Annotated in this window: 27 protein-coding genes (1 of these 27 cut by a window edge); 13 read left to right on the top strand and 14 right to left on the bottom strand. The window is 66.4% G+C overall.

Going from position 1 to position 42684, the window contains the following annotated elements:
• Window positions 1–372: 372 nt before the first annotated feature.
• The 3 genes from OZ10_RS04105 to OZ10_RS04095 are packed head-to-tail and all read right to left on the bottom strand — an operon-like array spanning window position 373 to window position 5546.
• Window positions 373–3543: a multidrug efflux RND transporter permease subunit gene (locus tag OZ10_RS04105; protein ID WP_039407364.1), complete on the bottom strand. Its 3171-nt coding sequence runs from the start codon at window positions 3541–3543 to the stop codon at window positions 373–375.
• A gap of 12 nt (window positions 3544–3555) precedes the next feature.
• Window positions 3556–4872 carry an efflux RND transporter periplasmic adaptor subunit gene (locus OZ10_RS04100; protein WP_039407361.1) on the bottom strand — a complete coding sequence of 439 codons (1317 nt, stop codon included), beginning with the start codon at window positions 4870–4872 and terminating at the stop codon, window positions 3556–3558.
• A 14-nt stretch (window positions 4873–4886) separates the two neighbouring features.
• A complete protein-coding gene (locus tag OZ10_RS04095; protein ID WP_039564004.1) occupies window positions 4887–5546 on the bottom strand; it encodes a TetR/AcrR family transcriptional regulator in 660 nt (219 codons plus the stop codon).
• A 277-nt stretch (window positions 5547–5823) separates the two neighbouring features.
• Between OZ10_RS04095 and OZ10_RS04090 the strand changes: the two genes are divergently transcribed.
• Both OZ10_RS04090 and OZ10_RS20535 read left to right on the top strand, forming a co-directional pair.
• Window positions 5824–10833: an NAD-glutamate dehydrogenase gene (locus OZ10_RS04090; RefSeq protein ID WP_039564003.1), complete on the top strand. Its 5010-nt coding sequence runs from the start codon at window positions 5824–5826 to the stop codon at window positions 10831–10833.
• Window positions 10834–11333: 500 nt separating this feature from the next.
• Window positions 11334–11630, top strand: coding sequence for a hypothetical protein (locus OZ10_RS20535; protein ID WP_068835646.1), 297 nt, complete (start codon window positions 11334–11336; stop codon window positions 11628–11630).
• 114 nt (window positions 11631–11744) lie between these two features.
• Here the strand turns inward: OZ10_RS20535 and OZ10_RS22025 are convergent, their stop codons facing one another.
• From OZ10_RS22025 to aptA, 7 genes are all read right to left on the bottom strand, one after another.
• On the bottom strand, window positions 11745–12299 hold the full coding sequence (locus OZ10_RS22025) for a hypothetical protein (RefSeq protein ID WP_139051268.1): 555 nt from the start codon (window positions 12297–12299) through the stop codon (window positions 11745–11747).
• 139 nt (window positions 12300–12438) lie between these two features.
• Window positions 12439–13866: a DHA2 family efflux MFS transporter permease subunit gene (locus OZ10_RS04085; RefSeq protein ID WP_039407341.1), complete on the bottom strand. Its 1428-nt coding sequence runs from the start codon at window positions 13864–13866 to the stop codon at window positions 12439–12441.
• A 480-nt stretch (window positions 13867–14346) separates the two neighbouring features.
• Window positions 14347–15333: an HD-GYP domain-containing protein gene (locus OZ10_RS04080; protein ID WP_039407338.1), complete on the bottom strand. Its 987-nt coding sequence runs from the start codon at window positions 15331–15333 to the stop codon at window positions 14347–14349.
• Window positions 15334–15366: 33 nt separating this feature from the next.
• Window positions 15367–19461, bottom strand: coding sequence for a CHASE domain-containing hybrid sensor histidine kinase/response regulator (locus tag OZ10_RS04075; protein WP_039564002.1), 4095 nt, complete (start codon window positions 19459–19461; stop codon window positions 15367–15369).
• A 151-nt stretch (window positions 19462–19612) separates the two neighbouring features.
• Window positions 19613–20917 carry a DUF445 domain-containing protein gene (locus OZ10_RS04070; RefSeq protein ID WP_039407333.1) on the bottom strand — a complete coding sequence of 435 codons (1305 nt, stop codon included), beginning with the start codon at window positions 20915–20917 and terminating at the stop codon, window positions 19613–19615.
• A 389-nt stretch (window positions 20918–21306) separates the two neighbouring features.
• Entirely contained in the window at window positions 21307–22179 is an 873-nt protein-coding gene (locus OZ10_RS04065) for a plasmid replication/partition related protein (protein ID WP_039407331.1), read from the bottom strand.
• Window positions 22180–22527: 348 nt separating this feature from the next.
• Complete coding sequence (aptA, locus tag OZ10_RS04060) at window positions 22528–23880, bottom strand: omega-aminotransferase AptA (RefSeq protein ID WP_039564001.1); 1353 nt, start codon at window positions 23878–23880, stop codon at window positions 22528–22530.
• A 380-nt stretch (window positions 23881–24260) separates the two neighbouring features.
• On the opposite strand from aptA, the gene OZ10_RS04055 reads away from it, so the two are divergent.
• The 5 genes from OZ10_RS04055 (at window position 24261) to OZ10_RS04035 (ending at window position 31092) form a co-directional block, all read left to right on the top strand.
• The gene (locus tag OZ10_RS04055; protein WP_039407881.1) at window positions 24261–25940 is read left to right on the top strand and encodes an OFA family MFS transporter; all 1680 of its coding nucleotides are present in this window, start codon (window positions 24261–24263) and stop codon (window positions 25938–25940) included.
• Window positions 25941–25946: 6 nt separating this feature from the next.
• Window positions 25947–26792, top strand: coding sequence for a formate dehydrogenase accessory sulfurtransferase FdhD (fdhD, locus tag OZ10_RS04050; RefSeq protein ID WP_039564000.1), 846 nt, complete (start codon window positions 25947–25949; stop codon window positions 26790–26792).
• Window positions 26789–29137, top strand: coding sequence for an FdhF/YdeP family oxidoreductase (locus OZ10_RS04045; RefSeq protein ID WP_039563999.1), 2349 nt, complete (start codon window positions 26789–26791; stop codon window positions 29135–29137). The genes fdhD and OZ10_RS04045 overlap by 4 nt, the downstream gene beginning before the upstream one ends.
• The gene (locus OZ10_RS04040) at window positions 29127–29405 is read left to right on the top strand and encodes a hypothetical protein (RefSeq protein WP_039407875.1); all 279 of its coding nucleotides are present in this window, start codon (window positions 29127–29129) and stop codon (window positions 29403–29405) included. Before OZ10_RS04045 ends, OZ10_RS04040 begins: the two co-directional genes overlap by 11 nt.
• 379 nt (window positions 29406–29784) lie before the next feature.
• Window positions 29785–31092: an MFS transporter gene (locus OZ10_RS04035; RefSeq protein WP_039407873.1), complete on the top strand. Its 1308-nt coding sequence runs from the start codon at window positions 29785–29787 to the stop codon at window positions 31090–31092.
• Window positions 31093–31164: 72 nt separating this feature from the next.
• Here the strand turns inward: OZ10_RS04035 and OZ10_RS04030 are convergent, their stop codons facing one another.
• The 4 genes from OZ10_RS04030 to OZ10_RS04015 form a co-directional block, all read right to left on the bottom strand.
• Window positions 31165–31626 (bottom strand): bacteriohemerythrin, encoded by a 462-nt coding sequence (locus tag OZ10_RS04030; protein ID WP_039407871.1) that lies wholly within the window; start codon window positions 31624–31626, stop codon window positions 31165–31167.
• Between the two features lie 127 nt (window positions 31627–31753).
• Window positions 31754–33052 carry a diguanylate cyclase gene (locus tag OZ10_RS04025; RefSeq protein WP_039407869.1) on the bottom strand — a complete coding sequence of 433 codons (1299 nt, stop codon included), beginning with the start codon at window positions 33050–33052 and terminating at the stop codon, window positions 31754–31756.
• A 100-nt stretch (window positions 33053–33152) separates the two neighbouring features.
• Complete coding sequence (locus OZ10_RS04020) at window positions 33153–34469, bottom strand: NAD(P)/FAD-dependent oxidoreductase (RefSeq protein ID WP_202902982.1); 1317 nt, start codon at window positions 34467–34469, stop codon at window positions 33153–33155.
• Window positions 34466–35845 carry a glutamine synthetase family protein gene (locus OZ10_RS04015; protein WP_039563997.1) on the bottom strand — a complete coding sequence of 460 codons (1380 nt, stop codon included), beginning with the start codon at window positions 35843–35845 and terminating at the stop codon, window positions 34466–34468. The genes OZ10_RS04020 and OZ10_RS04015 overlap by 4 nt, the downstream gene beginning before the upstream one ends.
• A gap of 147 nt (window positions 35846–35992) precedes the next feature.
• Between OZ10_RS04015 and OZ10_RS04010 the strand changes: the two genes are divergently transcribed.
• From OZ10_RS04010 to OZ10_RS03985, 6 genes are all read left to right on the top strand, one after another.
• Entirely contained in the window at window positions 35993–36748 is a 756-nt protein-coding gene (locus tag OZ10_RS04010; RefSeq protein ID WP_039407862.1) for a gamma-glutamyl-gamma-aminobutyrate hydrolase family protein, read from the top strand.
• A gap of 6 nt (window positions 36749–36754) precedes the next feature.
• On the top strand, window positions 36755–38140 hold the full coding sequence (locus OZ10_RS04005) for a glutamine synthetase family protein (protein WP_039563996.1): 1386 nt from the start codon (window positions 36755–36757) through the stop codon (window positions 38138–38140).
• Window positions 38141–38380: 240 nt separating this feature from the next.
• On the top strand, window positions 38381–39748 hold the full coding sequence (locus OZ10_RS04000) for an aspartate aminotransferase family protein (RefSeq protein WP_039563995.1): 1368 nt from the start codon (window positions 38381–38383) through the stop codon (window positions 39746–39748).
• A 256-nt stretch (window positions 39749–40004) separates the two neighbouring features.
• A complete protein-coding gene (locus tag OZ10_RS03995) occupies window positions 40005–41120 on the top strand; it encodes a polyamine ABC transporter substrate-binding protein (RefSeq protein WP_039407856.1) in 1116 nt (371 codons plus the stop codon).
• A 321-nt stretch (window positions 41121–41441) separates the two neighbouring features.
• Window positions 41442–42644 (top strand): HlyD family secretion protein, encoded by a 1203-nt coding sequence (locus OZ10_RS03990; protein WP_039563994.1) that lies wholly within the window; start codon window positions 41442–41444, stop codon window positions 42642–42644.
• On the top strand, window positions 42641–42684 hold the beginning of the coding sequence (locus OZ10_RS03985; RefSeq protein WP_039563992.1) for an MDR family MFS transporter. It continues 1543 nt past the right edge of the window; only the first 44 of its 1587 coding nucleotides appear in the window; its start codon is at window positions 42641–42643; the stop codon falls past the right edge of the window. Before OZ10_RS03990 ends, OZ10_RS03985 begins: the two co-directional genes overlap by 4 nt.

The following is a 42684-nucleotide window of genomic DNA, read 5'->3' as shown; positions in this document are numbered from 1 at the left end:
CGCCCGGGTGCGCTCCTACAACAATGTGGCGGTCGTCGCGGATCGCGCTGTGCGGGTCTTTTCCAATCACGCCATGTCACCAATCCCCGACACCCCGTAGGAGCGCCCCTGGGCGCGACGGGGGGATCGGTAGAGCCCATCGCGCCCGGGGGCGCTCCTACAAGTGTCTGGCGGGTGTTGCGGATCGCGCTGTGCGGGCATTGCCCGAGCACGGCTTGTCACCAATCCCCCATCGTAGGAGCGCACCCGGGCGCGACAGGCGTTACCGCTCATGCCCGTCGCGCCCCGGTGCGCTCCTACGGGACACCACTGTTGCGCAAAAAAAAAAGCCCCGGCATTGCCGGGGCTTTTCGTTCTACGCCCTGTCCGGGATCAACGATCCGGGCGATGCGTGCCTGAGTCGTTCTGTGCGACCAGATATTCCTTGGACTGCTCGTCCAGCTTGTCGCCCAGCATGCGGCGCACCACCACGAAGAACAGCGGGATGAAGATCACGCCGAGCACGGTGGCGAACACCATGCCGCCGATCACGCCGGTACCGATGGAGTGACGCGAGTTGGCGCCGGCACCGGTGGAGATGGCCAGCGGCAACACACCCAGGATGAACGCGAACGAGGTCATCAGGATCGGGCGGAAACGCAGATGCGCCGCTTCCAGGGTAGCCTCGCGCAGGGTCTTGCCCGCCGCGCGCTGCTCCACCGCAAATTCCACGATCAGGATCGCGTTCTTCGCGGCCAGACCAATGACGGTGATCATGCCGATCTTGAAGTACAGGTCGTTCGGCAGGCCGCGCAGCATCGAGAACACGATTGCGCCCAGCACGCCGATCGGCACCACCATCAGCACTGCCACCGGAATCGACCAGCTCTCGTAGAGTGCGGCCAGGCACAGGAACACCACCACCACCGACAACGCCAGCAGCAGCGTCGCCGCGTTACCGGCAATGATTTCCTGGTACGACATGCCGCTCCAGTCGAAACCGAAGCCCGGTGGCAGGTCGTTGTTGACGATCTCTTCCATCGCCGTCATCGCCTGACCGGAACTGCCGCCGGGCGCCGGGTTGCCGACGATGTTGACCGCCGAATACCCGTTGTAGCGGTTCAATGCCGGCGACGCGTAGGTCCATTCGGCCTTGACCACATTGCTCAGCGGAATCATCCCGGGTTGGCCGTCGGCGCCTACCGCGGTCGTGCTCGGGCTGAAGAAGTTGCGCAACGACTCGGGGCCGGTGCGGAACTGGTCGTCGGAGCGGATGTTGACGCGCTTGATGCGGCCTTCGGAGAAGTAGTCGTTGACATACACCGGTGCCAGCATCAGCTGGATCGAGTTGTAGATGTCGCTGACGTCCAGCCCCATCGACTGCGCCTGCACGCGGTCCACGTGCAACTGCAGCTGCGGCGCATTTTCCAGCCCGTTCGGGCGCACGCCCACCATGGTGTCGGCCTTTTCGGCGGCCTTGCCCAGCACGATGTTGCGCGCCTGGGTCAAGGCCTCCTGGCCGGCACCGGCGCGGTCCTGCAGCCACATGTCGAAGCCGCCGAACTGGCCCAGGCCCTGCACGGTGGGCAGGTTGACCACGAAGATCTGCGCGCCCTTGATGCCGTAGAAGGCGCCGTTGAGCTGCTGGATCAACTGCTCGGCAGTGACGTCACGCTCTTCCCACGGCTTGAGCCGGATGAAGCCCATGCCCACGTTTTCGCCCGAACCCAGGAAGCTGAAACCGGCGATCTGCAGCATGCCTTCCACCGCCGGCTGCTTTTCCAGCACCGCACGCATCTGCGCGAAGGCTTCGTTGGTACGGATCTTGGTCGCGCCCGGCGGCAGCTGCACGATCGCCACCGCAAAGCCCTGGTCTTCTTCGGGCAGGAAGCTGCTCGGCATGCGCGTGAACAGGAAGCCGCACAGCACCACCAGCACCACGAACACGATCATCCACGGCGGCGAGCGCTTCAAGGTGTGGCCAACCACGCCCACATAGCGGTGCGCCAGCTTGTCGTAGTACTTGTCGAAGGTGCGGTAGACCCAGTTCTTCTTGTCCGAATGGGTGGCCTTGAGGAAGCTGGCGCACAACGCCGGGGTAAAGGTCAGTGCCAGGAACGCGGAGAAGCCCATCGACATGGCGATGGTCAGCGCGAACTGCTTGTAAATCGCACCGGACGCACCGGGCTGCAGCGAGGAGGGGATGAACACCGCCGCCAGCACCACGGTGATGGCCACCACCGCGCCGGTGATCTGGGTCATCGCCTTCTGCGTGGCTGCCTTGGGCTCCAGATGCTCCTCGCTCATGATGCGTTCGACGTTCTCGATCACCACGATCGCGTCATCGACCACGATGCCGATCGCCAGCACCATCGCAAACAGCGTCAGCTGGTTGATGGTGAAGCCGATGGCGTACATGCCGAAGAAGGTGCCCAGCAGCGCGACCGGAATCACCAGGGTCGGGATGACCGTGGCGCGGAAGTTCTGCAGGAACAGCAGCATCACCAGGAACACCAGCACGATGGCTTCGGCCAGCGTGTGGACCACTTCCTCGATGGAGATGCGCACGAAGGTGGTCGATTCGTACGGCGCAAACCAGCTCACGCCCTGCGGGAAGGTGGGCTGCAGTTCGTCGAGCTTGGCACCGACCGCCTCGGACACGTTCAGCGCATTGGCGCCCGGCAACAGCTGGATGCCGAACGCACCGGTGGGCTTGCCGTTGTACTGGGTGTCGAAGCCGTAGTTGCTGGGGCCGACCGAGACGCGTGCGACATCCTTCAGGCGCACGGTGGCGCCATTGTTGTCGGTGCGCAGGATGATGTTCTCGAACTCTTCCGGCGAGCTGAAACGCCCCTCCGCCGATACCGTGGCCGTGAAGCTGATGCCTTGCGGGGTCGGGTCGGCGCCGACCGAACCGGCGGCGAACTGCACGTTCTGGTTGCGGACCGCGGTCAGCACCTGGGTGGCCGACAGGTTGTAGCCCTGCAGCTTCTCCGGGTTCAACCAGATGTTCATCGCGTACTCGGCGCCGAACTGGTTGGTGCTGCCCACGCCGGGCACACGCGAGATCTGCTCGAGCACGCGCGAACCGACGATGTCGTTGAGCGCGTCACGGTCGATCGACGGGTTGTCCGAGCGCAGTGCCGCCACCATCAGGAAGCCGGCGTTGGCCTTGGCCACCACCACACCCTGCTGGGTGACTTCCGATGGCAGACGCGGCGTGGCCAGCGACACCTTGTTCTGCACCTGCACCTGCGCGATATCCGCGTCGGTGCCGGTTTCGAAGGTCAGCGTGATGGTGACGCGGCCGTTGGACGCCGACGACGAGTTGAAATACAGCAGGTGGTCGATACCGGTGAGCTGCTGCTCGATGACCTGGGTCACCGCCTTTTCGGCGGTGTCGGCGCTGGCGCCGGGGAAGTTGGCGGTGACGGTGACCTGCGGCGGAGCAATCGTGGGGTACGACTCGATACCCAGATTGAGGATCGAGATCACGCCGGCAAGCGAGATCAGGATCGCCACCACCCAGGCAAAGATCGGGTGTTCGATAAAAAACTTAGGCATGTCCGGGTTCCGTCACTGCTGCTTGGACTGGGAGTCGGCCGGCTGCGCGGCCGCGTCCTGCTTGGGCTGCTCCTGCGCCGCCGGTGCCGCGGCATCGGCCGCGTCGGCGGCCGGTGCGGCCTGCGTATTGCCGGCCTGGCCTGCGGCCGGTGCCGCGCCGGGAGCGCCCGGCTGACCGGGCTGGCCGCCTGCGGCCGGCTTGTTCGGGTTCCACGGCACGCCCTTGGCCGGCTGCCCTTCCTTGGCCTTCTGCACGCCATCGACGATGACCTGGTCGCCCGGTGCCACGCCGCCGGTCACGATCCACTGACCCTGCTGCTGGCCGTCCACGGTAAGGTTCTTGCGCACCACCTTGCCGTCCTTGCCCAGCACCAGCGCATACGCGCCGGTCGCATCGCGCTGCAGGGCCTGCTGCGGCACCAGATAGGCGTTGTTGCGCTGGCCGAGGCTGGCCTTGAAGGTGACGAAGGCACCCGGCAGCAACGACAGTTCCGGGTTGGGCAGGGTGGCGCGCAGCGACACCGCACCGGTGCTCGGGTCCACCGTCACCGCCGACACGTCCAGCGTGCCGGGGTGCTGGTATTGGGTGCCGTTGCCCAGTTCCACGTTGATGGTGGACTTGCCGTCGCCGCTGAGCTGCACGTTGCCGCTGCTCTGGGCCTGGCGCAGCGAGGCCAGTTCTTCGCTGCTCATCGCGAAGTTCACGTACAGCGGGTCGATCTGGTCGACCGTGGTCAGCAAGGTGGCTTCGCCTGCACCGACCAGGGCGCCTTCGGTCACCCGCTGGATGCCGGCGCGGCCGGTGATCGGCGAGGTCACGCTGGCAAAGCCCAGCTGGATCCGGGCCGCTTCGACCATGCCGCGCATCTGCTGCACGCTGGCTCGGGAAGAGCGCTCGGTGGCTTCGGCGTTATCGATGTCCGCGCGCGAGACGTACTGCTGCGGCGCCAGGCTGCGCGCGCGCTTGGCGGCGATCTGGGCATTGGCGTAGGTCGCTTCGGCCGCGGCCAGCTGGCCTTGGGCCTGCAGCAGGGTGGCCCGCAGCGGCATCGGGTCGATCTCGAACAGCGGCTGGCCTTCCTTGACGTCGGTGCCTTCGGTGTACAGGCGCTTGAGCAGCACGCCGTCCACGCGGGCGCGCACGTCGGCCGAGCGGAACGCCGACAGGCGACCCACCAGGTCGCGTTCCAGCGGCAGCGTCTGCGGCTTCATTTCCAGCACCGACACTTCCGGCGGCGGCGGCGCCTGCTGCTGTTCGGGCTTGCTGCAGGCAGCGAGCGCCGCGGTGATGGCCAAGGCCAGGCCGAAGGTGCGGAGCGGGGCAATCATCAGGAGGAACTCCGTTAGGGTCTTGAAGTGAGAAAAGAAAGCGGGGCCGGCGCAGGCGCGGCAGGTGCCGCGGCAAACGCCCGCAAAAAGGTGTCGACGGCGAACTGCGCCCACTGCTGCCTGGCGGGCAGGCCGGCGCGATGGGGAACCTGAAACCGTTGGCGATCGAAATCCAGCCCGACGATCATGCTCAGCAGCAGCTCGGCCATGAAGTGCGGATCGTCATGGCGCAGCTGACCGGCCGCCATCGCCTGTTCGAAGCGATGCGCCAGACGTCGCTGCATGCCGACCACGCCTTCGTGGAAAATTTGCTGGGACTGATCCGGGAACCGATGCGACTCGGCTTCCAGCAGACGACAGGTCTGTAGCACATCCGGGCTGTTCAGGCGGTCAAGATGGGCCAGCGCAAAGGCCAGCAGGTCCTCGCGCAGATCGCCGGAGACCGCGTCCAGCGGCACCGTGGCCAGGTGCACGTGGTCCTGCAGCACATCGCGCAGCAGGTTCTCCTTGCAGCCGTAGTGACTGTAGAGCGTTTGCTTGGAACAGCCGGCGCGCTCGGCCACCGCGTCCATGCTCAGCCGCATTCCGCGTTCGGCAAGCAAGGTATGCACGGCAGCATGGATGCGGCGATCGCAGTCCGAACGCCGGGCAGCACGGGGGGAACGAGGGGTCATGGCGGTAGACTATACCGTCCAGTTTAGTTTTTAAACAGCCTTGACGTAGCCCGTCCGGTCTGCACAACGCCTTGTGTGCCAAGCGTCGCGCCGGACTTTGCCGGATCTGGCGATCGGCGGCGGCGCCCGGCCGGGTAGCGGCTGGAAACTTCAGACCCATACGGCTTCTGCACCCCCAAGATGCCTGCCGGGCGCTGAGCATTTGCGCTATGCAGCAAGGCGTTGTCACGGTCCATCGGTACAATTCAGCTTTCCTACCGAGCATCCCAGCGCTCTCATGACAGCCAAGAAAGCCGCTCCGAAATCGTCCACGACGTCGGTCAAACCGGTCGCCGAACGTGCCGTCCCCGTGCTTGCCACCGAACCGCAGGCGGTCACCCTCGAGCCGGTGTTTGCCGCACTGCGCAAGCGCTACCCGGCGGCCCGCCAGGGCGAGGTCCAGGCGTTCGCCGCCGACTTCTACCGGCGCATGGAAGAAGACGAGTTTCCCAATCATCCGCCCGAGCAATGGGCGGCGCTGGCGTCGGACATGCTGGAGTTTGCCCGCGTACGCAAGGCCGGCACGGTCAACGTGCGCGTGTTCAACCCCACCCTGAAGAGCCACGGCTACGAGTCGCCGCATACGCTGCTGCAGATCGTCAACGACGACATGCCGTTCCTGGTGGACTCGGTCAGCATGACCCTGTCGGACCTGGGCATCGGTGTGCACGTGCTGGGTCACCCGGTGCTGCGCATCGCGCGCGACAAGGCCGGCAAGCTGACCGCGGTGGGCGAGGGCAAGAGCGAATCGCTGATGGTGCTGGAGATCGACCGCCAGCCGGCCGATGAGATGCCCAAGGTGGAAGCGGCGGTGCGCAAGGTGCTGGCCGAGGTGCGCGCCATCGTGCAGGACTGGGCCGCGATGCGCGAAAAGATGGTGATGCTGGCCGACGACCTGGCCACCCGCCGCCTGCCCATCGACGACATCAGCCGCCACGAGGCGCAGGAGTTCCTGCGCTGGGCCGCCGCCGACCACTTCACCTTCTTCGGCTACCGGGAATACCGCGTGGAGAAGCAGGGCGGCCAGGATGTGCTGGCCCCGGTGGAAGAGACCGGCCTGGGCCTGATGCGCGGCCACGACACCTCGCCGGCGCGCCCGGTGACCACCCTGGCCGCGCACGGCCTGAATGCCTCGTCCAAGCTCAAGGACGCCTTGATCCTGACCAAGACCAATGCGCGCTCGCGCGTGCACCGCGTTGGCTACATGGATTACATCGGCATCCTGGAATTCGATGCCAAGGGCCGCATCGTCGGCGAGCAGCGCTTCCTGGGCCTGTTCACCTCCAGCGCCTACAACCGCCGCCCGTGGGAAATCCCGCTGGTGCGCCAGCGCCACGAATACGTGATGAGCAAGTCGGGGCTGACCCCGAGCAGCCACAGCGGCAAGGCGTTGCGCCACATCCTGGAAACGCTGCCGCGCGAGGAGCTGTTCCAGTCCAACGAGGAAGAGCTGTACCGCACGGCGATCGGCATCCTGGGGCTGCAGGAGCGTGTGCGCAGCCGCATGTTCCTGCGCCGCGACAAATACAGCCGCTTCATCTCCGCCTTGGTGTACATCCCGCGCGAGCGCTTCAACACCGACGTGCGCCTGCGCATCGAAGGCCTGTTGAAGGACGCGCTGCATGGCGAGTACATCGATTCGAGCGTGGTGCTGGGCGAATCGCCATTGGCGCAGCTGCATCTGATCGTGCGCCCCAAGAGTGGCGAGGCGCTGGAGTTCAACACCACCGAACTCGAATCGCGCCTGGCGCATCTGCTGCGCAACTGGCGCGACGCCCTGCGCGAAGCGCTGGTGGCGCGCCACGGCGAGGCCAACGGCCTGCGCATGGCGGCCAACTTCGGCCGCGCGCTGCCGGCCGGTTACATCGAGGACTCGTCGATCGAGTCGGCAGTGTCCGATGTCGAGCACCTGGCCACGCTGGATGGCCCCGATGACCTACATCTGAGCCTGCAGGAAATCCGTCGCGACGACGGCATGCGCCTGGATGCCGGCGAAGGCCTGCGCCTGAAGCTGTACCGCCAGCTCGACGACATTCCGTTGTCCGACGCGATGCCGATGATGGAAAACATGGGCCTGCGCGTGATCTCCGAGCGGCCGTATCGGCTGCAGGTGGGCGAAACGCCGGTCTACATCCAGGATTTCGAGGTCGAATCCACCGCCGGCAAGATCAACGCGGCCAACGCCGACGCCAGCTTCGGTGAAGCCTTCGAGCGCATCTGGAACGGCGATGCGGAAAACGACGGCTTCAATCGCCTGATTCTGGCCGCCGGCCTGCACTGGCGTCAGGTCGCGTTGCTGCGTGGCTACTGCAAGTACCTGCTGCAGACGGCGGTGCCGTTCTCGCAGGCGTATGTGGAAGCCACCTTCACCCGTTACCCGTTGCTGGCGCGCCTGTTGGTGGAACTGTTCGAAGCGCGCTTCGACCCGTCCACCGGCAGCGAGACCAAGGCGCAGATCTTTGCCGGCCAGGAGCGCTTGCGCGAAGAGTTGTCTGCGCTGGCCGCTGGCGACGAAGCTACGCTCAAGGCGCTGGAGCCGGTGCTCGAGGCCCGCGGCGGCGACCGCGCCGCGCAGCAGGAAGCGACCCGCGCCACGCTGCTGAAGCTGATGGACCGCGTGTCCAGCCTGGACGAAGACCGCATCCTGCGCAGCTTCATCGATGTGATCGATGCAACGCTGCGCACCAACTATTACCAGACCGACAAGCAGGGCAAGCACGCCCATTGCATCAGCTTCAAGCTGGATTCGGCGCGGGTGCCGGACCTGCCCAAGCCGCGTCCGTATCGCGAGATCTTCGTCTATGGCCCGCGTGTGGAAGGCGTGCACCTGCGCTTTGGCGCGGTGGCGCGTGGCGGCCTGCGCTGGTCCGACCGCCGCGAGGATTTCCGCACCGAGGTGCTGGGCCTGGTCAAGGCGCAGATGGTCAAGAACACGGTCATCGTGCCGGTGGGCGCCAAGGGCGGTTTCTACGTCAAGCGCTCGCCGGTGGGCGGCGACCGTGACGCGATCCAGGCCGAAGGTATCGCCTGCTACAAGCTGTTCATCCAGAGCCTGCTCGATATCACCGACAACATCGTCGGCGGCAAGATCGTGCCGCCGCCGCAGGTGGTGCGTCACGACCAGGACGACCCGTATCTGGTGGTCGCCGCCGACAAGGGCACCGCGACCTTCTCCGACATCGCCAATGGGCTGGCGCTGGACCACGGCTTCTGGTTGGGCGATGCGTTCGCCTCCGGCGGCTCGGTCGGTTACGACCACAAGGGCATGGGCATCACCGCGCGCGGTGCGTGGGAGTCGGTCAAGCGCCACTTCCGTGCGATGGGGCGCGATTGCCAGAGCCAAGATTTCAGCGTGGTCGGCATCGGCGACATGTCCGGCGACGTGTTCGGCAACGGCATGCTGCTCTCAAGGCATATCCGCCTGCTGGCCGCGTTCGACCACCGGCATATCTTCCTCGACCCGTCGCCGGATGCAGCTGCGTCCTTCGCCGAGCGCGAGCGCCTGTTCAAGCTGCCGCGTTCCAGCTGGGCCGATTACGACGCCAAGCTGATCAGCGCCGGTGGCGGCATCTATCCGCGCACCCTGAAGTCCATTGACATCAGCGCGCCGGTGCGCGAGGCATTGGGGCTGGAGTCCAACGTCAAGCAGCTCTCGCCCAACGAGCTGATGAACGCCATCCTCAAGGCGCCGGTGGACCTGTTTTGGAACGGCGGCATCGGCACCTACGTCAAGGCATCCAGCGAATCGCACGCGGATGTGGGCGACCGCGCCAACAATGGCCTGCGCGTCAATGGCGGTGAGCTGCGCTGCAAGGTGGTGGGCGAGGGCGGCAACCTGGGCCTGACCCAGCTGGGCCGCATCGAAGCGGCGCAGACCGGCGTGCTGCTCAACACCGACTTCATCGACAACTCGGCCGGCGTGGACACCTCCGACCACGAGGTGAACATCAAGATCCTGCTCAACGACATGGTGCAGGCCAAGAAGCTCACCTATGACGCGCGCAATACGTTGCTGGCGTCGATGACCGACGAAGTGGCCGACCTGGTGCTGTGGGACAACTACCGCCAGAACCAGGCGATCAGCTTGATGGAGCGCATGAGCGTCAAGCGGCTGGGCTCCAAACAGCACTTCATCCGCACGCTGGAACTGCAGGGCCTGCTCGATCGCCAGATCGAGTTCCTGCCCTCCGATGCCGAGCTGTCGGCACGCAAGGCACGCGGGCAGGGCTTGTCGCGTCCGGAACTGTCGGTGCTGCTGTCGTACTCCAAACTGGTGGCGTTCCAGCAGCTGCTGGAATCGGACATCCCCGAAGACCCGTACCTGTCCAAGGAATTGCAGCGGTACTTCCCGCAGCCGCTGCAGAAGAAGTACGCCGATGCGATGGAGCGTCACCGCCTCAAGCGCGAAATCATCGCCACTGCGGTGACCAACACCACCATCAACCGCATGGGCGCCACCTTCCTGATGCGCATGCAGGAAGACACCGGCCGCAGCATCGCCGAGGTGGCCAAGGCCTACACCATCAGCCGCGAAACGCTGGATGCGCGCGCGCTGTGGACGCAGATCGATGCGCTGGACGGCAAGGTGCCCGAGTCGGTGCAGATCGATGCACTGGAAGTGATCTGGCGCCTGCAACGCTCGTTCGTGCGTTGGCTGCTGCTGCGTCCGGGCCAGATGCCGGGCATCACGGCGGCGGTGGAGCGTTACCACGGCCCGTTCAACGACATCCGTGTCGCCTCGGGCGTGTTGTCCGATACGCAGCGACCGCTGTACGAAGCCAGCGTGCAGGAGTGGCAGGACAAGGGACTGCCGCCGCAACTGGCGCAGCAGCTGTGCGAGCTGCGCTACCTGGAACCTGCGTTCGACATCATCGAAACCGCCCGCACCCGCAAGCTCAAGCCGGTGGACGTGTCCAAGGTGCATTTCCGCCTGGGCGACGCGCTGCGGCTGCCGTGGTTGTTCGAGCAGATCGACGCGCTGGAGGTCAACGGCCGCTGGCATGCGGTGGCGCGTGGCGTGCTGCGCGACGAACTGGCCGCGCATCAGCGTGCATTGGTAGGCCAGGTGCTGACCATGCCCGGCAGCAGTGCCGAGGACAAGGTGGCCAACTGGCTGGCGCGCGACGATTCCAGCCTGCGCTTCACCCTGGCCATGCTGGCCGATGTGGCCGAGCAGAAGACCCTGGACTACCCGACCGTGTCGGTGGCAGTGCAGCGGCTTGGGCAGTTGGCCGCGCACGGGATGTAACGTCGGTTCCGCGGTGGCGAGACGCTGTTTCGCCACCGCGGTGACCGCAGCACGCCGTGTTGCCATTGCGTCTACAAAAATGCCGCCCCAGGGCGGCTTTTTTGTATGCAACTGCGGCACTTGACACTCCTAGTTGCCGCAATGAAGACTCTCGTAGCTGCGATAAATCTCGCAGCCTGGTGTGGAAGCCCGAAATCCAAGGCGCACAAGCGCCCACGCTGTCGATGCAGGCGCTTTTTTTGCGCTTGCTGATTGATGGCGGGGGCGTGCTCGTCAGCTTTATGGCGGGCGGTGCGTGGGGGCCGAAAGGCCCGCCGGCCCTTGGACCGGTCTTCCAACCGCGCACCGTCCGCCACCTTGTTTGGAAGCGGGGTGACGGACTCCATCATCCAAGGAGACCCGTCATGCCGCGCACCGATTCTGCTCGTTCGGGCAGCACTTCATCAGATTCACGTACCACAAGCCACAAAGCATCCAATCTCACTTCGGAGCATGAAGACGTGTTCTTCCGTCGGCTGTCCGAATCACGCGGTGCGGAGGCCACCAACGGCCTCCATTGGTCTGATCTGCCGATGCAATTTGGCCTGGCTCTCAAATGCGCACATATCGATCATTGCCTGGTCGGACTGCATGGTGTGCTGGAAGTGCTGCATGCCAGCGAGGCAGCCCGTGAGGCTGGCCAATCTGGCCTGGGGGGGCAGCTCACCGATCGCTTGCTCTACGCGACGCGTGCGCTGGCTGAGTCGGGAAAAGAATCGTTACATGCGTTGCAGGAACGTATTGCAGCTACGTCGTGAGATGCATTGCTAACGTCCTTTATCGCGTCGCGCATCCTGGGTGCGCCGTTCAGAGGCTCCCAGGATGCTAAGCGAGGTCTCGTTCTAGCTGTTCATGGGCATAAGAAAAAATGCCTATCCTGACGATCTCAACCTGTGAGCAACGTACATCCCTAGACTCATGCCGCTGGATTCAAAATCTCGGCCTAAAAAAATGACGTGCTTACCTTCACTCGCTGCCGATTTGAGCGGACCGGGCTTTTGCGCGCTTTCAGCAGTGAGAACGACTGCGTCACCCGCGCGTCCAGCCAGGTCTGCATCAGTCGCTCCTGCTGGCAGGCCTGAGGCCTTGCGCTTGCGTGGTGGGTCTGCCCGGTAATGCTTTGCGTGCCACTCTCTTTCCTGTGCTGACTGGAAAGTGGCTTGTCCGAAGCCTGCATAGGGGGCTGCGAATCCGAAAGAGCGGGTGATCTTTATGGTGTTCTGCTCTCTTAATTTCTGGATCGACCGTTTCAGGTCGCTTTTGTCGGACCCGTCAGCACCGATGGCGGGAATTGCCGCCAGCTCAATGTCCACCTCGGTCGTAACGCGTATCTCGTAACGTTGCGGGGGCAGCTCCTTTTTAAGGTCTATCCCATGCTTGATAACGTAGTTCCACGCGCATGAATCAATGTACACATACAATTTCATACACGAAGCTGCCGGTTTTCAAGCTGTGTTATCGAAAGACATTACGCGATTTCTGATCGTCTGATCGCAGCCGGCCACTCCTAATGCCGAGGGATGCTCTGTTGTCAATAAGCTTGCGAAGGCGTTGTTCAGAGCGTCCCTAAGCCCGGTGCCCGCTCATTTCCTGTCCGGCGTCCTTGTCGAAACGCACATGCCACCAGGTGGCGCTGAGCGAGATCAGGCTGACCACGCAGAACGCCAGCGAGAAATCGCGCTGCGCCGGTTGGGTATGGTCGCCGGCCAGCATGGCCAGTTTGAGGATCATTGCGCCGGCACACACGCCCACCGAGAGCATCAGCTGCTGCAAGGTGGTGTACAGGCTGCTGGCGCGGCTCATGCGCGCGCTGGGTACGTTTTCGTAGGCGATGGTGTTGTAGGCGGCGAACTGGAACGACATGAAGGCGCCGCAGCACAGCAGCAGGCCGAACATCAGCGCCGGTGGCCAGTCGGGGCGGAACAGCGCGCACACCATGTAGCCCAGGCTGGCCAGCACGCCATTGCCGATCAGGCTGTTGCGGTAGCCGAAGCGGCGCAGCAGCTGCGGGGTGATGCTGCGCATCAGCAGCGCGCCCAGTGCAGTGGCCAGGATCAGGCGGCCGCTGTGCGCGGCGCTCATGCCTAAGCCGATCTGGAACAGCAAGGGCAGCAGGAACGGATGCGCGCCCTGGGTGATGCGCATCAGTGCGCCGCCGATCACCGACAGCCGGAACGAATCGATGCGCAGCAAGCTCAGGTCCAGCAACGGGGCGGGGTGGTTGCGCGCATGCCAGAGATAGCCCAGCGCAGCGGCCGCGCCGGTGGCCAGCAACCAGCTGGCCATGCCGATGCCGTCGTCCTGACTGACCATTTCCAGGCCGAACAACAGGCAACCCAGCGCCACGCCGCACAGCACGAACCCGCGCAGGTCGAAACGTGTCGGCGCGCTGTCGGTGGGAATCTCCGGGATGAACCGGCGCACCAGCAGGAAGCCGGCAATGCCGATCGGCACATTGATGTAGAAGATCCAGCGCCAGTCCAGATACGAAACGAAGAACCCGCCCAGCGGCGGCCCCAGCATCGGGCCGATGAAGGCGGGCACAAGCGTCCAGGCCATCGCAGAGACTAGATGGCGGCGCTCTACCGTGCGCAGCAGGATCAGCCGGCCCAGCGGGGCCATCATCGCGCCACCAGCGCCCTGCAGCACGCGTGCGGCCACCATGGTGGGCAGGCTGTCGGCCAGCGAACACAGGATCGAGCCGGCGACGAACACCCAGATCGAGGCGCCGAACACGCGGCGCAGGCCGAAGCGGTCGGCGATGGCGCCGCTGGCCGGGATCAGCACCGCCAGCGCCAGCAGGTAGCTGGTCATGGCGATGCTCATGGCCGGCGCGGCCACGCCAAAGTCGCGCGCCAGCGTAGGCAGCGCGGTCGCCAGCACGGTGGCGTCCATCTGCTCCATGAAGATGGCGCAGGCCAGGATCAGCGAAATAATGCGGTAGTCGGGATAACGCGGCGGGGCGGTGCCGGCGTCGGACACGCTGGAAGACATCGGACTCTCGGTTGCGGGGCTGCATCGACGGCGCCAGTGGGGCGTCCGGATCGGCCCGCGTCGCACGGTGTTGTGCGGCGCAACATGGGTATTGTCCGCTGGTGTGGGGTGGGGTTCAAGCGCACGTGGGTAACAGTGCGTGCTTGTCGCTGCAGACGCGGTGGTTTGGATGGTGGACGCTGGTGTTGACGCAGAGGCTTGCGGCTGAAGCGGCTGGTGGGACGTAGCAGCGTGCGATGGCGATAGAGGACGCGCGAAGTGATGCGTCGTCGGCTGGTCGTCCCGAGTGGCCCGCACCCTCATCCGGCGCTGCGCGCCACCTTCTCCGGGGGGAGAAGGATCGGGCTGCAGCACGCGAACAGGGATGGCACCTGGACAAAGCCCCTCTCCCCGCGGGAGAGGGGTTGGGGTGAGGGTACGCCGGAAGACAGCCAACCCGACATCGCGAATGGGCGGTTGTCTTGGCGACCCGAATCAGCGCTATGCCGCCCGGCTGTCCCAGGCGTCCTTGATCTGCAGGATCTGCGGCAATGCCTCGCGGAAGTGCTGTACCAGGCGCGGTTCCAGTTGCTTGCCCGCCATGCTCTCGATCTTGCGCATGGCGTCTTCCACCGTCCACGGCGCCTTGTACGCGCGCCGGCCGCACAGCGCGTCGAACACATCGGCCACCGCCACGATGCGCGCCGCCTCCGGGATGGCTTCGCCGGCCAGCCCTTGCGGGTAGCCGCTGCCGTCCCAGCACTCGTGGTGATGCAGGGCGATGTCGGCGGCCAGCTGGAACACCGGCCCGCGCCCGTGGCGCAGCAGGTCGTGCCCGGCCTGCGGGTGTTGCCGTACCACCGAGCGCTCGTGCTCGTCCAGCGCGTCGGGCTTGTGCAGGATGCTGCCGGGTACGGCGATCTTGCCGGCGTCGTGCAGCGGTGCGGCATCCTGCAGTACCTGGGCCTGCTGCGGCGACCAGCCGGCGGCTTCGGCCAGCACGCGTGCGTATACCGCCATGCGCCAGATATGTGCGCCGGTATCCACGTCCTGGCCCTGGCCTGCCGTGCCCAGCAGGTGGATCGCGTCGCGGTATTGCTGCGCCAGGCGTGTGCATTCGGCCAGTTTGAGTTGCGTGCCGATGCGCGCCTTGAGCAGCGCCGGCGAGTAGGGCTTGCTGACGTAGTCGGCCGCGCCCGCGTCCAGCCCGGCGCGTTCGTCCTGCTCGCTGCTGCGCGCAGTCACGAACAGGATCGGGATGGTCTGGCTGGCCGGCTGCCGCTTGAGCGTGCGAGCCACCGCGTAGCCGTCCATGTCCGGCAGTTCCACATCCAGCAGGATCAATGCCGGTTGATGGCGCGTCACCGCATCCAGCGCCTCGCCGCCGGTCTTGGCGAAGACCAACGGGAAATCGTCGCGCAGCAGCTGGCGCAAGGTGGCCAGGTTGCTGGATTCGTCGTCGACACAGAGCAGGGGACGGGACGGCATGGAGGGTCCTTGCAGTCGGGCAGGAGATCGCGGTCAGCCTGGGTGGGTGGCGTGCCAGTCGCGCAGGGTGGCTTCGGCGCGGCGGAAGTCGAAGTCCTCCACCGCGCGCTGCAGTTCCTCCTGCAGGCTGCGCGGCAGGCGCGGCGCGCAGATCAGCAGTGCGTGGTCGATCTTGTCGGCGTCGTCGCTGGCGAAGGCGGCCTGCAGGATCTGCAGGCTGTCGGCATCCAGCGCAACGCCGGCATCGTCGCTGTCGGCCTCCTGCGCGTCGTCCTGCACGAAGGCGCGAATCGCATCGGCGGTGCGCTGCATCACGTCCTTGAGCGCGAGCAGCGAGGCGGTGACGTCGTGGCCGTCTTCGATGCGGGCTTCCAGATCGCCCGCCGCGCCGGCCAGGGCCGGCAGCGCCAGCGAGCCGGCAGCGCCACGCAGCTTGTGTGCCAGCGCGCCGATGGCGGGCAGCTCGTTGCGGCGCAGGTGCTCGGCCGCCACCTCGGCCGGGTCCGGGTTGTCGCGCAGCAGCTTGAGCAGATAACGCACGTACGGCTCGCGGTCGCGCCAGAGGCTGTGCGCACGCGCCGCGTCCAGCAGCTCCGGCGTGTCGTGCATCCACGCCGGACCGGCCGCCACGGCGGTTTCGTGCGGCAGCGACGGAATGCGCTTGGCCCCGGGACGCATGAAATGGCGGATCGCGGTGACCAGTTCCTCGACGTTGAACGGCTTGGCGATGAAGCCGTTCATGCCGGCCTCCAGCGCTTTTTCCTGTTGTGGGCGGAAGGCACCGGCGGTCAATGCAATCACCGGCAGACTGGCCAGGGCAGGAATCTGCCGCAGCCGGCGGGTGGCTTCGTAGCCGTCCACCACCGGCATCTGCACATCCATCAGCACCAGGTGGAACAGATCGGGCGCGCGCTTGAGCGTGTTGACCGCCTGCTCGCCGTCATGGGCGACGGTGACCATGGCACCTTCGCCTTCGAGGATGCGTTGCGCCACCTCGCAGTTGATGTCGCTGTCGTCCACCAGCAGAAGATGTGCGCCTTCCAGCCGCCGTGCGACGAAGGTCGGCGCCACCGGGCGCGCGCCCGGACGCTGTTCCACCAGTTGCTCCACCAGCCGATGCAACGCGGCCGTGGTCACCGGCTTGGTCATCACCGCGTCCAGGTCCTGTTGTTCTGGGTGTTGCTCCAGCAGGCGCCGTTCGTAGGCGGTGACCATCACGATCACCGGGTGCGGACCGGGCGCTGCACGCGCGCGGATCTGGCGGGCGATCGCCACGCCGTCGATGTCGGGCATGCGCCAGTCGAGCAGGAAGATGTCGTACGGCTCGCTGGCCTGTTCGATGGCCGCCAGCGCGGCCTGGCCGTTTGCCACTGCGTCCACGCGCCAGCCGAGCTCGGTGGTGATACGCACCAGGTTGTTGAGCGCCGCATCGTGGTCGTCGGCGATCAACACCCGCGGCATCGCTTCCGGCGGCAGCGCCGGGAGCTCCTGATGCGCAGTGGGGGGCGCGGCCTTTTCCAGCGTCACCACGAAGTAGAACTCGCTGCCGCGGCCGGGCACACTTTCCACTTCCAGCTCGCCGCCCATCAGCTCGATCAGGCGTCGGCTGATGGTCAGGCCCAGCCCGCTGCCGCCATAGCGACGGCTGGTGGAGGTGTCGGCCTGCAGGAACGGAGAGAAGATCAGGCTCTGCTTTTCCTTGGAAATGCCGATGCCGGTGTCGCGTACCGAGAACAGCAGCTTGACCTTGTTGGGGTCGCCGCTGGGGAAGCGTCGCACCGACAGCACCACTTCGCCTTCCTCGGTGAACTTGATGGCGTTGCCGACCAGGTTGACCAGCACCTGGTTGATGCGCAGTGCATCGCCCAACAGCCAGCGGCTGTCGCGCGGCAATGGCTCGACGATCATCTCCACCGGTTTTGCACTGAGCGAAGAGCGCATCAGGTCGGCGATGTTGTCGAACAACTGGTTGAGGTCGAACGGCGCATGTTCCAGATCGATTCGCCCGGCTTCGATCTTGGAGAAGTCCAGGATGTCGTTGATGATTTCCAGCAGGGTGCGCGCGGAGCGATCGATCTTGACGACCATGTCCTGCGCCGCGCCGGGAAGTTCGCTGCGCTGAAGCAGATACAACATGCCCAGGATGGCATTCATGGGCGTGCGGATTTCGTGGCTCATGTTGGCCAGGAAATCGGACTTGGACTGGTTGGCGCTCTTGGCCGCATCCATCGCCAGGCGCAGCTGTTTTTCGTGCAGTTTCTGCTCGGTCAGATCCACGGCGACGCCGAGGTAACCGATCACCTGGTCGTTGTCGTCGCGCAAGGTGCTCAAGGTCAGCAGCACCGGCAGGCGGCGGCCGTCGTGACTGACGTAGGTCCATTCGCTGGTGTCGCTGCGCCCGAGGCTGGTGAGCGCGGCAACTGCCTCCAGGGTGTGCGCCACCGGGACGCCGGTCTGTTCTGACAGCCGGTGCGCGCGTTCCTGCAATTCCTCGGCTTCGACGAACTGGCTGACCTTGCGACGGCCGATCACATCCTCGGCGTTGTAACCCAGCAGTTTTTCCGCGGCCGGGTTGAACAGCGTGACAAAGCCGCTGGAGTCGGCGGCGATGATGGCGTAGCCGGCGTGCGCCAGGATCGCGCGCTGCAACACCGAGAACTTCACCAGTTCGCTGGTGCGCTCAGCCACCTGATGTTCGAGCGAGGCATTGAGATCGACAATGCGCTGATGCGAGCGCACCCGGTCGGAGATGTCGCGGAAGAAGTGCGAATGCCCGCTGAGCGTGCCATCGGCATCGATGATCGGTGCCTTGCTGGCCAGCACATGCACGTGCTGGCCATCGCGGTGGCGCATGCGCTGCGCTGCAGAGGCGTTGCCCAGATGTGCATCGTCGGCGTGGTCGACCTGCGGCATCGCATAGGGCTGCGGTGACAGCAGTCCTGTCAGGTCCTGGCCGATCGCCTCGTCGGCGGTGTATCCGAACATGGCTTCGGCTGCCGGATTCCAGTGGGTGATGCGGCCGTCCGGTGTTTCGGCGACGATGGCCTCGCTGGAATGGCTGACCAGCGCGGCCAGTTCCATCTGCTTGCGCAACACTTCTTCACGACGCAGCCCGTTGCTGAAATACAGCGCCAGCAAGGCGGCAAACAACACCGAGGTGGCCATGACCAGGCCGCCGACCAGCCAGGGCGAGGTCTGGTTGAGCGAGGCCACGAAACTGGCAGTCGGCTGGGCGGTGATGACCCAGGTGCGGCCGTAGATGGGCAACAACTGCACCACCGGCGGGCGCCGCGCGCTGTCGCTGATCGGCGTACCGCTGCGATAGAAATTGTGGGTCGGCTCGTTGCGGTCGGACAGGTCCAGCGCCACGTCGTTGCGCTCGCCCAGCGCGCTTTGCACCATCTGCTCGACACTGAAGGGCGCATACACCCAGCCGCTGGTCGCCGCCATGCGTTGCTGCGGGGTCTGCAACGGCATGCCCTCGCGATAGACCGCCAGCAGCACCAGAAAGCCGCTTTCAGTGGGCACGCGGTAGCCCGACAACGAAATCGGCGAGGTCATGATCGGGGAGCCGCTGCGCGCGGCCTGCAAGGCGGCGGCGCGGCGCCGTGGTTCGGACGCGATGTCCAGACCGATCGGGCGGTTGCCCGAGGATTCGGGCTCGAAATACAGCACGAGGTAGCGCTCGCCTTCCCACGGCGCGAGCAGCCGCCGGTGGATGTCCGGTGCGCCGTCGGCGCGTGCGGTCTGCAGGAACGCGGCCTCCTCGGACGGTGCGACCCGGTGGATATAGCCGTACCCCAGCACGCCGGGGAACTCGCGCGAATAATCCCGCGAGCGGCTGTAGAGGGTGAAGCGCTCTCGACTGATCACATCGCTGCCGGCGCCGATCACCGCGCCACGCGCACCGCGCAGGCCGTGCTCGAAGGTATACATGCGCTCGCTGATGTTGCGCGCCAGGGTGCGCACCACATACTGAAAACGCTGCTCGCGCTCGAGCTCGTTGTGCCGGTGCAGCCAGACTCCGGTGGCGATGGCCGCAATCAGGCCTGCGGTGAGAATCAGCAAGGCGCTGGCAAACACGCGGCGCCCGTATTTCCTGCGCAGATCCCAGCGGCCGTTCGGCATCTTCGTCCCTTTGCCTTGCCTGTTGCGTGCCCAGTGTGCTGGCCGACAACACTGTCGGCTTCGTGGTACCGCCTGACGATCATCCGGCTGCGTGCAGTGTCCCCCGCGGCATCGGCCGCACCGTCTGGGCGATCATCGTCGTGTCAGTGCATCAGAACGATAGCCAGATCGACAGTGCGTGAAGGGCAAGGCCGATCAGTCCACCGACCAACGTTCCGTTGAAGCGAATGTATTGCAGATCGCGTCCGACACCCAATTCCAATTGTTCGACGAGGTGACGTTCGTCCCAACTTTTCATGGTCGACGCGATGTGCTCGGTGACCGATGCGCGCAGCCGCGTGGTGAGTTTGTCGGCGGCCTGCAACATATGCTGGTTGAGCGCCTCGCGCAGCGAAGGATCCTGCGACAGGGCCTGGCCTAGCGATTGCATGGAGCGCTCCATGTGAGCGGCCATCGACGACTCTTCACGCGCCAGGTCGTTGCGCAGGGCATCGCGGATTTCGCCCCATAGCCCCTGCACATATTCCTGCAGTGCCGGATGTTCGATCGCGCGCTGTTTGAGGTCTTCCACGCGCGCGGCCATCTCCGGCTCGTCGCGCAGGCGCGCGATGTAGCCCTGCAGCCAGGCCTCGTAGTCGAGCCTGATGGGATGGTCGGGCGTGGTGAGGATGTCCTGCAATTCTTCGAGCGCCGCCCGCGCCATGCGGTCGGCCAGGCTGTCGCCGATCTCCTCGATCGGCTTGACCCAGTTCACCGTGCCGACCAGCTTGGGCCACTCGCGCCGCGCATAGCGCACGATCAGCGCAGAGGCGCGCGTCTTGACCTGTTCCTGGTCCAGCCATTGCCCCAGCCGCAGCAGCACCTCGTCCAGCAACTTCTGATGGCGGCCGTCGGTAGTGAGCAGGGCCATGACATCGCCGACCGTGGCGGCGGCATTCCATTTGCGCAGGCGGTCCACGACAAACCGCTGGATGGCACGCCGCACCGCCGCTTCGTCCAGCAGTTCCAGCGCCTGCAACATCCAGCCGCGCGCCATCTGCGCCAGCATGCGTGCCTGCTCGGGCTTGGCCAGCCACTCGCCGAGGCGGCCGGCCGGGTCGAACACGCGCAGCTTGTCCATCAACGCCTCGGGCGCCAGGAACTGATCGCGCACGAACACTGCCAGCCCATCGGCCAGGCGCTCCTTGCCGCGCGGCAGGATGGCGGTGTGCGGGATCGGCAGGCCCATCGGGCGGCGGAACAGCGCCACCACTGCAAACCAGTCGGCCAGTGCGCCCACGGTGGCCGCTTCGCAAAATGCTGACACCCAGGCCCAGATGCCTTGTTCGCCCATCAGATGGCTGACGACAAAACCGGCGAACATGGCCAGCAGCAACGCTGCTGCGAGTAGCTTCATGCGCTGCAGCTGCGCGCGACGCGGATCAATCGGACGGGGAGTGCTGAGACTGGGTTCCATCAGTGGAGTGTACCCAGTCGTTTGACCAGGGCATGTCCACGGCAGGTGGCGCCACCACGCGCGAAGGTTGTTGGCGGCCTCTTGCGTGCTTTTGCTCCAGCTGCGCTTGAGTTGGGGCGACCCGGCGGCTGTTGCCGTCGTAGGAGCGCACCTGGGCGCGACGGGCTTTATCAGGAATGCCTGTCGCGCCCAGGTGCGCTCCTACAACGGCGTGCTCTGCTGGATTGACTTGTCACTAGCGGCGTATTGCGCAGGCGGTCGGTCCGGTCGCGATGCGACCAGTCGCCCGTGTAGGAGCGCACCTGGGCGCGAGGCGTTACCGGTAATTCTTCGTCGCGCCCGGGTGCGCTCCTACCACGGGCAGGCTTGCCGGACCGGCAGGTGCGCACTTAGCCGCGCAGGCGCTCCAGCTGCGATTGCAGTGCGGCGACCTTGGACTGCAGGGCGGCGTTTTCGTTTTCCAGCTCGGTGACGCGGCGTTGCAAGGCCTTGAGGTCGCGGCGTTCGGCTTCGCCGCCTTCGGCCTCGTCGGACTTGGGCTTGCGCTTGGCGTCGCGCACGCGCTTGGCGGCCTGCTTCAGTTCGGCCTTGCCCGCCTGTGCGGCGGCGCGCTGTTCGTCTTCGGACAAGGTTGCCACGGCAGCAGCGGCGCTGATGGAAATCTCGCCGGACTTCACCGCCTGCACCACTTCCGGGGCGGCCTGTTTGTGGATGCGCTCGATCATCACCACCTGATTGCTGCTCAGGCGCGCCTCGCGTGCCAGCTCGGCGCGGCTGACCGGGGTGGAGGTCTCTTCCCACGGCGGGCTGTCGGTGTCTTCGGTCGCTTGCGCGGCGCTGCTGTCACGTATGGTGCTGTCATCGCCGCCGCTTGCCGCGTGCGCGTCGGCCTGCAGGGGGGCTTCCGCGGCGGCATCGGCATCGCGCTGGGTACGCTGGCGCAGCGCCAGGATCTCGCGCTTGCGCAACGCCAGCACGCCACGCTGGAAGTCGGAGACGCTGCGCCGGCCCAGGTGCTGCTCGATCATCCACAGATGCACGTCCTGCATCGACTGGAAGCGTGGGTTCTGCACGGTCTGGAACGGCAGCCCGTGCTTCTGGCAGATGCCATAGCGGTTGTGGCCATCCACCAGCACATCGCCCCACAGCACCAAGGCGTCGCGGCAGCCTTCAGCCAGCAGGCTGCGCTCCAGCGCCTCGTGCTCATCGGGGGTCAGCGGGTCGATATAGGCCTTGAGTTCTTCTTTGACAACGATGTTCATGCGGCGACGGCGGGGGAGTGCGGGGCCGGCATTGTAGTGAGCCTGCCCCGGCTTTGCGCGCTTGACGTGCTGCCTGCCGCGTGAGACGCGAGCACCTGTGGATGGCGAACGCAGCAGCGGACCGGGCGGTGCCCGGCCGCAACGGACCGCCTGCCTGCCGCACGCAGGCGGCACCATCCGTGCGCGGTGCAGCCGGCCACTGCCGCGACCCGGATGGATGCCGCGGCGTTGTCGCGCATGTGCTGGAAAGGCCGCTTCCCGCCAAGCGCCCCATCGCGCGGCGCGTCGAACGGAGCACTGCCGTGGCGGCCGCGCCCGCTACGCACCGGGCTGCCGCCTCGGCCACACTCACTCCAGCTGACGCAGGATCGCCGCCAGCGTCTCGACCATCTGCCCGACCTGTTCGGGGCTGACGATCAATGGGGGTGACAACGCGATGACATCCCCGGTCACCCGCACCAGCAGGCCGCCGTCGTGGAAGCAGCGCTCGAACACCTCGTAGCCGCGCGCACCGGGGGCACCGTCGCGCGGCGCCAGCTCGATCGCACCGATCAAGCCGATGTTGCGGATGTCGATTACGTGCGGCAGGCCGCGCAGGCCATGCAGCGCCGCTTCCCACTGCGGGCCCAGCGTGATCGCGCGGGAGAACAGCTGCTCCTCGGCATAGGTGTCCAGCGTGGCGATCGCCGCCGCACAGGCCAGCGGGTGACCGGAGTAGGTATAGCCGTGAAACAGGTCGATCGCCTGCTGCGGGCCGTGCATGAAGGCATCGAAGATGGCATCCGCCACCAGCACCGCGCCCATCGGCACGGTGCCGCTGGTCAGCCCCTTGGCGGCGGTGATGATGTCCGGGGTGACACCGAAGCGCTGCGCCGCGAACGCCTCGCCGACCCGGCCGAAGCCGGTGATCACCTCGTCGAACACCAGCACGATGCCGTGGCGGTCGCAGATGGCGCGCAGCCGCTGCAGGTAACCCTCCGGCGGCAGGATCACCCCGGCCGAGCCGGACACCGGCTCGACGAACACGGCGGCGATCGTGGAGGCATCGTGCAGGGTGATCAGCCGCTCCAGATCGTCGGCCAGCTCGGCACCGTGCAGCGGCAGCCCGCGCGAATAGGCGTTGCGTTGCAGATCCAGCGTGTGGCGCAGGTGGTCGGTGCTGGCCAGCAACGGGCCGAACCATTTGCGGTTGTTGGGCAGCCCGCCGATCGACATGCCACCGAAGCCCACCCCGTGGTACGCCTTCTCGCGGCCGATGAAGCGGGTACGCTGGCCCTCGCCGCGCAGGCGGTGATAGGCCAGCACGATCTTCATCGCGCTATCCACTGCCTCCGAGCCCGAGTTGGTGAAGAACACATGGCCTAGACCGGGCGGGGCCAGGGCGGCCAGGCGTTGCGCCAGCACGAACGGCAGCGGTGAGCCCATCTGGAAGGTGGGAGCAAAGTCCAACGTGCCGGCCTGGTCGCGGATGGCCGCCACGATCCGTTCGCGCGCGTGGCCCGCGTTGCAGCACCACAGGCCGGCGGTGCCGTCCAGGATCTGCCGGCCGTCGACATCGCGGTAATACATGCCGGCGGCGGAGGCGAGCAGGCGAGGGCGGGCCTTGAATTGGCGGTTGGCCGTGAACGGCATCCAAAATGCCTCCAGCGGCCCGGGTGCAGGCAGCGCAGGCGCGTCGTCGTGCGCAAGTGGGTCATGCATGGCCGGCTCCGTCGCGGGGTGTCGCCCGACTGTACGCAGCCATCGTGTCGGCCGTCACCCCGGCGATGGCCGGAATGCGGCACATGGCGCGGGGTGCCCGGCCGGCGCCTGTGGGGGTTAGCCCCTAAGAACTAGTCAATTAGTCGCAGCCTCGGCCGCTAATCTCACAGAACGCCTGCGTGGCGTGGGGATGGCCATGCGATGGAACGCTGCGGGGGCGTCGCCAAGCATTGCAAAGCGGCAAGGATTGCCGATGATGCGCCAGACAACCGCCAGTTGGGCCTGGTTATCGCCGCTGCCCTTATCGCAACACGCCAATCGATCGCAGCCGTCAATCGTTTTTATCGCAGTTCATCGCACTTTATTTTTGGGGAATGGGAATGACGCAAGGGTCCACCGTGGCGACAGCCAGCGGCGCTGACGCCGGTCTGCTGTCCAAGGAGCGCATCGTTGCGCGTCCGGGGTTCAATCGTTGGCTGGTTCCGCCGGCTGCACTGGCGATCCATCTGTGCATCGGCATGGCCTATGGCTTCAGCGTGTTCTGGTTGCCGCTGTCCAAGGCGCTGGGCATCACCGAAGCGATTGCCTGCCCGGCCGACATGGGCCTGTTCGCGCGGATGGTGGCCACCACCTGCGACTGGAAGATCAGCGAGCTGCAGTGGATGTACACGCTGTTCTTCGTGCTGCTGGGCTGTTCGGCGGCGATCTGGGGCGGCTGGCTGGAGCGTGCCGGCCCACGCAAGGCTGGTGTGGTGTCGGCGCTGTGCTGGTGCGGCGGCCTGGTGATCTCGGCGGCCGGTATCCACTTCCATCAGATCTGGATGCTGTGGCTGGGTTCGGGCGTGATCGGCGGCATCGGCCTGGGCCTGGGCTATATCTCGCCGGTGTCCACGCTGATCAAATGGTTCCCGGACCGTCGCGGCATGGCGACCGGCATGGCGATCATGGGCTTCGGTGGCGGTGCGATGATCGGCAGCCCGCTGGCCGATGCGTTGATGCGCCACTTCGCCACGCCGACCTCGGTGGGCGTGATGGAAACCTTCCTGGTCATGGCTGCGCTGTATTTCGTCTTCATGATGGCCGGCGCGTTCGGCTATCGCGTGCCGCCGAGCGGCTGGACCCCGGCCGGCTGGACCGCGCCGGTGGCCAGCAACAACGCCATGATCACCGCCAACCATGTGCACGTGAAAAAGGTCTGGGGCATCCCGCAGTTCTGGTTGCTGTGGGGCGTGCTGTGCCTGAACGTGTCGGCCGGTATCGGTGTGATCGGCATGTCCTCGCCGATGCTGCAGGAAGTGTTCGGCGGCCGTCTGATCGGGGTGGACGTCGGCTTCGGCAGCCTGGATCCGACCCAGCTGGCCAGCATCGCGGCCATCGCGGCCGGCTTCACCGGCCTGCTCAGCCTGTTCAACATCGGTGGCCGCTTCTTCTGGGCCAGCATGTCCGACAAGCTCGGGCGCAAGAACACCTACACGCTGTTCTTCGTGCTGGGCATCTGCCTGTACGCCGCGGCGCCGTCGGCCGGTGGCGTGGGCGGCATCGCGCTGTTCGTGGGCATCTTCTGCATCATCCTGTCGATGTACGGCGGCGGTTTTGCCACCATTCCCGCCTATCTGGCCGATCTGTTCGGCACCCAGATGGTCGGCGCCATCCACGGCCGTCTGCTGACGGCGTGGGCCACCGCCGGCATCCTCGGCCCGGTGGTGGTGGGGTATATGCGCGAGTACCAGCTGGCGCACGGCAGCCCGCCGTCACAGGTCTACAACACCACCATGTACATCCTGGCCGGCATGCTCGTGCTCGGCCTGATCTGCAATCTGTTGGTGCGTCCGGTGGCCGCGCGTCACTTCATGACGCCCGACGAGCTGGCACGCGAAAAGCAGCTGGCGCACGAGAAGGTCGACCGCAGCGGGCATGCGGTGCTGCCGCCGGAGCAGATGGCGCGCATCGGTCATGGCGGCAATCCCGCACTGGTGGCGTTTGCTTGGCTGGCTGTTGGCATCCCCATGGCCTTCGGCATCTGGGTGACCCTGCAGAAAGCCTTCGTGCTGTTCCATTGAGGTGAGATGACCAGTCCGTCTTCCCGCACGGTGCGCCCGGGCAGTGTGGTGCGCAGCGTGATTCGCCATCGCGGCGGTCGCGGTGCCACGGTGCAGGACATGGTGGCGGCCGAAATGCCGGTTGCCCTGATCTATAACCAGGTGCCGTTCGCGGTGATGATGGCCACGCCGGAGGACCTGGAGGATTTCGCACTTGGGTTCTCATTGAGTGAAGGCATCGTCGATCACGCGCAGGACCTGCGCGTGGTGGCGGTGGAGACGTTTCTGGAAGGCGCCTCGCTGCAGATCGAGGTGCCGCCCGAGCGCGCGGCGGCGTTGGACCGGCGGCGGCGCAATCTGGACGGGCGCAGCGGTTGCGGCGTGTGCGGCAATGAATCGATCGAGGCGGTGCTGCGTGTGCCGCCGGTGGTGCAGTCCACGCTGCGGATCGATGCGGATGCATTGGCGCGTGCGCTGGAGGCCTTGCATGCGCAGCAGCCGATTGCCGCGCAGACCGGTGCGGTGCATGCGGCTGCTTGGGCCGATGCAAACGGCGTGGTGCAGCTGGTCCGCGAAGACGTCGGCCGGCATAACGCGCTCGACAAGTTGATCGGTGCGCTGGCGCGGGAGCGCGTCGATGCATCGCAAGGGTTTGCGGTGGTCACCAGCCGCGCCAGTTACGAAATGGCCATGAAAGCCGCGCAGGCCCGGATCCCGCTGCTGGCAGCGATTTCGGCACCGACCGCGCTGGCGATCAGCCTGGCCGACAGTGCGGGACTGACCCTGATCGGGTTTGCCCGCGATCACGATTGTGTCGTTTACAGCCATCCGCAGCGCCTGAATCTGGGCGTTGGCGTGGGAGAGCCCGCATGAGCAAGAAGACCATCCAGCAATACGACAATCCCGCCGGCGGCTGGGGCGCATTGCGCTCGGTTGCCAAGCACCTGATGGAACAGGACATCGCGGTGCAGGGCGCCAAGACGCTGCTGCACGCCAACCAGCCGGACGGTTTCGACTGCCCCGGCTGCGCCTGGCCGGACCGCGATCACACCTCCACCTTCGAGTTCTGCGAGAACGGCGCCAAGGCCGTTGCGGCCGAGTCCACCGCGCGCCGCGCCGGGCCGGAGCTGTTCGCCTCGCACAGCGTCAGCCTGCTGTCGCAGTACAGCGACTACTGGCTGGAAGGGCAGGGCCGGCTGACCCAGCCGATGCGTTACGACGCGGCCACCGATCATTACGTGCCGGTGAGCTGGGACGAGGCGTTTGTGCAGATCGCTGGGCACCTCAACGGGCTGGCATCGCCGGACGAGGCGATCTTCTACACCTCCGGGCGCACCAGCAACGAAGCGGCCTTCCTGTATCAGTTGTTCGTGCGCGAGTTCGGCACCAACAATTTCCCCGACTGCTCCAACATGTGCCACGAGCCCTCCGGCACCGCGCTGCGTTCGCAGATCGGCGTGGGCAAGGGCACGGTGTCGCTGCACGATTTCGAACTGGCCGATGCGATCTTCATCTTCGGGCAGAATCCGGGCACCAATCACCCGCGCATGCTGGGCGAGTTGCGTCAGGCCTCCAAGCGCGGCGCGGCGATTGCGGCATTCAATCCGCTGCGCGAGCGCGGGCTGGAGAAGTTCGCCGACCCGCAGGACAAGCTGGAGATGCTGCACAACGGCTCCACCCGCATCGCCTCGGATTATTTCCAGCTCAAGATCGGCGGCGATCTGGCCGCGGTCAAGGGCATCATCAAGCACGTGCTCGAGCGCGACGCACAAGCCCAGCGCGACGGCACGCCACGCCTGCTGGATCTGGAATTCATCGACGCCCACACCGCAAACTTCGACGCCTTCGCTGCCGAGGTGCATGGCGAATCCTGGGACACCATTGTCGAAGAATCCGGGCTGGACGAGGCGGCGCTGCGCAAGGCCGGCGAGCTCTATCTCAATGCCGAGCGCGTGATCGCCTGCTGGGGCATGGGCATCACCCAGCACAAGCATTCGGTGGCCACCATCCACATGATCACCAACCTGCTGTTGCTGCGCGGCCATCTGGGCCGGCCGGGCGCGGGCGTGTGCCCGGTGCGCGGACACAGCAACGTGCAGGGCGACCGCACGATGATGATCTACGAAAAACCGCCGGCCGCGTTTCTGGACAAGTTGCAGACGCTGTTCGGGTTCGCGCCGCCGCGCGAAGACGGCTTCGACACCGTCGGTGCGATCGAGGCGATGCTGGACGGGCGCGGCAAGGTGTTCTTCGCGATGGGAGGCAATTTTGCCGCCGCCACGCCGGATACCGACGCCACGCATCGCGCGCTGCGCAATTGCGAATTGACCGTGCATGTCACCACCAAGCTCAATCGCAGCCACTTGGTGCACGGGCGCGATGCGCTGATCCTGCCATGCCTGGGCCGTACCGAAATCGACATCCAGGACGCTGGCTCGCAAGGCGTGACGGTGGAAGATTCGATGAGCATGGTGCACCTGTCGGCCGGCATCAATCCGCCGGCTTCACCTGATTTGCTGTCCGAGCCGGCGATCGTGGCGCGCATGGCCGAAGCCACGCTGGGCGCGCGCAGCGCGATCCGCTGGCGCTGGCTGGTGGGCGACTACGACCGCGTGCGCGACCTGATTGCGCAGGTGTTCCCGGACTTTGCCGGCTTCAACGAGCGCGTGCGCACACCCGGTGGGTTCCGCTTGTCCAATACCGCGCGCGATCGCCAGTGGGTGACGCCGGAACAACGCGCGGTGTTCAAGCCGCATGCGGTGCCGACCGACAACCCCATCCATCGCGCACGCCGTACCCGGACCGACCAGATGGTGTTCACGCTGGCCACCACGCGCTCGCACGATCAGTACAACACCACCATCTACGGGCTGGACGATCGCTACCGCGGCGTGTTCGGCGAACGTCGCGTGCTGTTCATCAACGGCGCCGACATCGCGGCCTTGAACATGAAAGCCGGCGACTGGGTGGACCTGGAAAGCCTGTGCGATGACGGCGTGCAGCGCGAGGCACGTCGCTTCCTGCTGGTGGACTACAACATCCCGCGCGGCTGCCTGGCGGCGTACTACCCGGAAACCAACGCATTGGTGCCGCTATCGAGCTTTGCCGACGAAGCGCGTACGCCCACCTCCAAGTCGATTCCGGTGATCGTGCTGCCGCATCGCGCCGAAACTGCGGATGCAGCGCCACGCGACATCGGAGCGGTGCTTGTCCGCTGATCCGCAGCTCACCGCCCAGCTGTTGCATACCCTGGCCGACGCGCCCGAGGGCGTGTCGTTGCCGAAGCTCTGCAAGCAGCTGGGCGTGCGCATGAGCGTGCTGCTGCGCACGCTTGCCTGGTTGGGGACGGCAAACCTGGACGGGCAACCCGGTCCGGATTGGGTGCGCGTGGAAGATCGCGGCGAGCGGCAGTTCGCGGTGCTGACGCCGGTCGGTTTGGCGGAACAGATGCAGCGATCAGCAGCGCAGGCGCCACAGGGCGGCTGAGCCAGTTCCTGCTGCTTTGAAAGCTGTGCAGAACGACCAACCCAACTGGTCCTCGCCCGCCCACCGTCGCAGGACCTTGCGCGGCATGGAGGCCGCGCCAGAGCTACAAGGACGTACTTGCAGCGTGTCCTGCGATGGCGGGCGGGCAAGGGCCCTGCAGCAAACGCGAAGACCTCGCACCTTGCAGGTCAAGCAGGTGACAGTCTCCGGCAACGCATTGCCGGACACTTGGCCGGACACATCTGGTTCAAGACGAGCAGGACGCGATCCACAGCCCCGTCGGTCACGCCTGTAACTTTTTACCAGCCGGTTTGCCTGCGCAAAGCGTTGCCCCGATCTGCCAGAATCGGCCGTCTCGTTCCATGGATGCCGACCCACGATGACTGCCGCTGCGCCGCTCGCCACACCGACCAATTCGCCTGCGCGCGTGCTGTTTGCCAGCCTGATCGGCACCACCATCGAGTTCTTCGATTTCTATATCTATGCCACCGCTGCGGTGCTGGTGTTCCCGACGTTGTTCTTTCCGGCCGGCGATGGCAGTGCGGCGATGCTGCAGTCGCTGGCGACCTTTGCGGTGGCCTTCATCGCGCGGCCGGTGGGCTCGGCGGTGTTCGGGCATTTCGGTGATCGGGTCGGGCGCAAGGCCACGCTGGTGGCGGCCTTACTGACGATGGGCCTGTCCACGGTGGCGATCGGGCTGCTGCCCGGCTACGCGCAGATCGGCGTGCTCGCGCCCGCGCTGCTGGCGGTGTGTCGCTTCGGTCAGGGCCTGGGCCTGGGCGGCGAATGGGGCGGGGCGGTGCTGCTGGCCACCGAAAACGCGCCACCGGGCAAGCGCGTGTGGTACGGCATGTTTCCGCAGCTGGGTGCGCCGCTGGGGTTCTTGTTGTCCACCGGTACCTTTCTGGGTATGGGCGCGGTGCTGGACGATGCCGCCTTCATGGCATGGGGCTGGCGCGTTCCGTTCCTGGCCAGCGCGCTGTTGGTGCTGACCGGCTTGTGGGTGCGCCTGAGCATTACCGAGACCCCTGACTTCCAACGGGCGCTGGATCGCAAGACGCGCGTGCGCCTGCCGCTGGGTGCGGTGCTCTCGCGGCACTGGCCGGCGTTGATCATCGGCACGCTGGGTGCGTTTGCTACCTTCGTGCTGTTCTATCTGATGACCGTGTTTGCGCTGGGCTACGGCACCAAGACGCTGGGCTACGACAAGGAACAGTTCCTGTTGCTGCAGATGGCCGGCATCGTGTTCTTTGCCGCCGGCATTCCAGTGTCGGCCAGGTTCGGCGACCGGCATGGCGCGCCGCTGGCGATGATGCTGGCCAGCATCGCCATCATCGCCTTCGGCCTAGCGTTCGCGCCGTTGTTTCAGGCCGGTCACCCGTTGCAGGTGCTAGCCTTTCTTGCGCTGGGCTTCTTCTTCATGGGGTTGACCTACGGCCCATGCGGCACCTTGCTGGCGGAGTTGTACCCCACCGAGGTGCGCTACACCGGCGCATCGTTGTCGTTCAATCTGGCCAGCATCCTGGGCGCGGCGCCGGCACCGTATGTCGCCACGCAGCTGGCCGCACGCTACGGCGTGCAGGCGGTAGGTCATTATCTGGGCGCCGCCGCGGTGCTGAGCCTGCTGGCGTTGATGGTCGCGCGGCGATCGCGTCGCGGGACGATGCAGCGCACGCCGTTCGCATAGGGCGTGCTGGCGCGCGCTGGACTCCAGCGAGACCGTCTCGTCGCGCGCAGGCGCGCGCCGACGGAAGGATCGCTAGCGGAAGATCCGCTTCAGGGTCCGTCCCAGCCAGCTGCCGTGCTGGTGGGTGCGCGCGAACTGGTTCAGATGGGCGATGACCTGCGGCGCGTACGCCTGGTCGTCGCCGCGGATGTGGTTGAACAACCAGCGCGAGAGCATGTTGCGGAGGTCTTCGCTGACGTCCTCGCCGGATTGAAAGCGCAGCCGATAGTCGCCGACGCGTTTGCCGAAGACCTGGTGCACGCGCGCGTGCGCCAGGCTGAAGGGGTAGCCGGCCTCCTGCATCAATTCTTCTTCGAACGCGAAATGCGACAGGGTGTAGTCGATCAGCTCGTCGATGACCTCGGCCACGGCCAGGCGCTGCAGGCTGGTGTGCGCCATGTGCAACTGATTGATCATGTCCACGATGCGCCGGTGTTGGTGATCGATGACCTCGATCCCGGTGTTGAGGTCGTCCTGCCAGACCAGCAGTGTCATCGAAGTACCTTGCCAATGCGATGGGCACAGGCTAGGCCGCGCGCGCCGACAGCGCGTTGATCTGGATCAAGGCGCTGGTGAAGCGCGTCATCTGCAGGCGCCGCCCGGGCCTGCGGTCAAGGCGGGATCAGCTCGCCAGGCGCACCTGGTTGCGGCCGCCGGCCTTGGCAAGATACAGGTGCTTGTCGGCTTCGTTCAACAGGTGATGCAGTGACTGCTCGCCTTCGGTCGCAATGCATACGCCGATGCTCACCGTCATGCTCAGGGTGTCCTCGCCGATCCGCACGCGCAGCGCGCTGATGCGTTCGCGCAGGGTTTCGAAGTAGCTGGTGGCATTGGCCGCATCCAGCCCTGGCACCAGCAGGCAGAATTCTTCGCCGCCGAAGCGCGCCACCAAGTCCTGCGGGCGCGCATGTCCGGACACCGAGGCCGCCACCGCACGCAGCGCCTGGTCACCGGCTTCGTGGCCCCAGGTGTCGTTGATGTGCTTGAAGTGATCGATGTCGAGCATCGCCGCGGTCACCGACTGGTCCTGCGACAGCAGCTTGGGAATCACCCGCTGGCTCTGCTCCAGGAAGTAGCGCCGGTTCGGCAGGCCGGTGAGGAAGTCGCGCGTGGCCAGATCCTGCAGCGTGCCGATCAGTTCCAGCTGGTCCACGTTCTGCGAGACCCGGCAGAAGAATTCCTCGCGCGAAAAGGGCTTGCGCAAGAAGTCGTTGGCGCCGTTCTTCAGAAAGCGCGGGATCAGCGACGAGTCGCTGTTGCCGGAGATGCCGATCACCGCCACCTTGTCGCGCGAGCGGATCGCACGCAGCCGGCGGGTGAATTCCACGCCTTCCATGCCCGGCATTTCCTGGTCGACGATGGTCAGGCGGATGCCGGGATCGCGTTCGATCGCTTCCAGCCCGGCCGCGCCGTCGGCCGCCAGCACCACCCGGTAGCCGTACATCGACAGCAGCGCGGCGGCGTAGGTGCGTGCGGACAACGAATCGTCCACCACCAACGCACCGATGCGGCGATTGCGCTCCAGGCGCTGCACCAGCCAGGCCAGGTATTCGATGCTGCCGGGCGCGTTCTTGAGCACGTAATCGATGATCTGCTGCTGCAGCACGCGCTGGCGCAGATCTTCGTCGTAGACGCCGCTGACCACCACGGTCGGCAGGTTGCGCGAGAGAAAGAATTCCACAACCTTGTCGCGGTCGCCGTCGACCAGCACCAGGCCGGTCAGGACCAGAAACCAGCCATCCTCTTCGTCGAGCACGCGCGCGGCTTCGGCCAGGGTCGAAACGACCGTGACCGGCAGTTCCACGCGTTGCTCGATGGCTTCGCGCAGCATGCTGGTGAACGTGCGCGAGTTCTCCACCAGCAACACGCGCTGCGGCAGGACTGCACTTTCACTGTTGCGATGGAGGGTACCTGGGGACATCGGCTGGCCGTATGGATCGAACCGTCAGATCAGCTAACGGCTCTGCTCGCCAAAACTTGAGCACTGTGTCGCGGCCCGTGCGGCGGCGCTGCAGGCGCGCTCACCACAGCGCGTCGCGTAGCCGGTACCAGCTCATCGCCGCGACCAGCAGCGGTGTGCGCAGCCGCTGCCCGCCGGGGAAGCGGCGATGCGGGATGCGCGCAAATACATCCAGCCGCTGGCTGTGGCCGGCGATCGCCTCGGCGATGACCTGGCCGGCCAGGCCGGTGGCGGCCACTCCGTGGCCGGAGAAGCCTTGCGCGAAGTACAGATTGGGCGCGAGCCGGCCCCAGTGCGGCGCCCGGTTCCGTGAGATGTCCACATAGCCGCCCCATACCGTTTCCAGCGGCACGTCGCGCAGCTGCGGGAACACGGTGTGCATGCGCTGCGTCATTAGGCGCTGCAGGCCGCGCGGCGGGCGCGCGGAGTAGCTGGCGCGCCCACCGAACAGCAGGCGGTGGTCGGCGCTGAGCCGGTAGTAGTCCAGCGCCCAATTGGTGTCGGCGACCGCCATGTCGTTGGCGATCAGGCTGCGCGCGCGTGCCTGGCCCAACGGCGGCGTGGCCCCGACGTAGGTACCCACCGGCATGATGCGCTGCTCCAGGGCCGGCGCCAGGCCCTGCAGCAAGGCATTGCCGGCAATCACGCCGAATGCGGCGCTCACGCTGCCTTCGGCGCTCTGCAGGGTGACCCGGGCGCCCTGGTCCAGGCGTGTCACCGCCGAGTCCTCGTAGATCCGCACCCCGGCGGCGAGCGCTGCACGCGCCAGCCCGAACGCATAGGCCAGCGGGTGCAGGTGGCCGCTGGCGGGGTCGAACATCGCGCCCAGGTACAGCGGGCTGTCCAGTACCGCGCGCGTGCGTGCGCGGTCCCACCACTGCAGCGGGTAGTCGTAGCGCTCGGCCATGCGCACGATGCCGTGCTGCAAGGCGCGCGCCTGACGTGGCTTGAGCGGGACGTGGGCATGGCCGTCGCGCCAGTCGCAGGCGATGGCGTGGCGCTGGATGCGCTGGCGCAACAGGCGCATGCCCTCGCGCGAGAAATCGAACAGCAGGCGCGCATCGGCGTCGCCGACCAGCGCTTCCAGGGTGTCCTGCTCGCAGCCGTAACCGACGATGGCCTGGCCGCCGTTACGCCCGGAGGCGCCCCAGCCGATGCGCCGGGCCTCCAGCACGCTCACCTGGTAACCGGACTCGGCCAGCGCCAGCGCCGCGGTCAGGCCGGTATAACCGGCGCCCAGGATGCACACGTCCGCGCGTTGGGCGCCACGCAGGCGCGGTTGCGTGGGCAGCGCTGGCGCACTGCGCGCATACCAGCTGTCCGGATACCCGTCCGGCGTCCTGGTCTGCGGCACGGCGGCGTCCGGCCTGGTCATCACACGACGCGCAGGTACCGGGCGTAATCGATGTCCGGCACCAGCGCCTGATAGTCGAGCAGCTCACGTTGCTTCTGCTGGCCGTACACGTGCTGGAACTGGCTGCCCAACTGCGCCTGGATGAACTCGCTGCCCAGGAACGCATCGACTGCGCCCTGCCAGGTGCGCGGCTGGAACACCCCCTGTGCATAGGCGTTGCCGATGACCGGCGGGGTCGGTTCGGCCGGTCGCTGCATGCCGTCCAGGATGCCGGCCAGCACCGCGGCTGCGGCCAGATACGGGTTGGCATCGGCGCCGGCGATGCGGTGTTCGATGCGGGTGTTGGGCGCGTCGCTGTGCGGGATGCGCAGCGCCACGGTGCGGTTGTTGAAGCCCCAGCTGGCATCCAGCGGCACGAACGCATTGCTGACGAAGCGCCGGTAACTGTTGGCATGCGGGGCGAACAGCAGCAACGACGCCTGCGCATGCCGTTGCAACCCGGCGATGGCATGGCGCAGCGGCCCGGCAGGCATGTCGGCGGGGCCGGCGAGCAGATTGTTGCCGTCCGCATCGAGCAGGCTCACATGCAGGTGCAGGCCGCTGCCGGCCTGGCCGGGGAAGGGCTTGGCCATGAAGCTGGCGAGCTTGCCCTGCTGCTGCGCGATGGCCTTGATGGTGCGCTTGAGCAACACGGCCTCGTCGCAGGCCGCCACCGCATCGGCGCGGTGCTGCAGGTTGATCTCGAACTGGCCCGGCGCATATTCGGCCACCGCAGTGTCGGCTGGGATGCGTTGCTGCCGGCAGGCGGCGGTCACCGCATCGGTGAAGCCGCGCTGCTCGTCCAGATCCTGCAGCGAATACACCTGGGTGCTGTCGCTGCGCGCGCCGGTGACCGGGTCGCGCGGGGTCTGCGGGCGCCCCTGGGCATCGGGCACCGTGTCGAACAGATAGAACTCCAGCTCCACCGCCACCACCGGCGTGAGGCCACGTGCGGCAAAGCCGGCCAGTACACGCTGCAGCACCGCGCGCGGAGCCACCTCGAACAGGTCGCCATCGGGGCTATGCATGGCCAGCAGCAATTGTGCCATCGGCTGCGGCGCCCAGGGCACCGGACGCAGCGAGCCGGCGATTGGCAGGCAGATGCGGTCCGCATCGCCGATCGCGTAGCCAAGCCCGGTCTCCTCCACGGTGTTGCCGGTGATGTCGGTGGCGATCAGCGACATCGGCAGGCACACGCCATCGCGATAGACCTTGCCCAGTGCATCGGCGGTGACGCGCTTGCCACGCAGCACGCCGTTGGTGTCGGGCAACAACAGATCCACCGAGGTACAGCCGGGGATGCGCGCCAGGGTGGCGGCGTCGGCAGCGGGCAGGGACGCGACGGAGTTCTCGGAAGCCATAGGCACTACCTGCGAGGTCGCTGGCCAGCCTAGCAAAGCAGGCGTGAGCGGTCGCCGGCCGGCGAAGCAGCGGCCCTGGCAATGGCGGCGGTGGCGCGGTAAGTTCGAGCGCATCTGCCGTTCAACACACCGCATCGGGATGTCTGCATGGCTGTCGTTCCCCTGGTCGGGCTGCCGACCGACCGCGTCCTGCACGGGCCGCATCCGTTTCTGGCCGCGGGCGAAAAATACATCCGCGCCGTGGTGGATGCCGCCGGTGCCATGCCGGTGTTGCTGCCCAGCCTGCGGCCGAGCCTGGACGCCAGCGCCTGGCTGGACCGGCTGGATGGCCTGCTGATCACCGGGGCGGTCAGCAACGTCGAGCCGCATCACTACAGCGATGAGGCCAGCTGGGAGGGCAATCCGCACGACCCGGCGCGCGATGCCACCAGCCTGGCGCTGATTCCGCAGGCGCTGGCACGCGGCCTGCCGCTGCTGGCGATCTGCCGCGGCCTGCAGGAAGTCAACGTCGCGCTCGGCGGGCGCCTGCATCAACGCGTGCATGCAGTGCCCGGGCTGGCCGATCACCGCGAAGACCGCAGCGCCGCGCTGGAGGCGCAATACGGCCCGGCCCATCCGGTGCAGTTGCAGCCGGGCGGCTGGCTGGCCGGCATGCATTCCGGGTCGGAGGTGCTGGTCAATTCGCTGCACGGGCAGGGCATTGCCACGCTCGCCGACGGACTGGTGGTCGAAGCGACCGCGCCGGATGGCCTGGTCGAAGCCTTTCGCGGTACCGGGCCGGGGTTCCTGCTGGCCGTGCAGTGGCACCCGGAATGGCGTGTCACACAGCATCCCTTCTACCGTGCCATCTTTCAGGCCTTCGGCGAGGCCTGTCGCCGTTACGCCGCTCAACGCGGTCAGTGAGGTCGCATGTCCATCCGCACCCGTTCGCGCACCGCCACGCCCAAGCAGCCGGAGGGCGCGCTGCGGCGCTGGCTCAAGGAACGCCACATCACCGAGGTGGAATGCCTGGTGCCGGACATCACCGGCAATGCGCGCGGCAAGATCATTCCCGCCGACAAGTTCTCGCACGACTACGGCACGCGGCTGCCGGAGGGCATCTTCGCCACCACCGTCACCGGCGATTTTCCGGAGGATTACTACGCGCTGACCTCGCCGTCGGATTCGGACATGCACCTGCGCCCGGATGCCTCCACCGTGCGCATGGTGCCGTGGGCCGCCGACCCCACCGCGCAGGTGATCCACGACTGCTACACCAAGGACGGGCAGCCGCACGAACTGGCGCCGCGCAACGTGCTGCGCCGCGTGCTCGATGCCTATGCGCAGCGCAAGCTGCAACCGGTGGTGGCGCCGGAGCTGGAATTCTTCCTGGTGCAGAAGAACACCGACCCGGACTTCCCGCTGCTGCCGCCGGCCGGGCGCTCCGGCCGCCCGGAAACCGCGCGGCAGTCGTATTCGATCGACGCGGTCAACGAGTTCGACCCGATCCTGGACCTGATGTACGACTACTGCGATGCGATGGAGCTGGACGTGGACACCCTGATCCACGAGTCCGGTGCCGCGCAGCTGGAGGTCAATTTCACCCATGCCGATGCCCTGTCGCGCGCCGATCAGGTGTTCCTGTTCAAGCGCACCATGCGCGAAGCGGCGCTACGGCATGGCGTGTATGCGACGTTCCTGGCCAAGCCCATGGAGACCGAGCCGGGCAGCGCGATGCATATCCACCAGAGCCTACTGCACGCCGGCACCGGCAAGAACGTGTTCAGCGGCAAGCGCGAGGGCGGCTTCAGCGACACCTTTGCGCATTATCTGGGTGGCTTGCAGAAATACATCCCGATGGCGATGGGGCTGCTGGCGCCCAACGTCAATTCGTACCGTCGGCTGATGTTCGGCGAGGTGTCGCCGAGCAATGTGCTGTGGGGCTTCGACAACCGCACCTGCGGGCTGCGCGTGCCGATCGATGCACCGCAGAACATGCGGGTGGAAAGCCGCTTCGCCGGTTCCGATGCCAACCCGTATCTGGCGATGGCGGCGACCCTGGCGTGCGGGTTGTTGGGGATTGCCGAGCAGCTCGAACCGACTGCGCCGATCAGCAGCAACGGCAAGGAGCAGGGCTACGATCTGCCGCGCTCGCTGGGTGAGGCGCTGGATGAGCTGGAAGGCTGCGATGCGTTGCAGGAGATGTTGGGGCGGCGCTTCGTGCGCGCCTATATCTCGGTGAAGCGCAAGGAATACGAAACGTTCTTTCGGGTGATCAGCTCGTGGGAGCGAGAGTTCCTGCTGTTGAATGTGTAAGGCGCTTCGCCTGCGCTGTTTCCTTCTCCCATCGGGACATTGTCCCCTTTATGGGGGAGACCGTGCCCGAAGGGCGGATGAGGGTACGGCGTATGACGATGCCGGACGCCTCGCGCGTTGGACATTGCGCACCGCCCCGTCTGCGTGTTTCCACGCCCGGAGTCTGGCGCGTGCAACGAAAGCACCTTTGGGTCCGGCCGATCGGCCATAGACTGCATGGACCCCGCAGCCGGAGTGACCATGGATCCGCAAGCACTGAAGACCTTGCAGCAGCTCGATGCCGCCCATCATCTGCATCCGTTCAACGACAACGCGGCATTGGCGCAGAAGGGCACGCGCATCCTGACGCGCGGTGAGGGCGTGTACGTGTGGGATGCCGATGGCAACCAGTTGCTCGATGCATTCGGCGGGTTGTGGTGCGTCAATGTCGGCTATGGACGCAAGGAGCTGGCGCAGGCAGCTGCGCGGCAGATGGAGCAGCTGGCGTACTACAACAGCTTCTTTCAGTGCACGACCGAACCCACCATCCAGCTGGCGGCCAAGCTGGCGGAGCTGGCACCCGGTGATCTGAATCACGCGTTCTTCGCCAACTCCGGGTCGGAGGCCAACGACACCATCCTGCGCCTGGTCCGGCATTTCTGGGCGGTGCAGGGGCAGCCGCAAAAACGCATGTTCATCGGTCGCCATGATGGCTATCACGGCACCACCATGGCCGGGGCCAGCCTGGGCGGCATGCAAGGCATGCACAAGCAGGGCGGCTTGCCGATTCCGGATATCCACCACATTACGCCGCCGTATCACTTCGGCGATGGCGGGGAGATGGACCCGGAAGACTACGGCTTAGTCGCGGCGCGTCGTCTGGAAGACACGATCCTGCAGCTCGGGCCGGATAACGTCGCCGCCTTTATCGGCGAGCCGATCATGGGCGCGATCGGCGTGTATATCCCGCCGCGCAGTTACTGGCCGGGCATCGAGCGGATCTGCCGGCGCTACGACGTGCTGCTGGTGGCCGATGAAGTGATCTGCGGGTTCGGGCGCACCGGCGCCTGGTTCGGTGCGGACTATTTCGGCTTTCAGCCCGATGTGATGACGCTGGCCAAAGGCATCACCTCCGGCTACATCCCGCTGGCGGCAGCCATGTTCAACGATCGCGTGGCCGGCGTGCTCAAGACGCAAGGCGGCGAGCTGGCGCACGGTGGCACGTATGCCGGGCATCCGGTGTGCGCGGCCGTGGCGCTGGAGAACCTGCGCCTGCTGCAGGACGACGGCATCGTGGACACCGCCCGCGCGCAGATTGCGCCGTATCTTGCGCAGCGCTGGGCCGAGCTCGGCGAGCACCGTCTGGTGGGCGAGGCGCGCATCGCCGGGTTGATCGGGGCGCTGGAGCTGGTGCCGGACAAGCGGCAGCGTGGGGTGTATTTCCAAGGGCGTGGGCGCGTCGGTGCGCTCTGCCGTGACTTTGCGTTGCGCCGCGGCCTGATCCTGCGTGCCACCTACGACGCCATGCTGCTGTCGCCGCCGCTGATCATCACCTGCGAGCAGGTGGACGAGCTGTTCCACAAGGCCTGGGCGGCGCTGGATGACACCGCGCATGCGTTGGGCAGGTGAGCGATGGCGACCTGCCACCAACGCATCGGTGCGCCCCGACGCGCGTTGCCACGGCAATGTGGAGACCGGCATATCGATCCGCCGTACGGCATCGCGGCCTCGGGCTCGCCGGCGGACGGCGAGCAATGACTCCCGCTGCGCGGCGTCTGCCTGGCGCGAATGCCTGCCGCGCCCGCTGGGCAAACTCGGGCACGGTGGGTAGTCTGGCGCCAGACCGGCCCCGCGCCGGACCGCCCCACCGTGCCGGAGACCTCCCATGACGCTGCGACTGCTCGCCCTGACGCTGTCCCTCACCCTGCTGTCCGGCTGCGGCGGCGATGGCGCTGCGGGCAAGGCCGAGGCGCAGGCCAAGGTGCTCAACGTCTACAACTACTCCGACTACATCGCCGAAGACACCATTCCCGCGTTCGAAAAGAGCACCGGCATCAAGGTCACCTACGACGTGTTCGACAGCGACGAGATGGTGGAAACCAAGTTGCTCGCCGGCGGCAGCGATTACGACGTGGTGGTGCCCACGCTCAATTTCTTTGGCCGGCAGATCCAGGCGGGTGTGTTTCTGCCGCTGGACAAAAGCAAGATCCCCAACCTGGCCAATCTCGACCCGGACATCATGCGTCGCATCGCCGCGCAGGATCCGGGCAATGCCTATGGCGTGCCGTACATGATCGGCACCACCGGCATCGGCTACAACGTCGACAAGCTCAAGGCGATCTTCGGCAGCACCGATGTCGCCAACAGCTGGGATCTGGTGTTCAAGCCGGAGAATCTGTCCAGGCTCAAGGACTGCGGGGTGACCATCCTGGACACGCCCTCGGACATGATTCCGATCGCGCTCAATTACCTCGGGCTCGATCCGCACAGCACGGTGCCGGCCGAGATCGAGAAGGCCGCCGCGCTGATCAAGACCATCCGCCCGTACGTGCAGAACTTCCACTCCAGCCAGTACGTCACCTCGCTGGCCAACGGCAATACCTGCCTGGCGGTGGGCTGGTCGGGCGACATCATCCAGGCGCGCGATCGTGCCAGGGAAGCGGGCAACAACGTCAACGTGGCCTACGCCATTCCGAAGGAAGGCGCGCCGCAGTGGTTCGACATGCTGGCCATCCCCAAGGACGCCAAGCATCCTGAAAATGCGTACGCCTTCATCAATTACCTGCTCACGCCCGAGGTGGCCGCGGCCAACAGCAACTTCATCCACTACGCCAACCCGGTGCGCAGCGCCACGCCGCTGGTGGATGCGGCGATCCGCAACGACCCCACCATCTATCCGCCGCCGGAGGTGACCGCCCGGATGTTCACCTACGCGATCAACCCGCCGGAGGTGGACCGCCTGTACACACGGCTGTGGACCGAGATCAAGACCGGCCGGTGAGGCCAGCGCGCAGGTGCTGACGCGGCGGCGTACGCCGCCGCGTCCTCATGAAGGTCCAATGGTTGCCTGCAACACTGCAGACCTGGTCGCGGGCGCGCCCCTCCGCCGCAGGCCGGCATGCCTGGCCGCTGCAACCGGGCGGCGCATGCACCCGGCGGGTCCATTGCCGCGCAGGCGGTCCAGACCAAGCGCAGCCTGACCAGCTCGTCACGCAATCTGTACCGGCGGGTTCAAATAATTGTATGGTTTCGCCGCGTTCGCCGGCGCCGCTGCCGCGGCATGCCGTCGCGCGCCTCGCCCACGACACACAGGACGCCTCCTTTGAGCAACCAAGACCAACAGCCCACTGACGGCCGCGCCCAGGCGGGCGATGCGCAAGGCGCCGAGACGCACCAGGACCAGGAGCCGGCCAAGCCGTCGCCGCTGAAGAACCCCAAGGTCAAGTGGACGCTGATCCTGGTGGGCGTGCTGGTGCTGATCCTGCTGGTGGTGTGGCTGACCTACTACCTGATCAAGGGCCGCTACATGCAGGACACCAACAACGCCTACCTGCAGGCCGATTCGGTGGCCGTTGCGCCGCGTGTCAGCGGCTATGTGACCAAGGTGCTGGTGGGCGACAACCAGATCGTGGACGCCGGCCAGCCGTTGCTGCAGATCGACGACCGCACTTACCAGGCCACCCTGCAGCAGGCCGAAGCGGCGATCGCCGCACGCCAGGCCGACATCGTGGCCGCCACCGCCAATGTCGCCGGCCAGGAAGCGGCGCTGCTGCAGGCGCGGACCCAGGTGACCTCGGCCGCGGCCAGTCTCAAGTTCGCCCAGGCCGAGGTGAAGCGCTTCGCACCGCTGGCCGCCTCCGGCGCCGATACCCATGAGCACCAGGAAAGCCTGCAGCACGAGCTGGCGCGCGCACGCGCCCAGTACGATGCGGCCCAGGCGCAGGCCACCGGTGCGCAGAGCCAGATCCAGGCCAGCCGCGCGCAGCTGGAGCAGGCCCAGGCCGGCCTGAAGCAGGCGACTGCGGATGCCGACCAGGCCCGCGTCGCCGTGGAAGACACCCGCCTGACCAGCCGCATCCACGGCCGCGTCGGCGACAAGACCGTGCAGGAGGGCCAGTTCCTGGCCGCCGGTACCCGCACCATGACCATCGTGCCGCAGGAATCGCTGTACCTGGTCGCCAACTTCAAGGAAACCCAGGTCGGCCTGATGCGCCCGGGTCAGCCGGCCGAGATCGAGGTCGATGCGCTGTCCGGGGTGAAGCTGCACGGCAAGGTCGAAAGCCTGTCCCCGGGCACCGGCTCGCAGTTCGCCTTGCTGCCGCCGGAAAACGCCACCGGCAACTTCACCAAGGTGGTGCAGCGCGTGCCGGTGCGCATCCGCGTGCTGGCCGGCGAGGAGGCACGCAAGGTGCTGGTGCCGGGCATGTCGGTGGAGGTCACCGTCGATACGCGCTCGGCCAAGGACGCCAAGGAACGCGCTGAAAAAGAATCCGACCGCGTGCAGGAGCGGGAGCGCGCGCAGTGAGTACAGCGGCCGCCACCGGCCAGGGTGCCGGCGGCGGTGC

It is taken from the genome of Xanthomonas cannabis pv. cannabis, from assembly GCF_000802365.1.
Lineage (GTDB): Bacteria > Pseudomonadota > Gammaproteobacteria > Xanthomonadales > Xanthomonadaceae > Xanthomonas > Xanthomonas cannabis.
This window is presented reverse-complemented; position numbering and strand designations above follow the sequence as displayed.

Coding starts and splice junctions, on each gene's coding strand:
- OZ10_RS04105 (WP_039407364.1), bottom strand. CDS start 3,543: ATGCCTAAGTTTTTTATCGAACACCCGATCTTTGCCTGGGTGGTGGCG.
- OZ10_RS04100 (WP_039407361.1), bottom strand. CDS start 4,872: ATGATTGCCCCGCTCCGCACCTTCGGCCTGGCCTTGGCCATCACCGCG.
- OZ10_RS04095 (WP_039564004.1), bottom strand. CDS start 5,546: ATGACCCCTCGTTCCCCCCGTGCTGCCCGGCGTTCGGACTGCGATCGC.
- OZ10_RS04090 (WP_039564003.1), top strand. CDS start 5,824: ATGACAGCCAAGAAAGCCGCTCCGAAATCGTCCACGACGTCGGTCAAA.
- OZ10_RS22025 (WP_139051268.1), bottom strand. CDS start 12,299: ATGAAATTGTATGTGTACATTGATTCATGCGCGTGGAACTACGTTATC.
- OZ10_RS04085 (WP_039407341.1), bottom strand. CDS start 13,866: ATGTCTTCCAGCGTGTCCGACGCCGGCACCGCCCCGCCGCGTTATCCC.
- OZ10_RS04080 (WP_039407338.1), bottom strand. CDS start 15,333: ATGCCGTCCCGTCCCCTGCTCTGTGTCGACGACGAATCCAGCAACCTG.
- OZ10_RS04075 (WP_039564002.1), bottom strand. CDS start 19,461: ATGCCGAACGGCCGCTGGGATCTGCGCAGGAAATACGGGCGCCGCGTG.
- OZ10_RS04070 (WP_039407333.1), bottom strand. CDS start 20,917: ATGGAACCCAGTCTCAGCACTCCCCGTCCGATTGATCCGCGTCGCGCG.
- OZ10_RS04065 (WP_039407331.1), bottom strand. CDS start 22,179: ATGAACATCGTTGTCAAAGAAGAACTCAAGGCCTATATCGACCCGCTG.
- aptA (WP_039564001.1), bottom strand. CDS start 23,880: ATGCATGACCCACTTGCGCACGACGACGCGCCTGCGCTGCCTGCACCC.
- OZ10_RS04055 (WP_039407881.1), top strand. CDS start 24,261: ATGACGCAAGGGTCCACCGTGGCGACAGCCAGCGGCGCTGACGCCGGT.
- fdhD (WP_039564000.1), top strand. CDS start 25,947: ATGACCAGTCCGTCTTCCCGCACGGTGCGCCCGGGCAGTGTGGTGCGC.
- OZ10_RS04045 (WP_039563999.1), top strand. CDS start 26,789: ATGAGCAAGAAGACCATCCAGCAATACGACAATCCCGCCGGCGGCTGG.
- OZ10_RS04035 (WP_039407873.1), top strand. CDS start 29,785: ATGACTGCCGCTGCGCCGCTCGCCACACCGACCAATTCGCCTGCGCGC.
- OZ10_RS04030 (WP_039407871.1), bottom strand. CDS start 31,626: ATGACACTGCTGGTCTGGCAGGACGACCTCAACACCGGGATCGAGGTC.
- OZ10_RS04025 (WP_039407869.1), bottom strand. CDS start 33,052: ATGTCCCCAGGTACCCTCCATCGCAACAGTGAAAGTGCAGTCCTGCCG.
- OZ10_RS04015 (WP_039563997.1), bottom strand. CDS start 35,845: ATGGCTTCCGAGAACTCCGTCGCGTCCCTGCCCGCTGCCGACGCCGCC.
- OZ10_RS04010 (WP_039407862.1), top strand. CDS start 35,993: ATGGCTGTCGTTCCCCTGGTCGGGCTGCCGACCGACCGCGTCCTGCAC.
- OZ10_RS04005 (WP_039563996.1), top strand. CDS start 36,755: ATGTCCATCCGCACCCGTTCGCGCACCGCCACGCCCAAGCAGCCGGAG.
- OZ10_RS04000 (WP_039563995.1), top strand. CDS start 38,381: ATGGATCCGCAAGCACTGAAGACCTTGCAGCAGCTCGATGCCGCCCAT.
- OZ10_RS03995 (WP_039407856.1), top strand. CDS start 40,005: ATGACGCTGCGACTGCTCGCCCTGACGCTGTCCCTCACCCTGCTGTCC.